General features: G+C 72.4%; 46 protein-coding genes (1 of these 46 cut by a window edge). 24 read left to right on the plus strand and 22 right to left on the minus strand.

The genetic code is table 11. The annotated features are described in order from the left end of the window. Nucleotides 1-6: 6 nt before the first annotated feature. Together J8M51_RS11725 and ptsP are read left to right on the plus strand one after the other, a co-directional pair. Nucleotides 7-456, plus strand: coding sequence for a PTS sugar transporter subunit IIA (locus J8M51_RS11725; protein WP_267299146.1), 450 nt, complete (start codon nucleotides 7-9; stop codon nucleotides 454-456). 76 nt (nucleotides 457-532) lie between these two features. Then, entirely contained in the window at nucleotides 533-2203 is a 1671-nt protein-coding gene (ptsP, locus tag J8M51_RS11730) for a phosphoenolpyruvate--protein phosphotransferase (protein WP_267299147.1), read from the plus strand. Nucleotides 2204-2280: 77 nt separating this feature from the next. Here the strand turns inward: ptsP and J8M51_RS11735 are convergent, their stop codons facing one another. Beyond that, nucleotides 2281-3189, minus strand: a complete 909-nt coding sequence (locus tag J8M51_RS11735; RefSeq protein WP_267299148.1) for a hypothetical protein — start codon at nucleotides 3187-3189, stop codon at nucleotides 2281-2283. Nucleotides 3190-3268: 79 nt separating this feature from the next. Continuing rightward, nucleotides 3269-5236: an acetoacetate--CoA ligase gene (locus J8M51_RS11740; RefSeq protein ID WP_267299149.1), complete on the minus strand. Its 1968-nt coding sequence runs from the start codon at nucleotides 5234-5236 to the stop codon at nucleotides 3269-3271. A gap of 214 nt (nucleotides 5237-5450) precedes the next feature. Between J8M51_RS11740 and J8M51_RS11745 the strand changes: the two genes are divergently transcribed. Next, nucleotides 5451-7817, plus strand: coding sequence for a glycoside hydrolase family 31 protein (locus J8M51_RS11745; RefSeq protein ID WP_267299150.1), 2367 nt, complete (start codon nucleotides 5451-5453; stop codon nucleotides 7815-7817). 28 nt (nucleotides 7818-7845) lie between these two features. Here the strand turns inward: J8M51_RS11745 and J8M51_RS11750 are convergent, their stop codons facing one another. After that, entirely contained in the window at nucleotides 7846-8382 is a 537-nt protein-coding gene (locus J8M51_RS11750; protein WP_216589068.1) for an NUDIX domain-containing protein, read from the minus strand. Nucleotides 8383-8653: 271 nt separating this feature from the next. On the opposite strand from J8M51_RS11750, the gene J8M51_RS11755 reads away from it, so the two are divergent. The 4 genes from J8M51_RS11755 to glpK all read left to right on the plus strand — a co-directional run bounded on the left by J8M51_RS11755 (nucleotide 8654) and on the right by glpK (nucleotide 13126). Then, on the plus strand, nucleotides 8654-9079 hold the full coding sequence (locus tag J8M51_RS11755; protein ID WP_216589074.1) for a Zn-ribbon domain-containing OB-fold protein: 426 nt from the start codon (nucleotides 8654-8656) through the stop codon (nucleotides 9077-9079). Next, complete coding sequence (locus J8M51_RS11760; protein ID WP_267299151.1) at nucleotides 9076-10266, plus strand: lipid-transfer protein; 1191 nt, start codon at nucleotides 9076-9078, stop codon at nucleotides 10264-10266. The genes J8M51_RS11755 and J8M51_RS11760 overlap by 4 nt, the downstream gene beginning before the upstream one ends. 488 nt (nucleotides 10267-10754) lie before the next feature. Further along, nucleotides 10755-11540, plus strand: coding sequence for an MIP/aquaporin family protein (locus tag J8M51_RS11765; protein WP_216589066.1), 786 nt, complete (start codon nucleotides 10755-10757; stop codon nucleotides 11538-11540). 65 nt (nucleotides 11541-11605) lie between these two features. Beyond that, nucleotides 11606-13126 carry a glycerol kinase GlpK gene (gene glpK / locus J8M51_RS11770; RefSeq protein WP_086753866.1) on the plus strand — a complete coding sequence of 507 codons (1521 nt, stop codon included), beginning with the start codon at nucleotides 11606-11608 and terminating at the stop codon, nucleotides 13124-13126. Nucleotides 13127-13281: 155 nt separating this feature from the next. Here glpK and J8M51_RS11775 read toward each other — a convergent pair whose 3' ends face one another. The 4 genes from J8M51_RS11775 to J8M51_RS11790 form a co-directional block, all read right to left on the minus strand. Continuing rightward, on the minus strand, nucleotides 13282-13887 hold the full coding sequence (locus J8M51_RS11775; RefSeq protein WP_086753868.1) for a GTP-binding protein: 606 nt from the start codon (nucleotides 13885-13887) through the stop codon (nucleotides 13282-13284). A gap of 62 nt (nucleotides 13888-13949) precedes the next feature. Beyond that, a complete protein-coding gene (locus J8M51_RS11780; RefSeq protein WP_046706880.1) occupies nucleotides 13950-14345 on the minus strand; it encodes a DUF742 domain-containing protein in 396 nt (131 codons plus the stop codon). 9 nt (nucleotides 14346-14354) lie between these two features. Continuing rightward, entirely contained in the window at nucleotides 14355-14792 is a 438-nt protein-coding gene (locus J8M51_RS11785; protein WP_086753870.1) for a roadblock/LC7 domain-containing protein, read from the minus strand. Beyond that, nucleotides 14789-17659, minus strand: a complete 2871-nt coding sequence (locus J8M51_RS11790) for a nitrate- and nitrite sensing domain-containing protein (RefSeq protein ID WP_086753882.1) — start codon at nucleotides 17657-17659, stop codon at nucleotides 14789-14791. The genes J8M51_RS11785 and J8M51_RS11790 overlap by 4 nt, the downstream gene beginning before the upstream one ends. A 419-nt stretch (nucleotides 17660-18078) precedes the next feature. Between J8M51_RS11790 and J8M51_RS11795 the strand changes: the two genes are divergently transcribed. From J8M51_RS11795 to J8M51_RS11810, 4 genes are all read left to right on the plus strand, one after another. Beyond that, nucleotides 18079-18630: a hypothetical protein gene (locus tag J8M51_RS11795; protein ID WP_086753872.1), complete on the plus strand. Its 552-nt coding sequence runs from the start codon at nucleotides 18079-18081 to the stop codon at nucleotides 18628-18630. Between the two features lie 427 nt (nucleotides 18631-19057). Beyond that, nucleotides 19058-20524 (plus strand): aldehyde dehydrogenase family protein, encoded by a 1467-nt coding sequence (locus J8M51_RS11800; RefSeq protein WP_086753874.1) that lies wholly within the window; start codon nucleotides 19058-19060, stop codon nucleotides 20522-20524. A 204-nt stretch (nucleotides 20525-20728) separates the two neighbouring features. Next, on the plus strand, nucleotides 20729-22321 hold the full coding sequence (locus J8M51_RS11805; protein ID WP_086753876.1) for an APC family permease: 1593 nt from the start codon (nucleotides 20729-20731) through the stop codon (nucleotides 22319-22321). 108 nt (nucleotides 22322-22429) lie between these two features. Beyond that, nucleotides 22430-23980, plus strand: a complete 1551-nt coding sequence (locus J8M51_RS11810; protein WP_086753878.1) for a GMC family oxidoreductase — start codon at nucleotides 22430-22432, stop codon at nucleotides 23978-23980. Nucleotides 23981-24052: 72 nt separating this feature from the next. Here the strand turns inward: J8M51_RS11810 and J8M51_RS11815 are convergent, their stop codons facing one another. From J8M51_RS11815 to J8M51_RS11830, 4 genes are all read right to left on the minus strand, one after another. Beyond that, nucleotides 24053-28822, minus strand: coding sequence for a hypothetical protein (locus tag J8M51_RS11815; protein ID WP_086753880.1), 4770 nt, complete (start codon nucleotides 28820-28822; stop codon nucleotides 24053-24055). A 145-nt stretch (nucleotides 28823-28967) separates the two neighbouring features. Next, a complete protein-coding gene (locus J8M51_RS11820; protein WP_216589060.1) occupies nucleotides 28968-29846 on the minus strand; it encodes a hypothetical protein in 879 nt (292 codons plus the stop codon). A 160-nt stretch (nucleotides 29847-30006) separates the two neighbouring features. Then, complete coding sequence (locus J8M51_RS11825) at nucleotides 30007-31530, minus strand: hypothetical protein (RefSeq protein ID WP_086756610.1); 1524 nt, start codon at nucleotides 31528-31530, stop codon at nucleotides 30007-30009. Nucleotides 31531-31651: 121 nt separating this feature from the next. Further along, complete coding sequence (locus J8M51_RS11830; protein ID WP_216589059.1) at nucleotides 31652-32347, minus strand: GntR family transcriptional regulator; 696 nt, start codon at nucleotides 32345-32347, stop codon at nucleotides 31652-31654. A 166-nt stretch (nucleotides 32348-32513) separates the two neighbouring features. On the opposite strand from J8M51_RS11830, the gene J8M51_RS11835 reads away from it, so the two are divergent. The 5 genes from J8M51_RS11835 to J8M51_RS11855 all read left to right on the plus strand — a co-directional run bounded on the left by J8M51_RS11835 (nucleotide 32514) and on the right by J8M51_RS11855 (nucleotide 37027). Beyond that, complete coding sequence (locus J8M51_RS11835; RefSeq protein ID WP_267299152.1) at nucleotides 32514-33833, plus strand: MFS transporter; 1320 nt, start codon at nucleotides 32514-32516, stop codon at nucleotides 33831-33833. Beyond that, a complete protein-coding gene (locus J8M51_RS11840; protein WP_086761805.1) occupies nucleotides 33830-34726 on the plus strand; it encodes a putative hydro-lyase in 897 nt (298 codons plus the stop codon). Before J8M51_RS11835 ends, J8M51_RS11840 begins: the two co-directional genes overlap by 4 nt. Before the next feature lie 65 nt (nucleotides 34727-34791). Next, nucleotides 34792-35550, plus strand: a complete 759-nt coding sequence (locus tag J8M51_RS11845) for a LamB/YcsF family protein (protein ID WP_086761803.1) — start codon at nucleotides 34792-34794, stop codon at nucleotides 35548-35550. Beyond that, entirely contained in the window at nucleotides 35547-36158 is a 612-nt protein-coding gene (locus J8M51_RS11850; protein WP_086761801.1) for a 5-oxoprolinase subunit B family protein, read from the plus strand. The genes J8M51_RS11845 and J8M51_RS11850 overlap by 4 nt, the downstream gene beginning before the upstream one ends. Continuing rightward, on the plus strand, nucleotides 36155-37027 hold the full coding sequence (locus J8M51_RS11855; protein WP_086761799.1) for a 5-oxoprolinase subunit C family protein: 873 nt from the start codon (nucleotides 36155-36157) through the stop codon (nucleotides 37025-37027). Before J8M51_RS11850 ends, J8M51_RS11855 begins: the two co-directional genes overlap by 4 nt. Nucleotides 37028-37049: 22 nt before the next feature. Here J8M51_RS11855 and J8M51_RS11860 read toward each other — a convergent pair whose 3' ends face one another. From J8M51_RS11860 to J8M51_RS11880, 5 genes are all read right to left on the minus strand, one after another. After that, nucleotides 37050-37949, minus strand: coding sequence for an SGNH/GDSL hydrolase family protein (locus tag J8M51_RS11860; RefSeq protein WP_086761797.1), 900 nt, complete (start codon nucleotides 37947-37949; stop codon nucleotides 37050-37052). Then, on the minus strand, nucleotides 37946-39106 hold the full coding sequence (locus tag J8M51_RS11865; protein WP_086761795.1) for a glycosyltransferase: 1161 nt from the start codon (nucleotides 39104-39106) through the stop codon (nucleotides 37946-37948). Before J8M51_RS11865 ends, J8M51_RS11860 begins: the two co-directional genes overlap by 4 nt. Beyond that, the gene (locus J8M51_RS11870; protein ID WP_216589053.1) at nucleotides 39103-40233 is read right to left on the minus strand and encodes a glycosyltransferase family 4 protein; all 1131 of its coding nucleotides are present in this window, start codon (nucleotides 40231-40233) and stop codon (nucleotides 39103-39105) included. Before J8M51_RS11870 ends, J8M51_RS11865 begins: the two co-directional genes overlap by 4 nt. 139 nt (nucleotides 40234-40372) lie before the next feature. Then, nucleotides 40373-41791: a HEAT repeat domain-containing protein gene (locus J8M51_RS11875; RefSeq protein ID WP_086758971.1), complete on the minus strand. Its 1419-nt coding sequence runs from the start codon at nucleotides 41789-41791 to the stop codon at nucleotides 40373-40375. Nucleotides 41792-42093: 302 nt separating this feature from the next. Further along, complete coding sequence (locus tag J8M51_RS11880; RefSeq protein ID WP_086758973.1) at nucleotides 42094-42486, minus strand: ankyrin repeat domain-containing protein; 393 nt, start codon at nucleotides 42484-42486, stop codon at nucleotides 42094-42096. A 271-nt stretch (nucleotides 42487-42757) separates the two neighbouring features. Here J8M51_RS11880 and J8M51_RS11885 point away from each other — a divergent pair, with 271 nt between their 5' ends. Then, nucleotides 42758-42952, plus strand: coding sequence for a hypothetical protein (locus J8M51_RS11885; protein ID WP_005485586.1), 195 nt, complete (start codon nucleotides 42758-42760; stop codon nucleotides 42950-42952). Between the two features lie 37 nt (nucleotides 42953-42989). Further along, nucleotides 42990-44540: a hypothetical protein gene (locus J8M51_RS11890; protein ID WP_267299153.1), complete on the plus strand. Its 1551-nt coding sequence runs from the start codon at nucleotides 42990-42992 to the stop codon at nucleotides 44538-44540. A 227-nt stretch (nucleotides 44541-44767) separates the two neighbouring features. Here J8M51_RS11890 and J8M51_RS11895 read toward each other — a convergent pair whose 3' ends face one another. Further along, on the minus strand, nucleotides 44768-46267 hold the full coding sequence (locus tag J8M51_RS11895; protein ID WP_086755632.1) for an SCO1417 family PLP biosynthesis transcription factor: 1500 nt from the start codon (nucleotides 46265-46267) through the stop codon (nucleotides 44768-44770). A 98-nt stretch (nucleotides 46268-46365) separates the two neighbouring features. Here J8M51_RS11895 and yczE point away from each other — a divergent pair, with 98 nt between their 5' ends. The 4 genes from yczE (at nucleotide 46366) to J8M51_RS11915 (ending at nucleotide 49854) form a co-directional block, all read left to right on the plus strand. Further along, a complete protein-coding gene (gene yczE, locus J8M51_RS11900) occupies nucleotides 46366-47040 on the plus strand; it encodes a membrane protein YczE (protein WP_086755633.1) in 675 nt (224 codons plus the stop codon). Further along, on the plus strand, nucleotides 47037-47804 hold the full coding sequence (locus tag J8M51_RS11905) for a glycerophosphodiester phosphodiesterase (RefSeq protein ID WP_086755631.1): 768 nt from the start codon (nucleotides 47037-47039) through the stop codon (nucleotides 47802-47804). The genes yczE and J8M51_RS11905 overlap by 4 nt, the downstream gene beginning before the upstream one ends. A 41-nt stretch (nucleotides 47805-47845) precedes the next feature. Continuing rightward, a complete protein-coding gene (locus J8M51_RS11910; protein ID WP_107473715.1) occupies nucleotides 47846-49213 on the plus strand; it encodes an MFS transporter in 1368 nt (455 codons plus the stop codon). Between the two features lie 266 nt (nucleotides 49214-49479). Beyond that, entirely contained in the window at nucleotides 49480-49854 is a 375-nt protein-coding gene (locus tag J8M51_RS11915) for an RNA polymerase-binding protein RbpA (protein ID WP_003977404.1), read from the plus strand. Between the two features lie 312 nt (nucleotides 49855-50166). Here J8M51_RS11915 and fxsA read toward each other — a convergent pair whose 3' ends face one another. The 4 genes from fxsA to J8M51_RS11935 all read right to left on the minus strand — a co-directional run bounded on the left by fxsA (nucleotide 50167) and on the right by J8M51_RS11935 (nucleotide 54394). After that, on the minus strand, nucleotides 50167-50757 hold the full coding sequence (fxsA, locus tag J8M51_RS11920) for an FxsA family membrane protein (RefSeq protein ID WP_267299154.1): 591 nt from the start codon (nucleotides 50755-50757) through the stop codon (nucleotides 50167-50169). Nucleotides 50758-50810: 53 nt separating this feature from the next. Continuing rightward, entirely contained in the window at nucleotides 50811-51608 is a 798-nt protein-coding gene (locus tag J8M51_RS11925) for a polyprenol monophosphomannose synthase (protein WP_086764100.1), read from the minus strand. A gap of 608 nt (nucleotides 51609-52216) precedes the next feature. Further along, complete coding sequence (locus tag J8M51_RS11930) at nucleotides 52217-53821, minus strand: amidohydrolase (RefSeq protein WP_086764102.1); 1605 nt, start codon at nucleotides 53819-53821, stop codon at nucleotides 52217-52219. A 132-nt stretch (nucleotides 53822-53953) separates the two neighbouring features. Further along, entirely contained in the window at nucleotides 53954-54394 is a 441-nt protein-coding gene (locus tag J8M51_RS11935; protein ID WP_033532524.1) for an Lrp/AsnC family transcriptional regulator, read from the minus strand. Nucleotides 54395-54661: 267 nt separating this feature from the next. Between J8M51_RS11935 and J8M51_RS11940 the strand changes: the two genes are divergently transcribed. Continuing rightward, a complete protein-coding gene (locus J8M51_RS11940) occupies nucleotides 54662-55105 on the plus strand; it encodes a hypothetical protein (protein ID WP_086756697.1) in 444 nt (147 codons plus the stop codon). A 404-nt stretch (nucleotides 55106-55509) separates the two neighbouring features. Here J8M51_RS11940 and J8M51_RS11950 read toward each other — a convergent pair whose 3' ends face one another. Beyond that, nucleotides 55510-56688 carry an acyl-CoA dehydrogenase family protein gene (locus J8M51_RS11950; RefSeq protein ID WP_086756700.1) on the minus strand — a complete coding sequence of 393 codons (1179 nt, stop codon included), beginning with the start codon at nucleotides 56686-56688 and terminating at the stop codon, nucleotides 55510-55512. Nucleotides 56689-57044: 356 nt separating this feature from the next. Here J8M51_RS11950 and J8M51_RS11955 point away from each other — a divergent pair, with 356 nt between their 5' ends. Next, nucleotides 57045-57527, plus strand: partial view of a glycoside hydrolase family 18 protein gene (locus J8M51_RS11955; RefSeq protein WP_267299155.1) — the 5' end (the start) only. Its footprint extends 765 nt past the window's final position; only the first 483 of its 1248 coding nucleotides appear in the window; it begins with the start codon at nucleotides 57045-57047; its stop codon lies off the right edge, out of view.

Below are 57527 nucleotides of genomic sequence, written 5' to 3' on the forward strand. Positions count from 1 at the left end.
CTTCCCATGACCACCGTGACGTCCCCTCTCGCAGGACGCGCCATCGGACTGGCCGCCGTACCGGACCCCGTCTTCTCCGGAGCGATGGTCGGTCCCGGCACGGCGATCGACCCCGCGCGCGAGGCGGGAGAGGCTGTCGCCCCTGTCGACGGAGTCGTCGTCTCCCTGCACCCGCACGCGTTCGTCGTGGTCGACAGTGAGGGACACGGGGTGCTGGTCCACCTCGGCATCGACACCGTGCAGCTGAACGGTGAGGGCTTCGAGCTGCTCGTCAACAAGGGAGACACCGTGCAGCGGGGCCAGGCCGTCGTGCGCTGGGACCCTGCCGCCGTCGAGGCCGCGGGCAAGTCCCCGATCTGTCCCGTCGTGGCGTTGGAGGCCACGGCCGACTCCCTCTCCGAGCTTCGTGAGGACGGCGAAGTGAAGGCCGGCGACACGCTCTTCGGATGGCAGTGACGTCGGGGCCGTAGTGCCCCCCAGTTCCACAACCACCGCGGCGGCGGGACCCGCCGCACTATCGGAGACAGGTGAGATGGAGACAACGCTGCGAGGCGTCGGTGTGAGCCACGGTGTGGCGATCGGCGAGGTTCGGCATATGGGAACGGCGGTGCTGGAGCCGCCCGCCAAGCAGATCCCTGCGGAGGACGCGGAGCGCGAGCAGGGCCGCGCCCGTAAGGCGGTGGACGCGGTCGCCGCCGATCTGATCGCGCGCGGCAATCTGGCCGGGGGTGAGGCCCAGGCCGTGCTGGAGGCCCAGGCCCTGATGGCCCAGGACCCCGAGCTGATGGCGGATGTGGAGCGTCGTGTCGCCGTGGGGAGCACGGCGGAGCGGGCCGTCTACGACGCCTTCGCCGCGTACCGTGCGCTGCTGGCCGGAGCCGGTGAGTACCTCGCGGGTCGCGTGGCCGACCTCGACGATGTGCGGAATCGTATCGTCGCCCGTCTGCTCGGGGTTCCGATGCCGGGTGTGCCGGACAGCGACGAGCCGTACGTGCTCATCGCGCGTGATCTGGCGCCCGCCGACACCGCGCTGCTCGATCCGACGCTCGTGCTCGGTTTCGTCACCGAGGAGGGCGGGCCGACCAGTCACAGCGCGATTCTGGCGCGGGCGCTCGGGGTGCCGGCCGTGGTGGCGCTGCCGGGGGCCGGTGAACTGGCCGAGGGCACGGTGATCGCCGTGGACGGCAGCACCGGTGAGATCTTCGTGAACCCGAGTGCGGAGAAGAAGGCGGAGCTGGAGGCCGCGGCCGCTACGCGGAAGGCCGCGCTGGCCGCGTCGAGCGGGCCGGGTGCGACGTCCGACGGACACAAGGTTCCGCTGCTGGCCAACGTGGGCGGTCCCGCCGATGTGCCGGCGGCCGTGGAGGCCGGGGCCGAGGGTGTGGGGCTGTTCCGTACCGAGTTCCTGTTCCTCGACGACAGTAGGACGGCGCCGTCCGAGGAGAAGCAGGTCGAGGCGTACCGGCAGGTGCTGGAGGCCTTCCCCGAGGGGCGTGTCGTCGTGCGGGTGCTCGACGCCGGTGCCGACAAACCGCTGGAGTTCCTGACGCCGGCCGATGAGCCGAACCCGGCGCTCGGTGTGCGCGGGTTGCGGACGCTGCTCGACCACCCCGAGGTGCTGCGGACGCAGCTGACGGCTCTGGCGAAGGCCGCCGAAGGGCTGCCGGTCTACCTCGAGGTCATGGCGCCGATGGTCGCCGACCGCACGGACGCCAAGGCGTTCGCCGACGCCTGTCGTGAGGCGGGGCTGCGGGCCAAGTTCGGTGCCATGGTGGAGATCCCGTCGGCGGCGCTGCGGGCGCGGTCGATCCTGCAGGAGGTGGAGTTCCTGTCGCTGGGGACCAACGACCTCGCGCAGTACACGTTCGCGGCCGACCGGCAGGTGGGTGCGGTGTCGCGGCTGCAGGACCCGTGGCAGCCCGCGCTGCTCGACCTGGTCGCGCTGTCCGCGGAGGCGGCGAAGGCCGAGGGCAAGAGCTGCGGGGTGTGCGGCGAGGCCGCGTCCGACCCGCTGCTGGCCTGTGTGCTGACCGGTCTGGGTGTCACCTCCCTGTCCATGGGTGCGGCGTCGATCCCGTATGTGCGGGGGCAGTTGGCGAAGTACACGCTGGCGCAGTGCGAGCGGGCCGCGGCCGCGGCGCGTGCGGCGGACACGGCCGAGGAGGCGCGCGCCGCCGCGCAGGCGGTGCTGTCGGGCGAGTAGGTCACGACGGGCGGACGGTCTGTCGTCCGGTCGGTGCGAGGGGCGCTTCACCTGTGGGTGGGGCGCCCCTCGCCCTTTCAGTGGGTGTGTCCGTCCGTGGCCGGCCCTCCCCCGGGGAGGCCGTCCCCGAGGTCGGGCGGGGTGGTGTAGTCGACGCCGGACTCGGGGGAGACGAGGTCGCCGGATTCCACGTCGGTGCAGTAGGCGTCGAAGACCTCTCCGGCGGTGAGGGGTTCGAGGCCGTCGCCGCGCAGGCGCCAGCCGTAGACGCGGTCGGTGGAGTCGGGGGCGGTGGTGCGCATGACGAGTCCGCCGGGGCTGCGGGTGGCGATGCCGACGGCCAGGACGGTGGCGAGTTCCAGGGCTTCGGACTCGTCCAGGCGGGTGGCGCCTTCGTCGTCCTGGTCGGCGTGGAGGGCGGCGGCCAGGGCCTGGGGCCTGGACGAGACGCTGCAGACGAGGTGGCGCTCGCCGGGGCCCGCGGTGTCGAGGGCGCGCTTGAGCAGGTGCATGGCGCGGGAGAAGGCGGCGCGGCCGATGTCCTCGCCGCAGGAGGCGCACTCGCCGATCTGGGCGAGGAGGGTGGTGGCGTACTCCCAGGTGGCAAGGCGGACGGCTTCGTCGATCAGGTCGGGGACGAGTTCGGCGAGGGGCTGGCCCTCGTAGGGGACGGCGGCTCCGGTGGCCGCGAGTTCGGCGGTGAAGCGGGTGCGGCTGGCGGGGGTGTCGGGTTCGAGGCCGGTGTCGGCGCAGAACGCGGCGTACTCGTCGGGGTCGAAGAGGGCGACCGTGGTGTGGTTGCCCTGCGCGGCGAGGGTCCTGAGCAGGGCTTCCACTTGGTGGAGGTAGGTCGAGTGGTCGTCGAAGGTGAAGCTGCGGTAGCGCCGCATGGCGGTGAAGTCGTGCTCGTCGGCCAGCAGGCCGATGGTGCCGGCGATCTCGCGGCGCAGGACGCGTCGCATCGTCTGGTGGCGGGTGTGTGGCATGGCTTCCCCCTGTGCGAGCGGTCGATCAATGCTCACTCACAGTAATCGGCACCACTGACAACGCCCGCCGGCCGAGGTGTCAGGCGCGCTTGCGGGCCAGGTCCTCGTAGAAGCGCAGCAGGTCGAGGTTGTCGACGGAGCCGGGGTTGACGGCCTTTTCCAGGGGGGTGCCCTGGAGGAGCCGTTTGACGGGGACCTCGATGCGTTTGCCGGTGAGGGTGTGCGGGACTCCGGGGACCTCGATGACCTCGTCGGGGACGTGGCGTGGGGAGAGGTTCTCGCGGATGGTGCGCTTGATGCGGTCGAGGAGGGCCTCGTCGAGGCTTGCGCCGGGGGCGAGTTGGACGAAGAGGGGCATCCAGTAGCCGCCGTCGGGCTGTTCGATGCCGATGACGAGGGATTCCTTGATTTCCGGGAGGCGTTCGACGGCTTCGTAGATGTCGGCCGAGCCCATGCGGACGCCCTGGCGGTTGAGGGTGGAGTCGGAGCGGCCGTGGATGACGACGGAGCCGCGGGAGGTGAGGGTGATCCAGTCGCCGTGGCGCCAGACGCCGGGGTAGGTGTCGAAGTAGCTGTCGTGGTAGCGGGTGCCGTCGGGGTCGTTCCAGAAGTGGATCGGCATGGACGGCATGGGGTTGGTGACGACGAGTTCGCCGACCTCGTCGATGAGGGGCCGGCCGCTGGGGTCCCAGGACCGGAGGTCGGTGCCGAGGCTCGGGGCCTGGAGTTCGCCGATGTGGACGGGGAGGGTGGGGACGGCTCCGGCGAAGCAGGAGCAGACATCGGTGCCGCCGCTGACGGAGGCGATCCACAGGTCTTCGCGGACCTCGTCGTGGAGCCAGCGGAAGCCGTCGGGCGGGAGCGGGGAGCCGGTGGTGCCGACGCACTGGACGCGGGAGAGGTCGTAGTCGCGTCCCGGGTGGATGCCGGCCTTGCGGCAGGCCATGACGTAGGCGGCGGAGGTGCCGAAGAGGGTGGCGCCGGTGCGTTCGGCGACGCTCCACTGGGCGCCGGTGTCGGGGTGGCCGGGGCTGCCGTCGTACAGGACGACGGTGGTGCCGGTGAGGAGGCCGGAGACGAGGAAGTTCCACATCATCCAGCCGGTGGAGGTGTACCAGAAGAAGCGGTCCTCGGGGCCGAGGTCGCAGTGCAGGCCGAGCTGTTTGAGGTGTTCGACGAGGATGCCGCCCTGGGACTGGACGATGGCTTTGGGCAGGCCGGTGGTGCCGGAGGAGTAGAGCACCCACAACGGGTGGTCGAACGGGACCTGTTCGAAGACCGGCGGGACGTCCGCCGAGGTCAGGGCGGACCATTCCAGGGCTCCGTCGGGGGCCTCGGTGCCGAGGACGGGGATGTGGACGACGGCGCGCAGGGTGGGCAGTTCGCGGCGGAGTTCGGCGACGGTGTCGCGGCGGTCGTGTTCCTTGCCGCCGTAGCGGTAGCCGTCGACGGTGAACAGGACGACGGGTTCGACCTGTTGGAAGCGGTCGAGGACGCTGCGGGCGCCGAAGTCCGGGGCGCAGGAGGTCCAGACGCCGCCGACGGCCGCGGTGGCGAGGAGGGCGACGACGGCCTCGGGGATGTTCGGGAGATAGCCGCTGACGCGGTCCCCGGGGCGTACGCCGAGGGCGCGCAGTTCGGCGGCGAGGGAGCCGACCTGGCGGCGCAGTTCGGACCAGGTCACCGGGCGGGGTTCGTGGGTCTCGTCGACGTGGAGGAGGGCCGGTTCGTCGGCGCGGGCGTCGGCGGCGCGGAGGGCGTGTTCGGCGTAGTTGAGGGTGGCGCCGGGGAACCAGTCGGCGCCGGGCATGGCGCGGTCGCCGAGCACGCGCGCGTAGGGGGTGGAGAACCGTACGTCGAACCACTCGGTGACGGCTTTCCAGAACGTCTCGAGTTCGTCGACGGACCAGCGGTGCAGGGCCGGGTAGCCGCCGTCGGCGGGGGCTCCGTGGTGTTCGGCGGCCCAGGACTGGAACGCGGTGATCCGGGCCCGGGCGATGCGTTCCGTGTCGGGCTGCCAGAGCGGCGAGGGGTTCGCTGAGGTCATGGGGCGGCTCCCGGGACTGTGCGCGTCGTGTGCGTCGGTCGCGCACGGGCAGGGGTGTGCGCGTGACGCGGCTGTCACGGACGATGCCATGTGATCGACTTCCGCACCAGGGTGAGCCGCGGATGGAAGGCCGGATGAACATGTGCCATCACCACGGGTGAACGGTAGTTGAACGACTCACACGATTCGCCCGGTCGATGGCAGGCTGATCGGCATGGACGGTCGTGACCTGGTGCGTTCGGTGAAATTGCTCGGTTCGGCGGGGGCGGCTCAGGGGCTGCGCACCGTGCGGGCAGCATGGCGCAGGAGGCGTGCCGACGCCGTCGGGTTGCCGGCACGGGGCGCCGAGCGGGCCCGGGTGCCGGGGCCGGTGGCGGAGGTGGAGCCGGGTCCGGGCGGTGGGATCGTGCGGTTCGCCCGGTCGGAGCTGCGGGTGACGGTCGATGTGAACGGCGCGGTCTTCTGGGGCTGGGACGGTGCGGGGCCGGAGCCGTCGTACGCGCTCGCGGGGCGGTGTCCCGAGCCGGATCCGCGGGCCGTTCTGGAGCCGGACAAGGACGGCGGCTGGCGGGTCGTGGCCGAGCGGGTGACGGTCGTCGTGTCGCGGCACGGGGCCGTGGAGGTGTGTACGCCCGGTGGGGTGACGCTGCGGCGGGATCTGCCGCCCCGGTGGTGGGAGCCGGTCGGCGGGGGCCGGGCGCGGTGGGTGCAGCGCTCGGAGGTGGCGGCGGACGCGCGGTTCTTCGGTCTGGGCGGCCGGGCGGCCGGGCCCCGGCTGCGTGGCGGAACGTATCGGCTGTGGAACACCGACCCCGGACACACCTTCGCACCCGGTGACGATCCGCTGTACATCACGATGCCGGTGCAGCTGGTGGTGGCGGACGCGGCGACGCATCTGGTGTTCCACGACAGCACGTGGGACGGCACGGTGACGTTGTCCGAGGGCGAGGAGGGGGCCGGGTCGGGGCACGACCGGGCGGGTACGTCCGAGGTGCGGATGGACGGCGGGCCGCTGCGCTGCTGGGTGATCGTGGGCTCCCCCGCGCGCGTGCTGCACGCCTGGGCCGCTCTGACGGGCGCTCCGGCGCTGCCGCCGGCGTGGGCGCTCGGGCATCATCACGCGCGGTGGGGCTTCGGGAGCGAGCAGGAGGTGCGGCGGATCGTCGCGGGCTACCGGGAGCACGGTCTGCCGCTGGACGCGGTCCATCTGGACATCGACCACTACGACGGCCATCGGGTGTTCACGGTGGACGCGGAGAACTTCCCGAAGCTGCCGGTTCTCGCCGACGAGTTGCGGCGGGACGGGATCCGGCTGGTGTCGATCGTCGACGCGGCGGTCAAGGCGGAGCCGGGCGACGCGGTGTACGACGGCGGGACGGCCGAGGACGCGTTCGTGCGGGACGCCGCCGGTGAGGTCGCGGAGGGGCTGGTGTGGCCCGGGGAGTCGGTGTTCCCGGACTTCACGCGTGCGCGTACGCGTGCGTGGTGGGGCGGTCTCTACGAGGAGCGGCTGGCGCAGGGCTTCGCCGGGTTCTGGCACGACATGAACGAGCCGACGTCGTTCACGGCGTTCGGCGAGAACACGCTGCCCCGGTCGGTCCGGCACGATCTGGAGGGCCGGGGCGGCGACCATCGCGAGGCGCACAACGTGTACGCGCTGTGCATGGCCCGCGCGGGGTACGAGGGGCTGCGCGAGCTGGTGCCCGAGGAGCGGCCGTTCGTGTTCTCGCGCTCCGGGTGGGCCGGTATGCAGCGCTACGGGGGCACGTGGTCCGGGGACGTGGCGACGGGCTGGCCCGGGTTGCGTGCGTCGCTGTCGCTGGTGCTGGGGCTGGGGCTGTGCGGGGTGCCGTACTCGGGCCCTGACGTGGGCGGGTTCGACGGGAGCCCCTCGCCGGAGCTGTATCTGCGGTGGTTCCAGCTCGGCGCGTATCTGCCGCTGTTCCGTACGCACGCGAGCCTGCGGGCGGGGCGGCGGGAGCCGTGGGAGTTCGGGGAGGAGACCCTCGGGCACGCGCGCGTGGCGCTCGGGGAGCGGCGGCGGCTGCTGCCGTACTTCATGACGCTGGCTCATCTGGCGCGCCGTACGGGGGCGCCCTACGCACGTCCGCTCTGGTGGGGCGCGCCCGAGGACCGGGCGTTGCGGGACTGTGAGGACGCGTTCCTGCTGGGTGACTGTCTGCTGGTGGCGCCGGTGCTCGACGCGGGCGTGGACCGGCGTGCGGTGCAGTTGCCGCGGGGGCGGTGGTACGACACGGTGACCGGGCAGGCGTACGAGGGGCCGGGGCAGGTGGTGCTGGACGCGCCGCTGTCGCGGATCCCGGTACTCGCGCGCGCGGGTGCCGTGCTGCCGGTCCGGGGCGCCGACGGCGGCCTGGAGCTGGAGGTGTGGGCACCCGCGCACGGGCGGACGGGGGGCGGGCTCGTGGTGCCGGACGCGGGCGACGGCTGGGACGAGCCGGAGGTGGAGCGGTACACGGCGCGCCGGGAGGGGCCGCGGGTGGTGGTGGAGCGGGACGGGGACGAGGGTCCGGTCGAGCCTTCGTTTCCCGTGCGGGTACGCGGGCTCGACCGGGAATGAGCCGGGTCGGCTCAGCGGTGTTCTCGGCTCAGATGTAGCGGCCGTCGAAGAAGGCCTGGACGGCCAGGGTGTGCAGGGGGAAGGCGAGTTCGGCGGGTCTGCGCAGCAGGTGCCAGCCCTCCGTCTCGTCCGTGGGGACGGGCGACGGCAGCGTGGCGGCCGGGCGCTCCGGGAGGAGCCCGAACAGCAGCAGATGACCGTCGGGTGAGCTCATGGCGTCGGCGAGGCGCACATCGCGGTCGGCCGCGCAGATACCCGTCTCCTCCTTGAGTTCACGGACGACGGCGTGCCGCCAGTCCTCCCGGTGGTCGATGAAGCCGCCGGGCAGGGCGGTGCCCCCGCGCGCGGGGGCGATGGTCCGTGTGATCACGACGAGGGCTGTGCCCTTGGTGTCGTACACGGGCTGGAGGGCCACCGCGACGGGGAGCGGATTGCGGTAGGCCACTGAGTGGCAGGCCTCGCAGGTGCGGGGCCAGCCTGAAACGCCCTCTCCGTAGGGCGCTCCGCAGCTCGAACAGTGCGAGTCGCGTGCGGAGTTGGCGGGTGGGTGTTGATTCGCGGACACGCGGCGGACTGTATCCGATCATCTGGTGGTCGTCTTACCGGGGCGGCGCAATGCGCCACGCCGGAGAGTCCGCGGACAGGAGTGAGGGCCGGCCGGAACCACCCCCGTGGGCCCCGGCCGGCCCTCCCGATACTCCGACGCCGGGCGGGGCCCGTTGGTTCTCCGGGGGCCTGCCCAATTCGGGATGTCCGTGCCAGACTCCTGAAGAGTTTTCTGACGAGCCATCAGATCTGCTTGCCGGGGAGGGATTTTGTCGCGAAGTCGCACACCGGTGGTCGTCGGCTGGTTCACCGGGGAGGGCGAGGCGTTCCGGTTGCTCGGTACGCGCTGTTCGGCGTGCGCCTCGGTGTTCTTCCCGCGTGAGGACGTCCTGTGCCGCAATCCGGGCTGTCCTGGCGGTGAGCTGCGCGAGGTGCCCCTGTCGCGCCGGGGGCGGGTGTGGTCGTACACCGACGGCCGGTACCGGCCCCCGTCACCCTACGTGTCCGATCCGGAACTTCCCTGGGAGCCGTACGCGTTGATCGCTGTGGAACTGGCCGAAGAACGCCTCGTGGTGCTGGGGCAGGCGGTACCCGGGGTCACCGTCGCCGATCTGGCCGTGGGCATGGAGGTGGAGGTCGTCCCCGGTGTGCTGAACGAGGACGCGGAGACGACCTGGACGACCTGGCACTGGCGGCCGACGGGGGTGGGGGCGTGACGGGTGAGGTGGCGGTGCTGGGCGCGGGGATGCACCCGTGGGGCAAGTGGGGAAGGAGTTTCGTCGAGTACGGGACGGTGGCGGCGCGCGCGGCGCTGAGCGACGCGGGGGTCGACTGGCGGGACGTCGGATCGGTCGTCGGGGCGGACACGGTGCGTGGCGGCTATCCGGGCTACGTGGCGGGGGCGACCTTCGCGAAGGCGCTGGGCTGGCAGGGGGCCCGGGTCACGAGTGTGTACGCGGCCTGCGCGTCCGGCGCGCAGGCGGTCGGCACCGCGCGGGCCCAGATCCTCGCGGGTCTCGCGGACGTGGTGCTCGTCGTGGGCGCGGACTCGGCTCCGAAGGGCTTCTTCCGGCCCGCCGGCGGGGATCGGGCGGACGATCCGGACTGGCTGCGGTTCCGGGTGCTCGGGGCCACCAATCCGACGTACTTCGGGCTGTACGCGCGGCGGCGGATGGCGGTGCACGGCGACACACCGGAGGACTTCGCCCGGGTCAAGGTGAAGAACTCCGCGCTGGGGGCGCTCAACCCGTACGCGCGCTATCGCAGGCGGGTCACCGCGGAGGAGGTCGCCGCCTCCGCGGTGGTCGCCGATCCGCTGCGGCTGCTGGACATCTGCGCGACCTCCGACGGGGGTGCGGCGCTGGTGCTGTCCAGCATGGAGTTCGCGCGGCGGCACCAAGTGACGGAGCCGGTGCGGATACGGGCGGTGTCCACGGTGTCGCCCCGCTATCCCACCACCGTGCTGGATCTGCCGGACATCGCCACGGACTCCGCGGTCGCGGTGGCGCCGCCGGACGAGACGTTCCGGGCGTCGATCGCGCGGGCGGCGTACGAGGAGGCGGGCGTCGGGCCCGAGGATCTGTCGTGCGCCGAGGTGTACGACCTGTCCACGGCGCTGGAGTTGCAGTGGTACGAGGACCTGGGGCTGTGCGGCGAGGGCGGGGCCGCGAAGCTGCTGCGCGACGGCGCCACGGCGCTGGGCGGGCGCATACCGGTGAACGCCAGCGGCGGGCTGGCCTCCTTCGGCGAGGCGGTTCCGGCACAGGCGATCGCCCAGGTGTGCGAGTTGGTGTGGCAGTTGCGGGGGGAGGCGACCGGGCGGCAGGTCGAGGGGGCGCGGGTGGGTATCAGCGCCAATCAGGGGTTGTTCGGACATGGGTCGGCGGTGGTCGCCGTTCGGTGACGGGTGGTGGGGGCGGGGGGGCGCGCAGGGCGGGTCGTGGGCGCCTCCCGCTCGTGCGCGCCTCCCGCGCGGCTCCCACGGCCGAGGTGGGCGATGGCCGATCACACGGCGGCCGGGCCCCTTGGTGCGGCAGCGGCACGTCCCCTCTCGGCGGGTCAGCGGCCATGGCCGGGCCCGCGCCGGTGTGTGCGCCCCGTAGCCGCCTCCAACCGTTGCTGTCCCTGTTCTTGACGCCCCCTGGGTGCCGGTGAACACTTCCGGTGTCGGTCGGCATCGCCGGATTCGGGCGTCTTTGCGCACCGCGCCGCTCGGGCTTCCGGCCTGGGCAACGGGCCGTGTCCCGCGGGCGATCCGGCCACGACGGCACGCTCGTCACGGACGCCGGGCGGGGCGCGGGACCTCCCTGCCTTCGGCTGAAGCAGCCATGGGAACGCACCCTGCACGGAAGGTCCGGGGTCGATCACTCCGGGCCGGGCCAAGGAGCCGCCATGAGCAACGGAGACATATTCGTCGGTGAGGTCATCGGTACGGCGATCCTGATTCTCTTCGGCGCCGGTGTGTGCGCCGCCGTCACTCTCAGGTTCTCGAAGGCGAGGGCATCGGGCTGGATCGTCATCGCGTTCGGCTGGGGCTTCGCCGTGCTGGCGGGCGCCTACACCGCCGCTCCCCTGTCCGGCGGGCACCTCAACCCGGCGGTGACGATAGGGATCGCGGTCGACACGGAGATCTGGGACAAGGTCTGGGTGTATCTGCTCGGGCAGATGGTCGGCGCGATGCTCGGGGCGGTGCTCGCCTACCTCGTCTATCTCGCGCAGTTCCAGGCGAACGTCCGCGAGGAGGGCACCACCGAGGGCACCGCGGACGAACCGACGCCGACCCTCGGGATCTTCTCCACCATCCCGGAGATCCGGAACCCGGTCGCCAACCTGATCACGGAGATCGTCGCGACGATCGCCCTGGTCCTGCCGATCCTCGCCTTCGGCCGGAACGCGGGCATCGGCATCGGACAGATCCCCGGCGAGGAGGCCGGGATCTACGGCTCGGGCATCTCGGTCCTGCTGGTGTCCTTCCTGGTCGTCGGCATCGGTCTCTCCCTCGGCGGGCCCACCGGCTACGCCATCAACCCGGCCCGTGACCTCGGCCCGCGCATCGTGCACACCTTCCTGCCGATCCCGAACAAGGGCACCTCGGACTGGGGTTACGCCTGGATCCCGGTCGTCGGGCCCCTGGTGGGCGGTGCCCTCGCGGGTCTTCTCTACAACGCAGCCTTCTGATCCGACCCAGCGTTCCGACGCAACCGACGCAGGACGTGAGCGCACGTCACACGTGAGGGGATGTCATGCCGGACAACGCCCAGAAGTACGTCGCCGCCATCGATCAGGGCACCACTTCCAGCCGCTGCATCGTCTTCGACCACGGCGGTGCCATCGTCGCCGTCGACCAGCGTGAGCACCGTCAGATCTTCCCCAAGCCGGGATGGGTGGAGCACGACGCCACCGAGATCTGGTCGAAGGTGCAGGCGGTGGTCGCCGGGGCCATCGCGAAGGCGGGCCTGCGCGCGGATCAGATCAGCGCGCTCGGTATCACCAACCAGCGGGAGACCACGGTCCTGTGGGACCGCGCCACGGGCAAACCGGTGCACAACGCGATCGTCTGGCAGGACACCCGTACCTCGGCGCTCTGCAACGAACTCGGCGGCACGGACGGCCAGGATCGCTTCCGTGAGCAGACCGGGCTGCCGCTGGCCAGCTACTTCTCCGGCCCCAAGGCCGCCTGGCTGCTCGACAACGTGCCGGGGCTGAGGGCCCGTGCCGAGCGTGGTGAGATCGCGTTCGGCACCATCGACTCCTGGCTGATCTGGAACCTCACCGGCGGCACCGACGGCGGCCGGCATGTCACCGACGTCACCAACGCCGGGCGGACCATGCTGATGAACCTGGAGACGCTCCAGTGGGACGCCTCGATCCTCGCCGCGATGAACGTCCCGGAGGCGGTCCTCCCGGAGATCAGGTCCTCCGCCGAGGTGTACGGCACCGCCGTGGGCCCGCTGGCCGGCGTACCCGTCGCCTCCGCGCTCGGTGACCAGCAGGCGGCGGTGTTCGGCCAGGCCTGCTACGACGTGGGCACGGCGAAGAACACGTACGGCACCGGGAGCTTCCTGCTGCTCAACACCGGGAACCGGCCGGTGCCGTCGAAGAGCGGCCTGCTCACGACCATGGGGTACAAGATCGGCGACGAGGCGCCGGTGTACTGCCTGGAGGGGTCGATCGCGATCACGGGCGCCCTGGTGCAGTGGTTCCGTGACCAGCTCGGCATCATCCGTACCGCCGACGAGATCGAGCCCTTGGCGGCGAGCGTCGACGACAACGGCGGGGCGTACATCGTGCCCGCGTTCTCCGGGCTGTTCGCGCCCTACTGGCGGTCGGACGCGCGCGGGGTCGTCACCGGGCTGACGAGGTACGTCACGAAGGCCCATCTCGCGCGCGCGGTGCTGGAGGCGACGAGCTGGCAGACGCGGGAGGTCGTGGACGCCATGTTCCAGGACTCCGGGGTGCCCATCACGACCCTGAAGGTCGACGGGGGCATGACCAAGAACAATCTGCTGATGCAGCATCAGGCGGATGTCCTGGGCGTGCCGGTGATCCGGCCCCGGGTCTCGGAGACGACCTGCCTGGGCGCCGCGTACGCGGCCGGGCTGGCGACCGGGGTGTGGAACGACCTGGACGAGCTGAAGTCGCACTGGCGCAAGGACGTCGAGTGGACGCCGGGCATGGAGGCGTCCGTCCGCGACCGCGAGTACCACAACTGGCGCAAGGCGGTGGAGAAGAGCCTCGGCTGGCACGAGGACGACGCGAGCTGAGAGACGTGAGCTGAAAGAGGCGGGCCGAGAGACGCGAGCCGAGGGACATGGTCCACGCGCGCGTGCGTGGCGTTCTCTCCGGAACGGGGCCCACGCGCGCGTGGGCCCGGGAAGCCGCGGCCCGTACCCCTGTCGGCGGGGGTACGGGTCGCGCCTCAGGTGGCGGCGGGCTGGCGGTGGTCGGTGGCGTGGGCCATCGCGTGCCGGACGACGGAGACCAGGACGTCCTTGACCGAGTCCCGGCGGCGGGCGTCGCACAGCACGATCGGCACCTCGGGGTCGAGGTCGAGGGCCTGGCGGACGGTCTCGGCCGGGTACCGCGCGGCGTCGTCGAAGCAGTTGACGCCGATCACGAAGGGTATGGAGCGACGCTCGAAGTAGTCGACGGCGGCGAAGCAGTCCTCCAGCCGACGGGTGTCGACGAGCACCACCGCGCCGAGCGCGCCGGAGGCGAGTTCGTCCCAGAGGAACCAGAAGCGGTCCTGGCCGGGAGTGCCGAAGAGGTACAGGACCAGGTCCTCGCGGAGGGTGATACGCCCGAAGTCCATGGCGACGGTGGTGGTGGTCTTGTTCTCCACACCGCTGGTGTCGTCGACCGGGCGGCCGGCCTCGGTGAGCACCTCCTCGGTGCGCAGTGGCTTGATCTCGCTGACCGCGGCGACGCAGGTCGTCTTGCCCACACCGAAGCCGCCGGCCACGAGGATCTTGAGCGTGACGGGCTCGACCGGAGGTGTGCCGCGCTCAGAGCGCCCGAGGATCATCGGTCTTTCTCCTGCTGGATGGTTGTCTGTCACGAATCCGCCCCGCTCCGCTTCCGTGCTGGTCAGAGCGCCCGGAGACCGTTGATCACATCACGCAGGATGCTCTCGTCGACCAGTTCGGCGGGCGGGACGGGGCGGGTCACGTGGACGAGTTCCTCGTCCACGAGGTCTCCGACGAGGACGCGGACGACTCCGACGGGCAGGTCCAGCTCGGCGGCCAGTTCGGCCACCGACTGGGGGGTGTCACGGCAGAGTTCGACGATACGGACGTGCTCAGGGGAGAGGGAGTGGTCCTCCTCCGGGTCGTCGACGTGCGGTTCCGTGACGACCACGGCGATCAGGTCGAGGCGGTGCTGGATCGCGTGGTTGGTCCGGCCGCGTGTCATCGCGTACGGACGCACCACTGGCCCGGCCTCGTCGTCGAACCAGTGGCTTCTTCCCTGACCGTCTCGGCTCATGCCGTTCCACTACCCGCCGCGGGGGCCGTCGGCGCGCGGGGCGGAGCCCAGATGTACGCCGACCCGCTTGACGAGCAGGGTCATCTCGTAGGCGACCTGGCCGATGTCCGCCTCGGCGTCGGCGAGGACGGCGAGGCAGCTGCCGTCACCGGCGGCCGTGACGAAGAGGAAGGCCTCGTCGAGTTCGACGACGGTCTGCCGGACGCTGCCCGCCTCGAAGTGGCGGCCGACGCCCTTGGCGAGGCTGTGGAAACCGGAGGAGACGGCGGCCAGGTGCTCGCTGTCCTCTCTGGTGAGGTCCTCGGAGACGCCCGTGGGCAGTCCGTCGCTGGAGAGCACGAGCGCCTTGCGGATGCTGGCGACGCGCTGCACCAGATCGTCCAGGAGCCAGTTGAGCTCCCCGGACGTGCCGGTCGCGGTGTGCCGTTCGGCCTTCGGTGCGGTCATCGACCGTCCCCCTTAGTCGTTCCTCGTGGTGCTGAGACGTCCTGGGCGTCGTCGCCCTCGGCGTTCTCGTCGCGGCCGCGCTGCCAACCCCGTTGGAGCGAGGCCATACGGCTGCGTACCTCGTCGGCGTCCCGTTCGGTCGGCTCCGGGCGCCGCTCGGGGCGGGACCTCTCGCGCTCGGCTCGCCGGTCGGGGCCGTCCTTCAACTGCGGTGCCAGACTGGCCTGTCGGACGCGACGGGGCAGCGGGCTCGTAGCTGATTCTGCCTGGTCGGTCGGCGTGTCCGCGCGCGGGGTCGGCTCACCCGCGCCGTACGGCGAGCTGGTCGGGGCCGTGCCCCCCGCAGGGGTCGTACGACGGCGCTGGGGAAGGGCAGGGCCCTCGTACCCACCGGGGGGCAGGGCGCCGGCACGGTGCGACCCGGGCAGGGCGCCGGGTGCGGTGCGGTCGGCCCCGGAGGCGCCCGGCGGCGGAGGGCGGTCGCCGCGCAGGGCGGTGAGCGGCCTGGTGTCCGAGATCTGGTCGGGGCCCGCGGTGCGGCTCTGCCGGGACTCGTCCTCCGTCTGCCTGGCCCTGGCTTCCACCGAACGGCCGTGCGAGCTGACGAGATGGGGGGTGCGGCGCTGCGGCAGCGGTACGGGGCCGAGCGTCGGGTCGGGGTCGGTGAGGGGGACCCGGTGCCCTTCGCCGTCGCGCACCGACTGCTGGTGCTCGTCGGCGACGCCGGTGAGGGAGCGTCGGGGCCCGAACAGCCCGCCGCGCTCGGCGTCCTCCTCGCCGAGGGCGCCCGGGTAGCCCAGGGGTTCCGGGTCGACCGGGGCCTCCAGCTCCACGGGGCCGTCCAGGATGGCGGCGGAGAGCCCCGGGAGGCGGACCGGGATCTCGGAGAGCGCGGCGTTGCGCTCGTCCTCCAGCTCGGCCTCCCGGGTGGGGTGGGCGCGGTCGAGACGGAAGCCGATGCCGTTGGTGTCCGGGACGTCGTCGGTGAGGAGGGCGTCCGGGATGAACAGCACGGCCGTGGTGCCGCCGTAGGGGGAGGGCTGGAGGGAGACGCGGACCTTCTGGCGCTGGGCGAGCCGGCTGACCACGAAGAGACCGAGCCGGTCGGTGTCGGAGAGCTCGAAGTCGGGGGTCTCGGCCAGCTTGAGGTTGGCGTCGAGGAGCGCCTCGGCGGACATCCCGAGGCCGCGGTCGTGGATCTCCAGGGTGAAGCCGTTGGCGACGCGCTCGCCGAGCACCTGTACGGCGGTGTGCGGGGGCGAGAACACCGTGGCGTTCTCCAGGAGTTCGGCCACCAGGTGGGTGAGGTCGGCGACCGCGGGGCCCGTCACGGCGACCCGGGGCAGCCGGCGGACCTCGATCCGCTCGTAGTCCTCGACCTCGGCGACGGCCGCGCGGACGACGTCCATCAGCTGGATGGGCTTGCGCCACTGCCGGGACGGGGCGGCGCCGGAGAGGATGACGAGGCCCTCGGCGTGGCGTCGCATACGGGTCGTCAGATGGTCCAGGCGGAACAGGTCGGCGAGTTCGTCGGTGTCCTCGGTCCGGCGTTCCATGGTGTCGAGGAGGGTGAGCTGCTTGTGCAGCAGGACCTGGCTGCGGCGGGCGAGGTTGACGAAGACCTCGGAGATGCCGCTGCGGAGTTCGGACTGCTTGACGGCGGCCTCGACGGCCGCGCGCTGCAGCGTGTTGAGAGCCTGGCTGACCTCGCCGATCTCGTTCTTGTCGTACTCCAGGCGCGGCACCTCGGTCTCCACGTCGACCTGTTCGCCGGCGGCGAGCCTGCGCATCACGCTGGGCAGCCGCACCCCGGCGGTGTCGTGGGCCTCCTGGCGGAGCCGGCGCAGGTCGCGGATGAGGACGCGGCCGATGCGGACGGACATGAAGAGCGAGACGAGCAGGGCGAAGAGACCGAGGACGCCGGCGACGGCGGCCTTCAGGATGACGGTGGTGGCCAGCGGGCTGACGCGGTCCTGATAGCGGTCGCCCGCCTCGACGCTGAGGTCGCGGAGGTCGGAGAGGACGGGCTCGACGGAGGTGTCCCAGGTCTTCGCGGTGACGCCGGTGGGCCTGCCCGGGTCGGAGGCGATGACGGCCTGTTCGACCGAGCGCAGGGGCGCGGAGCTCGCGTTCTTCCAGTAGCCCTCGAAGCGCTCGCGCTCGGCGTCGGGCAGCTGCGGCAGGCTGATCTCGTACAGCAGGGTGCGCTGGGCGACGAGGTCGGAGAAGTCGCGGATCTCGTCCTGGGTGATCCGGTCAGCGACGAGCACGGAGCTGAGCAGGGCGTCCTCGCGGGAGAGGAGTTCACGGGCACGGGCGACGTTGACCAGCGCGCGGCCCTGCTTGTCCATCTCCACGTTGTCGAGCGCGGGAAGGTTGGACAGCAGCGTGAAGCAGGGGTCGACGAGCTCGTTGTAGTGGCCGAGGGCCTGGGGGACGTTGACGGTGCCGCTCTCGACGGTGGTCCGCAGGGAGGGCAGGGTGTCGAGGGCGTCCAGGATGGTCGTCAGCCGCAGCGAGGTGGCCTCGCCGATCTCGTCCCGCAGGTCGGCGTCCCCGGCGTGCTCCCGGAACTCCTCGACGGCCTTGTCCGTGGCGGCCCGGCTGCGGTCGAGTGCCGTGACCGCCTCGGCGGACCGGGGGTCGGCGAGGTACACGAGGGTCTGGCGGCGCTCCTGCTGGAGTACCCGGATGGTGTCCTCGGTGGGGAAGCCGACTTCCTCGACGATGTCCGCGACCCTGAAGAGATCGCTCGCCTCACGGCCTGTCAGCACCGTGGCGAACGTCCAGACACCGGTCAGTGCCACGAGGGGCACGAGCAACAGCGCCACGATCTTCCGGCGGATCGATTTCCCGCGAAAGCGCATGGCCTCCCCCAGCTTGACCCCCGCCAGGCCCGGGGGCACACATGTGCGTCAACAAACGGCGTGAGCCTACTACCGACTCACACGTATCTCGAAGAGCAGGAGGGACGCACTCCGGACCCCGGGCGAACCGGACATGGGGAGTTGTCCGCCCTTTGGGGGAGATTGCCTCCCCCCGTCAGGCACTTGAGGCCATGGCATCTCGTCGGGAAAGTCCACCAGTTGGCCGGATTTTTTCGTTCCGCGGGAATCTTCCGGGCACGTCGATCGTCTTTCTGTACGGGAATTGGGGGCGGAATCGGCCACAGGTCCCGCAAGCCGCTCGCAGGCGGCGTGAACCGGAGGAAGTCGGGCACCAGTGGGGGGCCGGGTCTCGGGACCCGGTGACTGTTGGTCCACCGGCGGTGGGGAGTGACAAGTTGATGGGCACGGCGGAGCGGCGTGTGACGCCCGGCGACGGAGCGGTGACGCCCAAGAGGGCGGCGCGAAGCGCTCAGGAACCGGATCGCGGCCTCCTGACGGGGGAAAGCGTCGCGGTGGAAGAACGAAGGATCCTGCCGCGGAACGACGAGGAACGGGTGCATTACCGGCCGTTGTGGATCGAGGAGCCGGCGCGCAGGCGGCGGCTGCCCGACCCGGTGCGGACCGCGGCGGTGCGCGCGGTCCTCATCATCGCGGTGACACTGCTTCAGGCGATGGTGGCGTTCCTGTGCACCCTGGCGGGTTCGTGGCTGGCGTTCCCGATGGTGCTGAGCAGTGTGGCGAGCACCGTCGCGGCGACCTGGGGCGTGCTGGACGTCTGGGTGACCCGCCAGGTGTGGAAGCAGCGCAACGGCGTGGTCTCGGCCCCCAGCAGCACGGCGCGCTCGCTGCGTCGTGAGCGGCGGCGGGCCCGCCGCGAGGCACGGGCGGCGGAGCGCACGCAGGCGCGGATACGCAGGCGCGGTGGCGCCGGACAGCTGTCGCATCCGTAGAACACCCGGACGAACACCAGGGGTGGGTCCTCGTGACACAGGGCCCGCCCCCTCGGGGCGGCGTCGGCCGCCTCGCCTCCGGGTCGTCTCCGCTTTGGGCGTCCGGGCGTCTCAGTCCTGCCATCCGGACATGTCGCCCCGGTCGGGCGGACGTCTCTCTCCGGTCGGCCCTCGGACGAAGGGCCGCCGTGCTCTCGCGGGCGCGCGCGAAGGGTGGTGTGCTGGTCTCCACCGGCCACCACATCGGAGCCTTCGCGAGTGGCTGCCGCAGCAGGTGAGGTGCGGTTCCCTCGGATGTCCAGGCCTCTGACCAGGCGTGTCGACCGTCACATTTGACCCCCTCTTGGGCATAGAACGCGGTCGTCCGGTTAGGCGCTCAGCCGCGAGGGCGCCTGCCGTACGGCGCTGACCAGGAGGAACGAGAGACATGCCCGAACTTTTCATCGGCGGAGCATGGCGATCCGCGCTCGACGGCCGGACACGTGAGATCCGCTGCCCCGCCGACGGCAGCCTGGTCGCGGTCGTCGACGAGGCCGGCGGCAAGGACACCGTGGAGGCGATCACGGCCGCCCGCCGCGCCTTCGACGAGGGCCCCTGGCCCACCACCTCGCCCGCCGACCGCGGTGACCTGCTGCTCCGGGTGGCCGATCTCCTCGTACGCGACAAGGACGCGCTCGCCCGCGCCGAGTCCCTCGACACCGGCAAGCGGCTGGTGGAGAGCGAGTACGACATCGACGACATCGCGAACTGCTTCCGCTACTTCGGGCGGGCGGCCACGGCCGAGACGGGCCGGGTCGTCGACACCGGTCAGCCGGGCGTGGACAGCCGGGTCGTGTACGAGCCGGTCGGGGTGTGCGCGCTGATCACCCCGTGGAACTACCCCCTCCTCCAGACGGCCTGGAAGGTCGCCCCGGCGCTCGCGGCCGGCAACACCTTCGTGCTGAAGCCGAGCGAGCTGACCCCGCACACCGCGATCCACCTGATGCGTCTGCTGGAGGAGGCCGGGCTGCCGGAGGGCGTGGCCAATCTGGTGCTCGGCGCCGGGCCCGAGGCGGGCGCTCCGCTCTCCGACCACCCGGACGTGGACCTGGTCTCCTTCACCGGTGGCCTGCAGACCGGGCGACGGCTCATGGCCAACGCCGCCGCGAGCGTCAAGAAGGTCGCCCTGGAGCTCGGCGGCAAGAACCCGAACATCGTCTTCGCCGACGCCGACTTCGACACGGCCGTCGACATGGCGCTGACCGCGGTCTTCCTGCACTCGGGCCAGGTCTGCTCGGCGGGCGCCCGGCTGCTGGTGGAGGACTCCGTGCACGACCGCTTCGTCGACGAGGTCGTCCGCCGGGCCCGGGAGATCCGGCTCGGCGGCCCGTTCGACGAGAACGCCCGGACCGGCCCGCTGATCTCGGCCGCCCATCGCGCGAAGGTCGAGGAGTACGTGGCCCGGGGCATCGCCGAGGGCGCGGTACTGCGCTGCGGTGGCGAGCGGCCGGGCGGCGAGGCGTACGACCGGGGCTTCTACTACCTGCCGACGGTCCTGGACGAGTGCACGAGCGCGATGTCCGTGGTCCAGGACGAGTCCTTCGGGCCGGTGCTGACGGTGGAGCGGTTCAGCACCGAGGACGAGGCGGTACGGCTGGCCAACGACACGATCTACGGTCTGGCCGGTGCCGTGTGGACGACGGACGGGGCCAGGGCCCAGCGGGTCGCGGCCCGGCTACGGATCGGCACGGTGTGGATCAACGACTACCACCCCTATGTGCCACAGGCCGAGTGGGGCGGGGTCAAGCAGTCCGGCTTCGGCCGCGAACTGGGGCCCGCGGGGCTCGCCGAGTACCGCGAGGCGAAGCACATCTGGCGCAACACGGACCCCTCGCCGCAGGGTTGGTTCGCCTAGCTCCCGCCGACTCCCCGCAGCGCTCTTGTGACGCGGGCGTCCGAGGCGTAGTCCTGTCTCCCTCACCGTTCTCGGCACCTCGTCACGTACTTCGTCACGACAGCACGTCACGGCAGCACGTCACGGCGCCCGCATCCGGCACCCGCATCCGGCACCCGCAAGAGCCGCTCCCCCTCCTCCCCCAGGCCCACCAGGAGTCCGCTCATGACGACCATCGAGCAACCACCCACCGGCCCGAAGAACACCTCCGACGACACCGAACTCACCGAGTTCGGGTACAAGCCCGAGCTCAAGCGCACCCTGGGCAACTTCCACACCTTCGCCGCCGGGATCAGCTACATCTCGATCCTGACCGGTACCTTCCAGCTGTTCTACTTCGGTTTCGCCAGCGGCGGCCCCGCCTACTGGTGGTCCTGGCCGATGGTGTTCGTCGGCCAGTTCATGGTCGCGCTCTGTTTCGCCGAGCTGGCGGCCCGCTACCCGGTCGCGGGCTCGGTCTACAACTGGTCGAAGAAGATAGGCAATCCGCATCTGGGCTGGCTCGCCGGCTGGATGATGCTGATCGCCTCCATCGTGTCGATCGCGGCGGTCGCGCTGGCGTACCAGCTGACGCTGCCCCAGATCTCCGACGTGTTCCAGATCGTCGGGGACGGCACCGGCAAGTACGACGTGGCGACCAACGCGGTCGTCCTGGCCGCGGTGTTGATCCTGTTCACGACGGTGGTGAACGCCTTCGGCGTCAAGCTGATGGCCCGGATCAACACGGCGGGCGTGTTCATCGAGCTGATCGCCACCGTCGTCCTGATCGTGCTGTTCGCCGTCCACATCACCCGCGGTCCCCAGGTGGTCATGGACACGAACGGCACCGGCGACGCCTACGGCAACGGATACCTGGGCGCGTTCCTGGTGGCCTCGCTGGCGTCCGCGTACGTCATGTACGGCTTCGACACGGCCGCCTCGCTCGGTGAGGAGTCGCTGGACCCGACCCGGAACGCGCCGCGCGCGATCATCCGGGCGATCGTCGCCTCGTTCGTCCTCGGCGGGCTGATCCTGCTGCTGGCGCTGATGAGCGTCTCCAGCCTGAAGGGCGAGCAGTTGTCCACGGACGGACTGCAGTACGTCGTGCTCAATGTGCTCGGCCCGACGGCCGGCAAGGCGATGCTGTGGTGCGTGCTGATCGCGGTCACCGTCTGCGCCCTCGCCGTGCACACCGCCGCGGTCCGGCTGGCGTTCGCGATGGCCCGTGACAACAACCTGCCCGCCTCCTCGAAGCTGGCCAAGTGCCACCCGAAGTTCCAGACGCCGGTGCTGCCGACCGTGATCATCGGGGTGCTGGCCCTGTCGATCCTCGTGGTCAACATCCGCCAGCCGCAGATCTTCACCGTGGTGACCAGTATCGGCATCATCATGATCTACCTGGCCTATCTGGGCGTCACCGTGCCGATGCTGGTGGCACGGCTGCGCGGCAAGTGGCAGCCCGCGGGGGACGGCCGGTTCTCACTGGGCCGCTGGGGTCTGCCCGTGAACATCCTCGCCGTGCTCTGGGGCGGGGGCATGACCCTGAACCTGATCTGGCCGCGGGCCGCGGTCTACAACGCCGCCGCCCCCTTCCACTGGTATCTGCAGTGGGGCGCGGTCCTCTTCGTCGGGATCATCGCCGGCGGTGGCTTCGCCTACTACTGGTTCATCCAGCGGCACAAGACCGGGGTGCTCGCCGAGCACCGCGTGGCCGTCGAGGACGGGACCGTACCGCCCGCGCCGCCCGCCGCTCCCCTCACCTCCCCGGCGGCCGACTGAGAGCCGGCCCCCGGGCACCGACCCGGCACAGCAGCAGCTCGACAGCACCGCGGGTACAGCACCGCGGGTACAGCACAGCCAGTACAGCGCACAGGAGGTCAACTCCCCATGAATGCAGATGAGTTCGACTATGTCGTGGTCGGCGGCGGAACCGCGGGGAACGTGGTCGCGGCCAGACTCTCCGAGGACCCGTCGGTCACGGTCTGCGTCCTGGAGGCGGGCCCCAGCGACGTCGGCGACGACGACGTGCTGAAGCTGGAACGCTGGATGGGGCTGCTGGAGTCCGGCTACGACTGGGACTACCCGGTCGAACCGCAGGAGAGCGGCAACAGCTTCATGCGGCACGCACGGGCGAAGGTCCTCGGCGGCTGTTCGTCCCACAACTCCTGTATCGCCTTCTGGGCACCGGCGGAGGATCTCGACGACTGGGCGGCGGCGGGCTGCAAGGGCTGGTCCGCGGCCGACCTCTTCCCGCTCTACCGGCGCCTGGAGACCAACGACGCGCCCGGCGACCACCACGGCCGCACGGGTCCGGTGAAGCTGCGCACCATCAAGAGCGCGGACCCGTGCGGCGACGCCCTGCTGGAGGCCTGTGTCCAGGCGGGCATCCCGACGACGCCCTTCAACACGGGCACGACGGTGGTCCGGGGCGCCAACTGGTTCCAGATCAACTCCGACGAGAACAACATCCGGCAGTCCTCCTCGGTGGCGTACCTCCACCCGATCATGGGCCGGCGGCCCAACCTGGAGGTACGCACCGGGGTCCGCGCCAAGAAGCTGGTGCTGGAGGGGCGGCGCTGCGTCGGCGCCGAGTATCTGGACCCCGACCTCATCCACACCCGGACGGTGCGTGCCCGGCGCGAGGTGGTCGTCTCCTGCGGTGCCATCGACACCCCGAAGATCCTGATGCTCTCGGGCATCGGCCCCGCCGAACAGCTGCGCGAGGTGGGCGTGGACGTGGTCGTGGACTCGGCGGGCGTCGGGGAGAACCTCCAGGACCACCCCGAGGGCGTCGTCATGTGGGAGGCCGCCCAGCCGATGCCCACCGAGTCCAACCAGTGGTGGGAGGCGGGCATCTTCTACGACACCGAACCGGGCCTCGACCGGCCGGACCTGATGTTCCACTACGGGTCCGTCCCGTTCGACATGAACACCGCCCGGCACGGCTACCCGACCTCCGAGAACGCGTTCTGTCTGACGCCGAACGTCACCCGCGCGAAGTCCCGGGGCACCGTGCGGCTGCGCACCCGCGACTACCGGGACAAGCCGAAGGTCGACCCGCGCTACTTCACGCACGAGCACGATGTGCGCGTGATGACGTACGGTCTGCGGCTCGCCCGGCAGATCGCGGCGCAGCCCGCGCTGAGCGGCTGGGCCGGGGCCGAGCTGGCGCCCGGGCCGGACGTGCAGACCAACGAGGAGTTGCTCGACTACATCCGGAAGACCCACAACACCGTCTACCACCCCGCCTGCACGGTGAAGATGGGCGCCGACGACGATGCCTCGGCGCCGCTGGACGCGCGGCTGCGGGTGAAGGGGATCGAGGGGTTGCGGGTGGCGGACGGGTCCGTGATGCCGGATCTGGTGACCGTGAATCCGTGCATCACGACGATGATGATCGGCGAGAAGTGTGCGGATCTATTGAAGGCCGACGCCTAAGGGGTCGGGCGGCTTGTGGCGTGGGGCGACTGCGGGTCCGTTGTGGCTGGTCGCGCAGTTCCCCGCGCCCCTTCAGGGCGCGGGTGTGGTGGGCCTCTTGTACATCCTCGTCGCCGTGATCTCCGTGTGTACCGCCTCTCCCGCCCGGGGCTGCTGCGGCAGTCCCGGGCGGAGGTGTTCCTCCACGCTGATGTACTTGAGGCCCGCCCTCAGGTCGGCGTCGTTGCGCAGGCGGATGACGAGCGGGAACTCCGCCAGGGCCGTCGTGTCGAACAGGCCCGTGGTGTAGAGGAGTTGGACGCCCAGGGCGTGGGAGACCGCGCGCTGCAGCTCCAGCAGATAGGTCGCGTTGGCGCGGCCGATGGGGTTGTCGAGGAACAGGGTGCCGGCGTGGCGGTGCTTGTCCCTTCCCCGGTCGTTGCTGCGGAGCGCGGCCATCGTGCAGTACAGGGCGATGGCCGCGGTGAGCAGCTGGCCGCCGGAGAAGACGTCGCCCATCTGTCCGACCGGAACCCGCTCGGCCCTGAGCACCGCGTCCGGCTTGAGGATCTCCACGGCGACACCCTTGGGCTGGAGCGCGGCGCCGACGCCCCTGAGCAGCAGGGACATGCCGTCGCGGCGCATGTCGGAGTTCTTCTTCACCGCCGCGCGGGTCGCCTCGTCCACGACCTCGCCGAGCCGCTCGGTGAGGGTGGCCTGGTCGGGCTCCTCGAAGCGGATGCGCAGGAACTCCTGGCCGGACCACTCCCCGAGGCCCTCGGGGAGCCGGGAGAGCCGCTGGGCGGAGCGGAGGGTGGCCAGGGCGGATTCCACCAGGCCCCGCAGCCGGTCGACGATCGAGTCCCGGTTGCGCTCCAGCTGTGCCAGCTCGTCGGTGAGGACCCGGAGCCGGGGCGCGAAGGCGTCGGCCCACTTCTGGGCGTGCTCGGGCAGCGAGACCGCGGGCAGCTCGCGGATCTGCTGACGGGCGGGCGTGCGGACCTGCTCGTAGCGGGTGGAGTTGGCGTGCCGCACGAGGACGTCGCCGGCCTCGCGTACGGCGGCCTCGGCGGCGGAGAGGTCGGCGGCGCAGCCGCGCAGCGAGCGGCGGGTCTCGGCGGCGGCTCTGCGGGCCTCTTCGAGGTCACCGGGGTAGGGCTCGGGCGCTTCCGGCTCGTCGTCGGTGGAGTGGTCGCGCAGGAGGTCGCGGAGCAGGGCGGCGGTCTCGTCGAAGCCGCCGACCGCGTCCTCGGCGGCGCGGTGGGACGCCAGCAGCTCGGCGTGGGCCTCGCGGGACCGGGTCAACGCCTCTGCGCGGGAGGCGAGTTCGGTGGTGGCCGTGCGCAGCAGGGCCTGGGCGTGCTCGGCGTCGCGCGGCAGCAGCTCCTCGGGCAGCTCGGTGTGCGCCTCGCCGTCCTCGGGCGCGTGCCGCTCGGCCTCGCCGCGCAGCCGGCCCAGCTGCTCGCTCGCGGTGGACATCCGGGTTTCGAGGAGCTGGACGAGTTCCTCGGCGCGGGCCGCGGCGGCCTGCCGGGAGGGTCCGTCGGAGCCGTCGGGCGACTGCAGGAGCTGCTCGGCGCGGTTGCGGACCTTGTTGGTCAGCCGGTCCAGCTCGGCGATCGCGGCGCTCTCGTCGCTCTCGGCCCGCGCCTGCTCGGCCCGTAGATCGGCGCCGACGCCGACCTTCTCGTACACCTGGGAGGCGGCGCGGTAGGCCTCGCGGAGGGCCGCGAGAGGCTGCTTGGGCGCGTCGGAGTCCGTCTCGGGTACGTCGTCGGGGGCGCCCGCGATCTCCGCGCGCTCGGCGCGCAGCGCACGCGCCGTGCGGCGGGCGTCGTCCGCGCCGCGCTGGGTGGCCCGGCGGTCCTCGTCGGCGGCGCGGGCGCGCTCCAGACAGGACTGGGCACGGGCCTCCGACTCGGTGGCGTCGTCGGCGAGTTCACGGAGCTTGACCTGCCAGCCGGCGCGCTCGCGCAGCCGGAAGGCGAGTCCGGCGAGGGCGTCGGCCGCCCGGCGGGCCTTCTGCGCGGCCTCCTGCCGCTCGTCCCGCACCTGCGCCGCCTCGGCCGCCGCTTCCTCGGCCTCGGCCCGTACGGTCCGCGCCTCCGCGAGATCCGCCTCGGCCTCCTCCGCGAACGCGCGCGTCTGCCGCGCGTCGGCCGCCAGTTCGGTGAGCCTGCCCGCCGGGCATCCCGTGCGCCACGAGGAGAGCCGGGCCGCCAGCTCGCGGTCCTTGCCGAGCCGGGCCGCCAGCTCCCGGATCTCCTCGTCCCGCTCGCCTGCCCGGGCGCGCAGGGCCTGCCGTTCCTCGTCGGCGGCGTGCTCGTCGTGCATGGCCGGGTTCGGCGGTACGAGGAACACGTCGCCGTCGCCGGAGTCCACGGGCGGTGTCGGTGCCAGCAGTGCGGCGGCCGTGCCGACGGCCACGGCGGACCGGGGCAGCAGTGCCGCGTCGCTCAGCGCCTCTCGGGCCCGGGTGTGCGAGGCGGGGTCGGTGATGATCACACCGTCGACCAGCTCGGGGCGGGCGGCCAGGACGCGCGCGTGGTCGGCGGGGTCGACGGCCTGGGCGAGGTAGCGCCAGCCGGGGAGGGCCGGGATGCCGTGCTCGCCGAGGAACTCGACGGTCGCCAGGACATCCGGGCCCGGCGGCAGCAGGCCGCCGTCACCGAGGGCGCCCAGGATGCGGGAGTCGTCGGCCGCGGCGGTGCGCAGCTCGAAGAGGTGCCGCTCGGCGGACGACACGTTCTCGTCCAGCAGTTCGCGCAGTTCGTCGGCGAAGCGGTCCAGTTCCTCGGGGGTGAGAGGGCCGTCGGCGAGATCGAGCGCGGCGTCGTCGGCTCCGGCGGCGCGCCGGGCAGCGGCGCCGCCCGATCCACCCGGGACGGCCGGGACGCCTGGTCCGGCACCGAGGTCGGAGGCCCCTCGCGTGCCCTCGCCTGCACCGCTTCCCCCGTCGGCGGCTGTCCCACCTCGGCGGGGTCCCGGCACTCCGCCCGGCGCCGCCCTGCCGGAGGCGCCCGGCAGGCTCAGCAGCTCCGCGAGCCGCTCCTCCCCCGCCAGGCCCTCCGCCGTACGGCGTTCCCCGTCGTGGGCGCGCTCGGCGGCGACGGCCGCGTCCGCCGCGCGGGCGGCCGTCAGCTCCGCGCGAGACTCGGCCAAGGCCGCCTCCCGGGCGTGCTCGGAGGCACGGCGGGAGGCCTCGCGGGCGGTGTCCCAGACGGCGACGGCCGTCTTCTCGGCGTCGCTGGCCGCGAGGGCGGCGCGGGCCGGGTCCGCGTCGGGCGCGCTGTCGTCGAGCCAGCCGGCGCGGACGGCCTCGGCGGTCTCCTGCTCGACCTCGCCGAGCCGCTGCTTCAGATGCCCGATCTCGCTGCGGGCCCGCTGTGCCTCGGTGGCGGCGGCCGTGGAGTCACGGTGGGCGGCCTCGCCGACCTCCTGCAGCGCGGCCGACTTCTCCTCGCCCTCGTTCGCCAGTTCCTCGGCGCTCCCGGCGGCGGCGGCCAGGGCGCGGACGAGGTCGACGGCGGCCTTGGCGCGGGCGGCGAGCGCGGGGGCGGCGTCCCGTTCGGCTTCCTGGATGGCGGCGGCGACGCGCGCAACACGGTCGCCGGCGGCCCGGTGCCGGAGCACGGCCTCGGCGGCCTGCCAGGCGGAGTGCAGGGTGCGTGCGTCGGCCAGCTCCCTCTTCTGCGCGGCGGCCGACTTCTCGGCGGCGGCCAGTGCCAGCGAGGCGTGCCGGTAGGCCAGTTCGGCAGCGATCAGCGCGCTGCGGTCGCGGGCGGCCTCGGAGTGCGTGACCGCGTACGCGGCGGCGGTGACCCGCTGGGCGAGGTCGGTGCCCCGCAGCCGCTCCCGGGCGGCTCGCGCGGTCAGCCGCCGGGCCAGGGTGCGGGTGCGCCGCTCGGCGCCCGCGTGGATGTCCCGGGCTCGCGCGCGGCCCTCGGCGGCCTCGACGATCCGGCCCAGCAGGTCCACGGACCCGGCCGTGAAGTCCCGCTCGGCGATCAGCTCGGCACGCCGCCCGAGCTTGTTCCCGAACCCGCCCACGAGGTCGGCCAGTCCGTCCGTGTCACGGGTGTCGGTCACGGCCCGCAGCAGCAGGTCGGTGAAGTCGGAGTCCTTCTTCACCGCGAAGAGACCGGCGGCCTCGCCCTCGTCGGCGTTCATCTCCCGCTGGTAGCGGAAGAGCTCCGGGTCGAGGCCCAGTTCCGTGAGGTGCTCGTTCCAGCGGTCGTGGATCTCCTCCCAGTGCACTTCGAGGTGCGGATACGCCTTGCCCGCCTCGGTGAGGGCGTCCCGGAAGCCCTTCATGGTCCGTCGCCGCCCCCGCGCGCCGGACGCGCCCTCGACGGGCGGCCGTACGGCGGTGGCCTCGGCGACGGGCAGGTTGTCGAGGCTCAGTCCCGGGCCGGGCCGGAAGGAGTACCAGGCCTCGGCGAACTTCCGCGGGTCGCCCGAGACCTGGCGCCCCCGCCATTCGCTCGCCTTGCCCACGACGACGCACTCGCCGGTCAGCGTGTGCTGCCACTCCAGGGCGACATGCCCGCAGTCGTCGGCCAGCAGGAACTTCCGCAGCACACCCGAGCTGGCGCCGCCCAGGGTGTTCCGGTGGCCCGGCAGCATCACCGAGAAGATCAGCTTGAGCAGCACCGACTTGCCGCCGCCGTTCTCCAGGAACAGCACGCCCGCCGGGGCCGGCCTGCGCGGCGGCCCGGTCGGCTCCTCCTCGAAGAACTCCGCCTGCTGAGGCGCGGGGTCGGGCACGTACGCGCCCACACCCCTGAGGTCCAGCACGGTGTCGGCGTAACGCGCACCGGCCGGCCCGATGGAGTAGAGGCGGACCCGGGACAGCTCGTACATGGCGGGGGACTTTCGCGGTCGTGTCGGTGATTCGTGCGGGGCGGTGACAGGGGTGTGTGGGTGGTTCGCGTGGTTCAGACGGTCGTGGGAGCGTACGGGCGGGCGGGGCTGGCGTGGCGGTCAGGAGCCGGGGCCGCCGTGGCGGTCAGGAATGGAACGGCAGGCCCGCGTCGGCCACCAGCTCCAGGTCGTCGGAGTCCTCGGCGGGCAGCAGCGAGGCCGAGCCGTCGGTGACCGGCACGACGCCCAGCTCCAGCAGCTCGGCCATCGCGGCGCTGCCCGCCATGTCCCGCACCTGGAGCTGATAACGCGCGGTCGTGCGATACGTACCGCCGCCGTCGTCCCCGGTGCGCTGCAGGAACCCGGAGTCGGTCAGGAAGCCCACCGCCTTGCCGATGATGCCGGTGGTGGACCCGGCCAGCCGGCGCGCGTCCTTGGTGGCCCCGGTGGAGCTGCGTCTCGCCCAGATCCGCCAGGCCGACTCCAGGCCCGGCGCGTCGGTCGCGGGGTCGGTGTTCTCCCCCTGCTCCTCGGCCCGTTCCTCCAGGCGCCGGCAGGCCTGCCGGACGAAGGCGTCGACGCCGTTGACCGACACCCGGCCGATGTAGCCGTCGTCCGCGAGGTCCTCGGGCCGGGGAAACGCCATCGCGGCCACCGCGAGATGCGCCAGTCCGTGCAGGAACCGGTCCACCGAGTCCGCCGCCGTCCGCCGCGCGTAGTCCCCCATCCGCACCGCGAACACCGAGTCCTCGGCCGCGGTCACCGCCATCCCGGCCCGCGGTGACACCTCCAGCACGACCAGCCCCAGCCCAGCGGCGACGGCATCGGCGAGCCGCGCGAACCCGGGGTCCTCCCGGTACCGCCGCAGCAGCTCCCCGTACTCCTGGTCCCGGGCGGGCTGCAGCTTCGGCTGCAGCCCGAAGGCCACGAGCCGGGCGGCGTCGGCGGCATCGGCGGGAGTGAGGGCAGCGGCCACCGGAGCGGCGGCTGTCTCCGGCTCACTCCACTCGACGGTCTCGCTCACGACAAGCACTCCTCGACATCGAAACCAGGGGGGTACGGCAGCGCCCCTTCAGGGGCGCGGGGCGGTGACACGTGCGGCTCCGCCGCGTGGGCGCGACCAGCCACGACGAGCCCGCACCCGACACACGACCGACGGTTTTCCGGTTCTCCCAGCGGAGCGTTCACGCCGCCTCCCTGTCCGCCGCCATCCCCGCCGAGTCCAGCAGAGCCATCCCCACGATCAGATCCGCCCCGCCGAACTCGGGATCGTCCAGCTCCACCCCGTCGTCCACGGAGAACAGCAGCTTCCCCTCCCCCTGCCGATACGCCGTACCGACCGGCGGACTCGCCGCGTGCACGGCCAGCAGGGCGACCAGATACGGCAGTTCGGGGTCGGACCGCCGCGCCTCCGCCAACAGCCCGGACAATCGCCGGGGCGCGTCCGCCGGCAGGTCCAGCAGCACCTTGGCCGCCGCCAGCTGCTCCTCGCTGAACCGGCTGTCGTCGGGTGTGGCGATCAGATCCGGCTCCGGCATCTCCGCGCCGAGATGCTCCCGCTCCACCGGCGGTGTGAACAGCAGCTCGACCAGGTCCCCCACCCGCACGGACCCGGGCGTACGCAGCCCGGTCCCGCGGGCGAAGAACGCGTCGGTGACCCGCCGGGCCTGTTCCACGGGCAGCGGCAGCAGGGGCGCGACGAGATGCCCGTACAGGTCTATCCCGGAGGTCGTCATCGGTGTGGCGAAGGCCTGCCGGTCCTGCTCGGCGCGGAACAGGGGCCCGGCCTCCAGCAGCCGGGACTGCAGCTGGGTGTGGCGCCGGATGCAGTCCTTGACGATGTCGACCAGCTCGGCGGCGCGCCGCTTCTGCTCGGGCTCCTCGGACTCGTCCCGGGCCTTGCGGATGTTGGTGAGGATCGCGTTCTCGTGGCGGTAGCGGTCGGCGACGTGGTCGAGGGCCTCGGCGATCATGTCGGGCACGGCCTGGAGCCAGTCGACCGCGCGGACATTGCGCCGGGTCGCGTCCAGGGCCTTCCTGAGCGTCTCCGAGTACTGCACGGTGCGGTAGCGCGCCTGTTCCGCGGCGAGCTGGGCGTCGGCGAGCCGGCCCCGGCTGATCAGGACCTCCAGCTTGACCTCGGCGGCGATCTGGGCGCTGGTGACATCGGTGTCCAGGGCGCCCACCAGGACGTTGACGGCCTCGTCGGTGGTGCGGAGGTAGACACCGCCCCCGTAGCCGGGGACCTCCTCGATCAGCTTGAAGTCGTAGTCGCGGCGGACATAGGTGCCGTCGGGCGCGAAGGTCCCGTAGACGGCGCGGAAGCCGCGGTCGACACTGCCGACGTTGATCAGGTTCTCCAGGACCCAGCGGGCCACCCGCTCGTGCTCCTCGACGGGCCGCCGCGGGGCCTGGGCGGCGATGCGCGGGATGAGGCGGGCGACGATCTGGTCGTGGTCGGCGCCCGTGTCGAAGTCCATGTTCAGTGTGACCAGGTCGATGGCGGCGAGGGCGACCTCGGCCATGCCGTACACCGAGTACTCACCCGCGAGGTTCGCCTTGCGCGCGTCGAGGTCGTGCAGCGGCGCGGTGCAGGCGAGCGCGCGCAGCCGCCGCGCCAGTCCCTCGTCGGCGGCCGGGCCCGGCGCGGGGCGCGACCCCGCGCTGAACTGGGGCGGAACACTGTCCGTCGATACGGGTGAAGTCACGGTGCACAGACTAGGTCCTGGGTCTGACAACGACCCAAATCGTTCCGCCGGGCGGGGCCGGGTACGGCAGCCCCACCGGCGTCTCACCGGCGTGTGACCAGCCTCCCACCGGCGCCGGGCCTCAGATCACGTCGGCGACGCGGCGCCCGTACACCTCCACCAGGTTCTCCAGCGAGTCGTCGAGATACTCCGCCAGCATGCGCTCGGCCTCGTCCCGCTCGCCCCGCTCAAGCGTGCGCAGGATGAGGAGATTTCGCGCCAGATACGGCTCGTACAGCTTGCGTGGATTGTCCACCACGTGGAAGGCCAGCCGGAGTTCGGCGAAGACGCTGCGCATCAGCTCGTCGGTGCGGGCGCTGCCGGCGAGGGCGACGAGTTCGCGGTGGAAGTGGATGTTGGCCGTGGACACGCCTTTCCAGTCACCTTCCCCGGCCTCCCGCTGCCCCTCGGCGACGGCTTCGGCGAGCCCGTCGAGGCCGTAGGGCGGGGCCCCGAGCCCGCGGACGACGGCGCACTCGACGAGGCGGCGGGTGCGGTAGATGTCCTCGACGTCCTCGACGGTCAGCACCCGGACGAAGACACCGCGGTTGAGTTCGTGGACGAGGAGCCGCTCATGGGTGAGCAGGCGGAACGCCTCGCGCAGGGTGTTGCGGGAGACCCCGAGGGCGCCGCCGATGCTGTCCTCGGACAGCCGTGTCCCGGGCGGGAAGAAGCCCTCGGCGATCCGGCTCCGGAGGATGTCCGAAACCCGCTCGGCGGTGCTGGTGCGCCCCAGGAGCGCGCGGTCGTCGGCAAGTCCGGTCAGTTCGGCGGCCATGCCCGGAATTCAACCGCAGACCCAAGAACGAAACAACATGGGTATTGAAGGATCGTTCAACGATCCTCTACCTTGCTGGACAGGCGCCCTCCCCATGACATCCCGGCGCCCGCACGGCACGGCTCAGTCCTCACGCACCCTCCCTCTCCCCCCTCACGAGGTGCCCATGAGTACGCCCCCTCCCTCCCAGGCCCCGGCCTCCACCGCCAAGCCCGGCCCGGGCGAACCCACCGACGACGACGGCCCGTTCGGCTGGCTGCGCGCCCTCGGTCCGCGCGGGCGGCGCGCCTTCGGCGGCGCGTTCGGCGGCTACGCCCTCGATTCGTACGACTACTTCACCCTGCCGCTGAGCATGGTCGCGCTCACGGCCTACTTCGGCCTGGACAACGGCCAGACCGGGCTGTTCACCACGGTCACCCTGGTCGTCTCGGCGATCGGCGGCGCCGCCGCGGGCGTGCTCGCGGACCGGATCGGCCGGGTGAAGGCGCTGATGATCACCGTGATCACCTACGCGGTGTTCACCGTGGCCTGCGGCTTCGCGCCCAACTACGAGACCCTGCTGGTCTTCCGCGCCCTCCAGGGACTGGGCTTCGGCGGTGAGTGGGCGGTCGGCGCGATCCTGGTCGCCGAGTACGCGAGCGCCAGGCACCGGGGGCGTACGCTCGGCGCGATCCAGAGTTCCTGGGCCGTGGGCTGGGGACTCGCCGTGATCGTCTACACGATGGTCTTCTCCTTCCTCGACGACGACCTGGCCTGGCGGGTGATGTTCTGGACGGGCGCGCTGCCCGCGCTGCTCGTGATCTGGGTGCGCCGGTCGGTCGAGGACGCCCCGCAGGCCGCCGCCGCGCGCGAGAGGAGCGCCGAACGGGGCTCGTTCGCCGCGATCTTCCGGCGGGGCACGGCCACCGCGCCGGGTCTGCTGCGCACCACGGTCTTCGCGGTGCTGCTGTCCACGGGCGTCCAGGGCGGCTACTACACGCTGGCGACCTGGGTGCCCACGTATCTCAAGACCGAGCGCGGGCTGTCGGTGGTCGGCACCGGCGGCTACCTCACGTTCCTGATCTCCGGCGCCTTCATCGGCTATCTGACCGGTGGCTATCTCACCGACCGGCTGGGCCGCCGGCGGAACATCTGGCTCTTCGCCGTGCTCTCGGCGCTGTGCATCCTGGCGTACGCGAACATCCCGAGCGGCGCCGGCACCCTCCTCCTCGTGCTCGGCTTCCCGCTCGGGTTCTGCATGTCGGCGATCTTCAGCGGTTTCGGCTCGTTCCTGAGCGAGCTGTACCCGTCGGCGGTCCGGGGCACCGGGCAGGGCTTCACGTACAACACCGGGCGCGCGGTGGGCGCCGTCTTCCCCACCACAGTGGGCTTCCTGGCCGACAGCTGGGGCGTGGGCGGCGCGCTGGTCTTCGGCGCCCTCGGCTACGGCCTGGCGGCGGTGGCCCTGCTCGGCCTCCCGGAGACGCGTGGAAAGGAACTCGTATGAACGACGTGACCACGCGGGACCGCCGTCCCTCGGCCCGCACCCCGCACGAGCCTGCGACCGACCCCGCTCCGCAGGAGCCCCCGTCCGACCGCCCCGTGACCCTCGTCGACCCGCACGCGCGCGCGTGGACCCCCGAACAGGCCCGCGCCCGCTTCCGTTCGGGGGTCGCGGGCTCCACCGCCGGGGTCGCCGCCGGGCACACCCAGGCGAACCTGATCGCGGTGCCCGCCGACTGGGCCTACGACATGCTGCTGTTCTGCCAGCGCAACCCCAAGCCCTGTCCCGTGCTCGACGTCACGGACGCCGGCGCGTGGACGACCCCGCTCGCCCGGGGCGCGGACCTGCGCACCGACCTGCCCCGCTACCGGGTGTGGGAGCACGGGGAGTTGACGGCCGAGCCGACCGACGTGGTGGACGTCTGGCGGGAGGACCTGGTGTCGTTCCTGATCGGGTGCAGCTTCACCTTCGAGTGGGCGCTGACCGAGGCGGGCGTCCCGATGCGCCACATCGAGCAGGGCCGCAACGTCTCGATGTACGTCACCACCCGCCAGTGCCGTCCCGCCGGACGGATGCGCGGCCCCATGGTCGTGTCGATGCGTCCGGTGCCGCCCGGGCAGCTGGCCGCCGCGATCCGGGAGAGCGCTCTGCTCCCGGCCGTGCACGGCGGCCCGGTGCACTGCGGCGAGTCGGCGGGCCTCGGCATCGCGGACCTGTCCCGCCCCGACTTCGGCGACCCGGTGACCGCCGAGCCGGACGACATCCCGGTGTTCTGGGCCTGCGGGGTGACACCTCAGGCCGCGGTGACGGCCTCCCGCCCACCGTTCGCGATCACCCACGCCCCGGGCCGGATGTTCCTGACCGACGCCCGCGACGAGCAGTACCGCGTGCTCTGACGAGCGGGAGCACACACCGCCGCTCGGGCCACGTACCGAGACCGACAAGCAGGAGAATGGGATTCATGAGCTCCATCGATCTCAACGCCGACCTCGGCGAGGGCTTCGGCCGCTGGACGCTGACCGACGACGAGCGGCTGCTGTCCGTCGTCACCAGCGCCAACGTGGCCTGTGGCTTCCACGCCGGGGACCCGGCCACCATGCGGCGCGTCTGCGAGCTGGCGGCCGGGCGCGGGGTACGGATCGGGGCCCAGGTCTCCTACCGCGACCTGGCGGGCTTCGGGCGGCGCGCGATGGACGTGCCGCCCGCCGAACTGGCGGCCGAGGTGGCGTACCAGATCGGTGCCCTGGAGGTCTTCGCCCGCGCCGCGGGCACGCGCGTGTCGTACGTGAAACCGCACGGCGCGCTCTACAACCGGGTCGTGCACGACGAGGAACAGGCGGCGGCGGTGGTGGACGGCGTGCTCCTCGCCGACGCGACGCTCCCCGTCCTCGGCCTGCCCGGCTCGCGCTTCCTCGCGGCGGCCGCGAGGGCCGGGCTGCCCGCCGTCACCGAGGCGTTCGCGGACCGCGCCTACACGGACGGGGGCACGCTGGTGCCGCGCGGCCAGGAGGGTGCCGTGATCACGGACGCCGAGGCGGTGGTGGCCCGCTCGGTGGGTCTCGCCGGCGACGGTGTGGTCACGGCCCGCTCCGGCGCCCGTATCCCCGTCCGGGCCCGCTCCCTCTGCCTGCACGGCGACACCCCGGGCGCGGTGGAGCTGGCCCGGCGGGTGCGGACCGCGCTGACGGCGGCGGGTGTGCGCGTGGAGGCGTTCTCATGAGGGCGCTGCCGGTCGGCGACCGCGCCCTGCTGATCGAGGTGGGCACGGGCGAGGAGGCCGAGGCCCTGCACGCCGAGCTGCTGCGCCGCCGTGCGACGGGCGAGCTGGCGGCGGCCGAGATCGTCCCCGCCGCCCGTACGGTCCTGCTGGACGGCCTGGACGCCCCGTCCCGTCTCGCCGAGCGCCTCGCCCACTGGGACATCCCGCCCGTCCCCCCGCGCGCGGAGGACGTCGTCGAGATCGCCGTACGGTACGACGGCCCCGATCTGCCGGACGTCGCCGCCCACTGGGGTGTCGAGGAGGCGGAGGTGGCCCGGATCCACGCGGCGGCCGAGTACCGCGTGGCCTTCTGCGGCTTCGCCCCCGGCTTCGGCTACCTCACCGGACTGCCCCGCGAGGTCCCGCGCCGGGCGACCCCGCGCACGGCCGTCCCGGCGGGTTCGGTCGCCCTGGCCGGCCCGTACACCGGGGTGTACCCGCGCTCCTCCCCGGGCGGCTGGCAGCTGATCGGTACGACCGACGCCGTGCTGTGGGACCACGCGCGCGTGCCGGCCGCTCTGCTGGCGCCGGGCACCCGGGTCCGCTTCAAGCCCCTGGAGACCCTGTGACGGACCGTGCCCTCGTGGTGGTGCGCGCCGGAGCCCTGACCACCGTCCAGGACCGGGGCCGCCCCGGTCATGCCCATCTGGGCGTACCGCGCTCGGGAGCGCTGGACCTGCCGGCGGCGGATCTGACCAATCGTCTGGTGGGCAACCCGCCGCGGGCGGCCCTCCTGGAGACCACCCTCAACGGCTGCTCGGTCCGGCCCCGTTCGACGGTCACCGTGGCGGTCGGGGGCGCCCCCTGCCCGGTCACCGTGGACGGCCGCCCGGCGGCCTGGGGGGCACCGGTGAGGGTGCCCGGCGGGGCGCTCCTGGACGTGGGCGCGGCCCGCTCCGGCGTGCGCGGCTATGTGGCCTTCTCCGGCGGGGTGACCGTGGAACCGGTGCTCGGCAGCCGCTCCACCGACCTGCTGTCGGGGCTCGGCCCCCCACCCCTCACGGACGGCACGGTGCTCCCGCTCGGCCGCCCGGCCGGGCTCCCCGCGCGCGTGGACGTCGTCCCGCACCCGGCACCGCCCTCGGAGCTGGTGCTGCGGCTCACCCTGGGCCCCCGGGACGACTGGTTCACGGACGCGGCGCTGGACACCCTCACCAGGCGCCCCTACGCCGTCTCCTCGGCGAGCAACCGCATCGGGCTGCGTACGGAGGGGCCCGCCCTGGAGCGTTCCCGGGCGGGCGAACTCCCGAGCGAGGGCATGGTGCTGGGTGCCGTCCAGGTGCCGCCGGACGGCCGCCCGGTCGTCTTCCTCGCCGACCACCCCACCACCGGCGGCTATCCGGTGATCGCGGTGGTCCACCCCGCGGACCTGCCCGGCGCCGCGCAGGCCGCCCCGGGCACACCGGTGCGGTTCGTCGTCGTACGACACCGCCGCTGACCGGAGCCGTTCCGCCGCCGTCTCACACCACCTCCGGCCGCTGCTCGGGGACGGACAGCGCCGCCAGGGCCGCCGCCACCGCGTGGGAGGCGGACAGGTCGAGCCGGGCGCTGGTGCCGCGCGCCTTGTGGCGCACCTCGGCGGCGGCGAGGGTGAGGAGCTGCGGGAGCAGGTCGGTGCAGCGCCGGGCCACCCAGCCCGTCCCGGCGGTGGCCAGCCACCAGACGCCGGCACCGCGCGTGGGCGCCGCGCGTCCGGGCTCGGCGGACGGCGCGGGGCCCGTGGCGATCCCGGCCTCCGTGAGCAGGGCGTGGAAGCGGAGGGCGAGCTGCCGGTGCCCCCGCTCGCCGGGGTGCAGCCGGTCCGCGCTCCACATCGCGCGGTCCGTCAGCCAGGCGCCCTCCGAGGCGTGCAGATGCACGGCCCCATGGCGCTCGGACAGGGCGTGCACCACGGTGTTGACGGCCCGTTGCCGCCGGGCGAGGGGCCGGGCGAGCGCCCCGGGCAGGCCGAGCATCGCCCCGGGGTCGGGCAGACAGGCGGTCAGCAGGACCGTGCCGTGTTCCCGGAAGGCCCCGTAGATCTCGTCGAGGCGGGCGGCGACGGCGTGGATGTCGAAGGTGCAGCGCAGGGTGTCGTTGACGCCGATGACGACGGAGGCGATGTCCGGCCGGAGCGCGAGCGCGGCGGACAGCTGCCGGTCCAGCACGTCACGCGTCTGGGAGCCGCTGACGGCCAGGTTGGTGAACTCGACATCCGGCCCCACGTCCCACCGCGCGCCCCGCCCCGCGTCCGGCACCGCACCCGCCCCGAGCCCGTCGGCGAGCAGCGCGGCCCAACCTCGCCATCCGCCGCCGTCGACCCGGTCGCCCACGCCCTCGGTGAGGGAGTCGCCGAGGGCCACGAACCGCAGGGCTCTCATCCCACGCCCTCCCTCACCGTGTGCCCGACGGTCGCGTCGTGCGCGGCGAGGAAGGCGTCCACCGCGGTCTGCCAGCCGAAGCACTCGGCACGCGCGCGTGCCGCCTCCCGGCGGTCGTCCCCGGGCAGGTCCAGCAGCAGTTCGACGGCGTCCGCGAAGGCCTCCCCGCTGTCCGCCGCCGTCGCGCCGGCCGACCCGATGACCTCGGGCAGCGCGGACGAGGAGCTGGCCACCACGGGCGTACCGCAGGCCATCGCCTCCAGAGCCGCCAGCCCGAACGTCTCAGCGGGTCCGGGGGCCAGCGCCACATCGGCGGAGGCCTGGAGGGCACCCAGCATGGCGCGGTCGCCGACATGTCCGAGGAAGGTGACCGGCAGCCCCTTGGCCCGCTGTTCGAGCCTGCCGCGCAGCGGTCCGTCCCCGGCGACGACCAGCACGGCCCGCCGCCCGCGCCGTACCAGCGCCTCCAGCGCGTCGACGGCCGTGCCGGGCCGTTTCTCCACCGACAGCCGGGAGCACATCACCAGCAGCACTTCGTCCTCGCGCGCGTACCACTCGCGCAGCGCCTTGTCCCGCAGCTCGGGGTGGCGTCCCACGAGGTCGACGCCCAGCGGTGCCCGGACGACGTTCCGGGCACCGATCCGCACGAACTCCCGTTCGGCGAACTCGGTGGTGCACACCACCTTCGCGTAGGTGTGGGCCGTACGGACGTTGAGGGCGTCGGACGTCCTGCGGGCCATGGACTCGGAGAGGCCCCAGGTCCGCAGCACGCCGTCGGCGGTCTCGTGCGAGACCATCACCGCGCGCACCCGGGCCCGCCGGGCCCACTTCCCCGTCCAGCGCAGTGTGGTCCGGTCGGAGACCTCCAGCCGGTCGGGCGCCAGCGACTCCAGCAGGCCGGCCACCCGCCGCCTGTCCACCAGGACCCGGTAGCCACCGGTCCCGGGCAGCAGCGGTCCGGGCAGGGTGACGACCCGCCCCTGTTCGGTCGCGCTGTCGGTGTACCGCTCGCCGGGGACGACGAGCACGGCCTCGTGCCCGGCCGCCTCGAACCCCTTGCCCAGTTCCCGCAGCGCGGTCCGCAGACCGCCCGAGGAGGGGGCGACGAAGTTGGCGAGCCGTACGATCCGCAACCTCGGTGTCGCGGTCGCGGTCATGCGGCCACCACCGTCCGCGTGGTCAGCACATCGGCGTAGTGCCCGATGAGCTGATCGCCGACGGCGGCCCAGGTGCGGCCCTCGACCATGGCCCGTCCGGCGGCCCCGTAGGCGGCCCGCAGCGCCGGATCGGCGGCCAGCGCCCCCACGGCGTCGCGTACGGCGCTCGCGTCGCGCGGCGGGACCAGGAGCCCGGTGCGTCCGTGGGCGACGAGGTCCAGCGGGCCGCCGGCGGCGGGCGCCACGACGGGCACCCCGCTGGCCATGGCCTCCTGCACGGTCTGGCAGAAGGTCTCGAAGGGGCCGGTGTGGGCGAAGACGTCGAACGAGGCGAAGATCCGGGCGAGGTCGTCGCCGGTGCGGCGGCCGAGGAAGACGGCCCCGGGCAGGGCCTCGCGCAGTCCGGGCTCGCTGGGCCCGTCGCCCACGACGACGACCTTCACGCCGTCCAGGCCGCAGACCCCGGCGAGCAGTTCGATCTGCTTCTCGGGGGCGAGGCGGCCGACGTAGCCGACGATCACCTCGCCGTTCGGTGCCAGCTCGCGGCGCAGTGCCTCGTCCCTCAGCTCGGGGCGGAAGCGGACCGTGTCGACGCCGCGCGGCCACAGGCTGACCCGGGGCACACCGTGTGCCTCCAGGTCGCGCAGGGCCGCGCTGGACGGGGCGAGGGTGCGGTCGGCGGCGGCGTGCACGGAGCGGATGCGCCGCCAGGCCGCCGCCTCACCGGCGTGGACGTAGGTGCGGGCGTACCCGGCGAGGTCGGTCTGGTAGATGGCGACGGCGGGGACACCGAGGCGGGCGGCGGCCGCCATGCCGCGCACTCCGAGGACGAAGGGGCTGGCCAGGTGGACGATGTCGGCGCGGTGCTCGACGATCGCCGCGGCGACCCGGCGGCTGGGCAGGGCGACCCTGACCTGGGGGTAGCCGGGGAGCGGGAGGGAGGGGACGCGGACGACGGGGCACGGCGCCTGGAGATCGGCTCCGGCTCCGGTTCCCTGGGCGGTGGCCGGGGCCACGACGAGCGGGGCGTGCCCCCGCGCGACAAGGTGGCGCGCGGTCTGCAGGGCGCAGTGGGCCACGCCGTTCACATCGGGGGGAAAGGACTCGGTCACTATGACGACACGCATACCCGTGTTGTCGTCGGGCTGGACGTGGCCGCGTCAACGTGGATCTTTCCGGTCGGAAAACGTCCCATGAGCGTTGCGCTGCACACATGTCCAGGTCAGACCACGTCCATGCCCTCCTGAGGTCCGAGTCACCCGATGTTCACACTGCGGGCATGTCAGGACCGATCCGGCTGCGTACGGCTGTCTGGACCTCGGCCTCCTCGGCCGGGTCGGCGGCCAGTCGGCGGAGTTGGTCGACCACGCGCGCGTCACCCGTCTCGGCGTGCCGGGCGGCGATCTCCCGGGTGGTCTCCTCGCAGTCCCAGAGGCACTCGACGGCGAAGCCGGCCGGGAACGAGGGGTCGGTGGCCGCGAGCGCGCGGGCGGCGCGGCCACGCAGATGGGAGGAGGCGGTCTCGCGGTAGATATGGCGCAGGACGGGCGCGGCGCAGACGATGCCGAGCCGGCCGGTGCCGTCGACGAGCGTCCACAGGGTCGGCGCGTCGGGTCCCTCGCCGCGTACGGCCTCCCGCAGCGCGCCCAGCACCAGATCGCTGTCCTTGGCCCCGCCGAGACAGGCCAGCATGCGCCCGGCGGCGGCGCCCAGGGGATCGGGCCGGTGGACCCAGCCGCGGGCGCGGTCGACGGCGGCCATGCTGCGCATCCGTTCGAAGGCATCGACGGCGGCCTCCACGACCATCGTCGTCCCGTCGGTCACGGCGCCCTCGATGAGTCCGAGGGCGTCGGGATCGTTGCCGTCGGCGAGGTAGCGCAGGGCGGTACAGCGGGCGCCGTCGTCCCCGGACCGGGCGGCGGCGAGGATCTCGGGCCGGTCCTCGGGGCCGGCGACGGCGGTGAGACAGCGGGCGGCCGGCACATGGAGGACGGCTCCGCGTTCGATGCCCTGCTGGGCCCACTCGAACACGGCCTTGACGCTCCACCCCGGGCGGGGCCCGCTGGGTCGCATCTGCCGCTGCCAGCGGTCGAAGCAGCCGGTCTCCTGGGCGGCGCGCACCCGGGTGGCGACGGCTTCGCGGGGATCGTCGGCCCACAGCCGCCAGGGCCGGGGCTCGAAGGCGTCACGGACGGCGGCGGCCAGCTCGGCCTCGCCCTCCGGATCGGTGGTGAAGCGGCCCAGGACGGGCTCGGCGAGGGCGCGCAGCCCTTCGTCGTCGTCCCGGAGGGCCAGCTCGTCCAGGGCCCAGGCCCAGCTGGTGCCCACGGCGGCGTACCTGCGCAGCAGTTCGAGCGCGTCCCGCCTGCCGTAGGAGGCGAGGTGCCCGAGGACCGCGAGGGCGAGTCCGGTGCGTGACTCGCAGGTGTCGAGCACGTCCTCGGCGTCGAAGAGGTGCCGCTCGATCTCGTCCAGCTCGCCGCTGAGGTCGAGGTAGAGACGGGCGTAGTACAGGGAGCGGTTCTCCACCTGCCAGTCGTGGCGGGGGTCGCTCAGCACACAGTGGTTGAGTGCCGCGAGCGCCTCGGCCCGCGGGGCGGTGAGCGCGTGCAGGGTGCCGTCGCCGCGGCCCCGCTGCAGCAGGCCGAGCAGCGTACCGCTGGGCGCTATGACCGGTTCGAACATGGGAAACAGCCTCACATCAAGCGTCGACGCAACCGGGGTTCTTGCTTCACCAGGCCGCGTGACAACACGTCGGGGCGCCCGCCGTCTCTTGCTTGCTGTAGACCATCTTCCTCTGCCTCTCGTCGGTGGCCCATGCGGACCGCGTCACGGCCCACGCGGTGCGGCAACACCTGCCCAGCCATCATGTCCGTGAATCACGACGTCATGATGACCCGGCGGTTCTTCCTGCCGCGACCGAAATATCCGGCGGCCCCGTACCGCCTCCCCCGTCTTTCGTGTTTCTGCTGGTCAGAACATATGGATCAGTGCGCTGCGAACAGTTCGAGCAGTTCTGTCTTACCGAACATCCGTGCGGTGTCAACCGCGTTCGGAGTGCCCGCGACCGGATCGGCCCCGCCCTCCAGAAGGACGCGGATGACGCCCTCCTCACCCTTGAAAACCGCCCCGGCGAGGGGAGTCTGGCCCCGGTCGTTGACACGGTCCGCCTCGCCGCCGCGGGCCAGGAGCGCCCGCACCGCCTCGGCGTGACCGTGATACGCGGCGAGCATCACGAGCGAGTCGCCGCGGTCGTTGGTGAGGTCGGCCGGAACCCCCGCGTCCACGTACGCCACGAGCGCCTCGGTCTCGCCCCGGCGGGCCAGATCGAAGATCTTGGTCGCCAGCTCCACGACCTCGGGGTCGAGGGCTTCGGTCATCGCCGGGACCACCTCTCACATACGCACTTCGAGCCGAACGGGTGAATCGCCAGAGTACTGGCTCGACGCACACATCAGCGGACAGAGCCGAGGCAAAGATCACACCGAGTCCCGTCGCGCGCAACAGCCCAGCCCGGACGGCCCAACGCCGATGCCACCACTCGGGTGAAATCCACGAAATTTCACCCATCCGCACCTTTTATCGTATGGATACATCCTGTGACCTTGGAAGAACTCATGGTGACTGTCCCCATCAACCAGGAGAGCCCAAATGATCCTGAACATCTCAGGCGTCGTCCTGCTCGGCGTCATCGTCTTCCTGTTCTTCCGCAAGGACGGGCTGAAGGCCTCGCACTGCATCGTCGTCACGCTGTTCGGCTTCTACCTCGCCAGCACGGGCATCGCCCCGAGCATCACAGCGGGCGGCGAGAGCCTCGCGAGCCTCCTCGGTGGGATCAAGTTCTGACCCCGTCCCCATCCGTACACACCCTCAGGAGACAGCCGTGGCCCGGGTCCCCCTCCCCCGCATTCTGAGCACCGGTGGCGCGCACCTCGCCAGGAGCCGGGAGCTGGCCCGGACCGCGGCCGACGGCGCCACCGACGTCCTCCACCCGCTGATCACGATCACGCGTGGACTGCGCCGGCTGGTCGCCGCCGGGCGCCGCAGATGGGCCGAGACCCCGAAGGACCGCCGCGGGTCCCTGCTCTTCCTGGCGGCCTCGGTCGTCCTGGTCGTGACCCTGGTGCCGTACGGCCCGCTGCTCGCCGTCATCGCCCTGATGGCGGCGGCAGCCTGGGCGGGCCGGGCCGGGGCCGTCCCCGAGCCCACCGGCCCCGACGAGTCCCAGACCCAGCGCCTGCGGTCCCTCTACGAGGCCCTGGTCCCCTACTTCTCGGCCGCCGAGGACCCCGAACCCCTGTACGCGCACGGCGGGGCCTGGGACAAGGCCTTCCCCACCTACGCGTTCGACGGCACCGGCCGCGTCTGCCATCTGCTGATCCGCTACCCCGCGTACTTCACCGACGGGGAGGCGGAGGCCCGCGCCCGCATCGAACACCTGCTGCACACCAAGGCGGGCCGCGGCCGTGAGTACCGCTTCACCTGGGACGAGGAGGGCAACGAACTGACCGTCGCCGTCCTCTCCCCGCTGGCCACCGACATCGCCGCCCAGCGCTTCGTGACGGCACCGGGCGAGACGGTCCTCGGCTTCACCGACGCGGCCGACGTCCAGCGCACCCTGCCCGTGTCCCACGGAGAGGAGCAGCGCGACGTGCCGCCGGTCGTCTGGCGCACCGGCGTCCGCTCCACCGAGCCGCATCTGCTGGCCGTGGGCGAACCGGGCAGCGGTACGACGACCCTGCTCCGCTCGATCGCCCTCCAGGCCCTCCAGCACGGCGACGTGGTCGTCGTCGAGGGCGGCGGCAGCGGCGAGTACGCCTGTCTGTCCGGCCGTGACGGGGTCCTCGCCGTGGAGAGCGGCCTCTCCGGGGCCCTGGCGAGCCTGGAGTGGGCGTCCCAGGAGACCGAGCGCCGGCTCATCGCCACGAACCTCGCCCGCCAGGCGGGCCGTTCCACGCCGGACGACATCAGCCGTCCCCTCTGGCTCCTCCTCGACCGCCCGAGCGTGCTGACCCATCTCGCGGCGGCCGACGGCCGGCGCGACCCGCAGTCCCTCCTCCAGGTCCCCCTGCGGCACGGCCGCGCGGTCGACGTCACCGTGGTGATCACCGAGCAGTTCGACCATGTGGACGCGCTCACGGACGCGGTGAGGCAGCACACCCGCGCGCGCGTGGTGCTGGGGCCTGCCTCACCCGCCCAGGTCGAAGCCGTCCTGGGCACCGCACCCCCCACCACCCCCACCCCGGACTTCCCCCCGGGCCGCGGCTACGCCCGCCTCGGCCCCGCCCCCACCCTGCGCCTCCAGGTCCCCACCACCCCGGACCCCTACGACGAGTCCACCCCCGAACCCCACCGCCGGGCCGTCCTCGATCTGCTCCCACCCCACACGACCCCACCGGACGCCCTGACGAAGACGGCGGTGGCGGAGACCTGAGGCGGCGGCTTCCCCTAGGGCCCTTCTGACGGATCTCCGCGGCGTCGCGACGCCCGGCACGCACCCTCGCCGCACGGCGCGAAGGGCCAGGTGGCTCCGCCACAAGACCCTCCACGCCGCACGCCGAGCGCACGCACCGAACGCCGCGCCTTCTCCCACAGAGATCCACCAGAAGGGCCCTAGGCCGCGCTCAGCTCAGCCAGGGCCGCCGCGCACCCGCCAAGCCCTCACGCCACGAACGTCCGCGGCCCCTCGCCCCCACCGGACGCCCCGTCCCGCACCAGCCGTGCCGCCGCCGCCAACCGCACGGCCGCCTCCTCGGCCACCGCTCCCCCCACGGTGAACGGCAGCCGCACATATCCCTCGAAGGCCCCGTCCACCCCGAACCGGGGCCCGGACGGCACCCGGACGCCGACCCGCTCCCCCACCTCCGCGAGCCGGGACCCCGACAGACCCCCGGTGCGCACCCACAGCGTCAGCCCGCCCCGGGGCTCCGAGAACTCCCAGTCCGGCAGCTCACGCCGCAGCGCCGTCACCAACGCGTCCCGGTTGCCCCGCGCCTGCTCCCGCCGCACGTCCACGGCCTGCGCCCAGCCCCCCGTGCTCATCAGCCAGTTCACGGCCAGCTGCTCCAGCACCGGCGTCCCCAGATCCGCATACGCCCGCGCCGCCACAAGACTCCGGATCACCTCCGGCGCGGCCCGCACCCAGCCGATCCGCATCCCCGCCCAGAACGCCTTGCTGGCCGACCCGACCGTGATCACCGTGGACCCCGCCGGATCGAACGCGCACACGGGCCGCGGCATCTCCACATCGTCGTCGAGCCACAGCTCGGTCATCGTCTCGTCGGCGACGAGCACCGTCCCGGCACCCCGCGCCGCGTCGACGAGCCCTCGCCGCCGGTCCTCGTCGGCGAGCGCGCCGGTCGGATTGTGGAAGTCGGCGACGACGTAGGCGAGCCGGGGCGCCGCGTCCCGCAGCACCTGCCGCCACCGGTCCATGTCCCATCCGGCGAGCCCGTCGGCCATCGCGACCGGCACCAGTCGCGCCCCCGCCTCCCGCATCAGCTGCAGGATGTTGGCGTACGACGGCGACTCCACCGCGATCCGCTCGCCGCGCCCGGCGAAGAGGTGGCAGATGGCGTCCATGGCTCCCATGGCCCCCGTGGTCACCATGATCTGCTCGGGCATCGTCGGGATCCCGCGCGCGGTGTACCGCTCGGCGAGCATGGAGCGCAGCGCGGGCAGCCCGGCCGGGTAGTCGCCGTGGGTGTGGGCGTAGGGCGGCAGTTCCTCCAGCGCGCCCCGCACGGCCCGGGTGAGCCAGGGTTCGGGGGCGGGCAGGGCCGCGCAGCCCAGGTCGATCATCGAACCGAGCGCCTCGGGCGGCAGGGGTTCCAGTCCGCGCGCGGGCAACGGCTTCCCGGCCGGGACGGCCGTCCAGCTGCCGGCTCCCCGCCGGGACTCCAGGAACCCCTCGGCGCGCAGCGCCTCGTAGGCCGCCGCGACGGTCGTACGGCTGACGGAGAGGGACAGGGCAAGCTCCCGCTCGGCGGGCAGCCGGGCGGCCACCGGCACACGGCCCTCCAGGACCAGCAGCCGGATGCCGTCGGCGAGAGCGCGGTAGGCGGGCGGGCGGCGGGTGCTGGGACCGGCGGGGCGCTCCTGCTGGGAGGTGAGCAGCCGCGCGAGCTGAGCCGCCCCCATCGCCGAAGTCCACTGCGCCATGATTTCAGTCCACCTTCCCCGGATTGGCCATGGATGGCTTCACTTTCCAAGCCACAGAGTGACATGTGACAGGCCACCCGCACCACCAGGGGGACATCTTGACCACACAGGACCTACCGCAGGGAGTGCCGCCGCGCCGTCTGGGCCGACGGCTGACCCAGCTGTACACCGGCCTCGCGCTGTACGGCGCCAGCTCCGCGCTGCTGGTGGAGGCGGGCCTCGGCCTGGAGCCGTGGAACGTGCTGCACCAGGGTCTGGCGGAGCTGACCGGGATGACCATCGGCGTGGTGTCGATCTTCGTCGGCGCGGTGGTGCTGCTCCTGTGGATCCCGCTGCGCCAGCGCCCGGGCCTCGGCACGGTCTCCAACGTCTTCGTGGTCGGCATCGCGATGGACGCCACCCTGGCCCTGGTGCCCGAGGCGCACACCATGGCCGTACGCATCCCCCTCCTCGTCGCCGGGATCGTGCTGAACGGCGTGGCGACGGGCCTGTACATCGCCGCCCGGTTCGGTCCGGGTCCGCGCGACGGTCTGATGACGGGACTGCACCGGCGTACCGGCCGCTCGGTCCGGCTGATGCGGACGGCCGTGGAGGTGGCGGTGCTGGCGACCGGCTTCGCCCTCGGCGGCACGGTCGGCGTGGGCACCCTTCTCTACGCGCTCTCCATCGGTCCGCTCGCCCAGTTCTTCCTGCGCCTGTTCGCCGTCCCCCCGGAATCCGGCAGCACGGTCGTTGCCACCGGTCCACCGGAGCGGGCCATACTGCCCGGGTGACCGCCCCCGTACGCCACCCCTACCTCGACCATCCGGGCCCGATCGCCTTCGCCCACCGGGGCGGGGCGGCGGACGGCCTGGAGAACACCATGGCCCAGTTCCGGCGGGCGGTGGAGTCGGGCTACCGCTACATCGAGACCGATGTGCACGCCACGCTCGACGGCAAGCTCGTCGCGTTCCACGACTCGACCCTGGACCGGGTGACCGACGGGGCGGGCCGGATAGCGGACCTGCCGTGGAGGGAGATCCGCGGCGCGCGCGTGGCGGGCGCCGAACCGGTCCCCCTCTTCGAGGACCTGCTCGAAGCCTTCCCCGGCGTCCGCTGGAACGTCGACGTCAAGGCGGAGCCGGCGCTCCATCCGCTCCTCAACCTCGTCGCCCGCACCGGGTCCTGGGACCGGGTCTGCGTCGGCTCGTTCTCCGAGTCCCGCGTCGCGCGCGCCCAGCGCCTCGCCGGCCCGCGCCTGGCCACCTCGTACGGCACCGGCGGCGTCCTGGGGCTGCGGCTGCGCTCCTGGGGCATCCCCGCCACGGTCCGCCGCTCGGCGGTCGCCGCCCAGGTGCCGGAGTCCCAGTCGGGGGTGCCCGTCGTGGACCACCGGTTCGTCCGGGCCGCCCACGCGCGCGGGCTGCAGGTCCACGTCTGGACCGTGAACGAACCGCAACGTATGCACCGGCTCCTGGATCTGGGCGTCGATGGCATCATGACCGATCACATCGACACGCTGCGCAAGGTGCTTGAGGACCGGGGGACCTGGGTCTGACGCGCTCGCGCGGCCCGCTCACGGGGAAGCGAGGGGCACGGGTGGGCACCGACACCGTGCGAACGGACCAGGCCGACGAGGCCGCGGGCAGACGGCGTGAACAGCGCGGCTGGTACTTCTACGACTGGGCCTGCTCCGTCTACTCGACCAGCGTCCTGACCGTGTTCCTCGGCCCCTATCTGACCGAGGTCGCCAAGTCCGCCGCCGACACGGACGGTTACGTCCATCCTCTGGGCATACCGGTCCGCGCGGGCTCCTTCTTCGCGTACTCGGTGTCCCTGTCGGTGATCCTGGCCGTCGTGATCATGCCCCTGGTGGGCGCGGCGGCCGACCGTACGGGCCGCAAGAAGCCGCTCCTGGGCGCGGCCGCCTATGTCGGTGCCGCCGCGACCGCGGGCATGTTCTTCCTGGACGGCGACCGCTATCTGCTCGGTGGCGTCCTGCTGGTCGTCGCGAACGCCGCGCAGTCCGTGGCGATGATGCTCTACAACTCCTATCTCCCGCAGATCGCGCCGCCCGAGGAACGTGACGCCGTCTCCTCCCGGGGCTGGGCCTTCGGCTACGCGGCGGGCTCCCTGGTCCTGGTCGCGAACCTGATCCTGTTCACCGCCCACGACTCCTTCGGCATCTCCGAGGGCATGGCCGTCCGTATCTGCCTGGCCTCGGCGGGCCTGTGGTGGGGCGCCTTCACCCTGATCCCGCTGAGCCGCCTGCGCGACCGCCGTACTCCGGCGGGAGAGGCCAAGGGGTCCGAGGAGGGAGCGACGGCCCCCGGTCTGCGGCAGCTCGCCGCGACCGTCCGCGACATGCGCCGCCACCCGCTGACGCTCGCCTTCCTCCTCGCCTACCTGGTCTACAACGACGGCATCCAGACGGTGATCTCCCAGGCCTCGGTGTACGGCTCCGAGGAACTCGGTCTGGAGCAGTCCACGCTCATCGTGGCGGTGCTGCTGGTGCAGATCCTGGCGGTGGGCGGTGCCCTCGGCATGGGCCGGCTCTCCCGCCGCTACGGCGCCAAGCGCACCATCCTCGGCTCCCTGGTGGCCTGGACCCTGATTCTCGCCGCCGGCTACTTCCTCCCGGCGGGGGCGCCCGTCTTCTTCTTCGTCCTCGCCTCGGGCATCGGCCTGGTCCTCGGCGGCAGCCAGGCCCTCTCCCGTTCTCTCTTCTCCCATCTCGTCCCGCCCGGCAAGGAGGCCGAGTACTTCTCCGCGTACGAGATGAGCGACCGCGGGATGAGCTGGCTGGGCCCCCTGCTGTTCGGTGTGACATACCAGCTGACCGGAAGTTATCGGGACGCGATCATCTCCCTGGTGGCCTTCTTCGTCCTGGGATTCGCCCTGCTCGCGAGGGTTCCGGTGCACCGGGCGATCCGCGACGCGGGCAATCCCGTACCGGACAGGATTTAGCGCCGGGAGCGAAAGGGCTGTAGTGTACGCGTTTGGCCTGCCAGGCGTACCGTTACTGCGCGTCAAAGATGCCGAAACGCTGGGTGACATCTGCTGTCAGATGTGACAAACCGGGCGCGGGTGGGTACAACAAGGGCGGCTACGACGGCGACGCATGACCCGGAACGGGACACGGAACGGGAATCTTTACCGCCGACCGGACGTTGACCGGATGACGACGACAGCGACACCTGTCCTGTGGGCGACAAGCCCGGGAGGCACGATTCATGAGTGAGCGAGCTCTTCGCGGCACGCGCCTCGTGGTGACCAGCTACGAGACGGACCGCGGCATCGACTTGGCTCCGCGCCAGGCCGTGGAGTACGCATGCGAGAAGGGGCACCGCTTCGAGATGCCCTTCTCGGTCGAGGCGGAGATTCCGCCGGAGTGGGAGTGCAAGGTCTGCGGGGCCCAAGCACTCCTCGTGGACGGCGACGGCCCTGAGGAAAAGAAGGCCAAGCCCGCGCGTACACATTGGGACATGCTGATGGAGCGGCGCACGCGCGAGGAACTCGAAGAGGTTCTCGAAGAGCGCCTCGCGGTTCTCCGCTCCGGCGCGATGAACATCGCGGTACATCCGCGAGACAGCCGCAAGTCCGCGTAGCCCCTCCGGGGGTCACTCGGACCACACAGCGCAACCGATGACCGAGGGCGCCGTACGCATGTGTACGGCGCCCTCGGTCTTTGGCATGCCTTGTCGGATGCGGCTCCGTGGGGCTTCTCGCGCAGTTCCCCGCGCCCCTGAAAGGGGCTTGCGGCCCTTTCGGGCCTGAAAAGCACGGGGCGCAGCCCCTGCTTTTCAGGGGCGCGGGGAACTGCGCGACCAGCCCCCACCGGACGGACGCATGGGGGTCGAAGGGGCGCAGCCCCTTCAGGATGGGACGGGTAGGGGCGGCGGGGGCGAGGAAGAAACGTCTCAGCGGCTCAGCGGCGAACGCGGCGGCACATCCCCGGAACCGGGCCCCTCACCGTCCCGGATCACCTCACCCTGCACGACCTTCCCGTCCGGCCGATGCATACGCGCCTGCTGGAAGGCGTCACCGAGCCCCCCGGCCCCCGCCTCCCGGATCTTCCGCTCGAAGGTCCGCTCGGCATAACGCCCCAACGCCTTCTGTACCGGCGGAACCAGCAACACCAGCCCCACGGCGTCGGACACCAGCCCCGGCAGCATCAGCAGCAGACCCCCCAGCATCAGGAACCCGTTGCCCTCACTCTTGCCGGCTCCGGCCCCGGCCCCCGGAGAGACCCCACCCCCCTGCTGCTGTTGCAGCGTCTCGGAGAGCGCCCGGAACGCCCGGCGCCCGGACCGCTTCACCACCGCGGACCCGGCGACGAACCCGGCGACGAGCAGCAGAAAGACCGTGAACCCACCGGCCGCGCCCGCGACCACCGTGAGCAGCCAGATCTCCAGCACCAGCCAGGCGGCGACACCCAACGGCAGAAACGTGCGCAGCCGGGAACGCCGGGGCCGGGCAGGGTACGTCGAGGACGGAACGCCAGTCGTCATGTTCCCAGTGTGCCTGGCCCGGGCTCAGCACGGGATAAGGGGCCTGATCAGGCTCAGGCCCGCTTGTCGTCCCGTCCCAGCACCTTGCCGACCCGCTCCCCCACGCCCCACGCCGTGACCCGCCACAGCGCCTCGACGAGGATGTCCCGGCTCATCTTGGAGTCGCCCAGCTCGCGTTCGACGAAGGTGATGGGCACCTCGACGACGTGATAGCCCGCCTTGACCGCGCGACGGGCGAGGTCGACCTGGAAGCAGTAGCCCTGGGAGGCGACCTCGTCGAGCCCGAGCCCTTCGAGGGTCTCGCGGCGGAAGGCCCGGTAACCGCCGGTGACGTCACGCACGGGGACGTCGAGCAGGACCCGGGAGTAGAGGCTGCCGCCGCGCGAGATGAGCTCCCGGGACTTGGGCCAGTTCACCACCCGCCCGCCCGGCACCCAGCGGGAGCCGAGGACGAGGTCGGCGCCCTTGAGCGCGGTCAGCAGCCGGGGCAGTTCCTCGGGCTGGTGCGAGCCGTCCGCGTCCATCTCGATGAGGACGCCGTAGCCGTTCTCCATGCCCCAGTGGAAGCCCGCGAGATAGGCGGCGCCGAGCCCTTCCTTGCCCTTGCGGTGCAGCACCTGGACGTGATCGTCCTCGGCGGCCAGTTCGTCGGCGAGCTTTCCCGTGCCGTCGGGGCTGTTGTCGTCGGCCACCAGGACGTGCGCGTCAGGAACGGCCTTCCGCACCCGGCCGACGATCGCCTTGATGTTCTCCGCCTCGTTGTAGGTCGGGATGATCACCAAGGCCGTGCCGAGCGGGCCGAACCGCCTCTCCTGGCCTTCCGCCGCGAGGGTCCCGTCGCCGTCGTTCACTGCTGCCCCTTCAAGTCCTCCGTGCGCAGGGGACCACCATAGTGGCCGCGGCCTGCGCGGGAGTGTCGGCCGGTGTCCAGAGGGGTGTCGATTCAACAGGGGGTGTGCGGGAGCGCGCTCTGCGTAGCCTGTGCGCCGCCACAGGACCAATGTCGGGCCGACGCGCGGCGAAGTACAGATGCGGCGGAGTACGGATGTCGTCCGCTGCGGATGGGGGCCCGACGCCCTTCGGGCCGACCTGGGACCCGCTGGCTGCGGATCGACCGAAAGCCGTTGTCTACTGAGCGTCCGGGCCCCACCCGGGTCGCACCTACCCGACCGGGCCGGAACGTTCCCTCGCCGGAGCACGGACCCTGGGCCTGGCTGCCAGTGGCGGTGTGCCGGTGCGGCACATCGCCCCTGACCCAGCGGCGCTCCGACGACCGTGCGGAAGTTCCCCGGTCGGACGTCCGGTGGTGGACCCGGCAGAACCTACCCGTCCCCTGCAGCCCACTGTCAACCACCCTTTGACCTGCGAAATCTCCCTCAAGGGCCTGGTCGCAGGGGAGGAGCCGCAGGTCGCGCGGCGCGCCGCCCGGTCATGGCCGGCCCCGCGCCCTCCCGGGAGATCACTCGCCCGGCCGTACGAAAACCGTGCGCCCGGCCACCACGGTCCGCAGACAGACGGGCAGGTCGGCGCCGGGGCTCAGGTCGGGCAGACCGGGGGTGCCGGAACGGGGGTCGGTGGACCAGCGGGCGACCCGGTCGTCGGGGGCCTGGACGACGAGTTCGCCGGTGCGCCAGACCGCGTAGTCCGCGGGTGCGCCCGGTACGAGGACGCCCGCGTCGTCCCGTCCGATCGCCCGCCAGCCGCCCCGCGTGTGCGCCGTGAACGCGGCGCGTACGGACACCCGGTGCTCCGGCGTGCGGTGGAAGGCCGCCGCGCGGACGGTGCCCCAGGGGTCGAGGGGGGTGACCGGGCTGTCGGAGCCGAAGGCCAGGGGCACACCGGCGCGCAACAGGGCCGCGAGGGGGTTGAGGGTGCGGGCCCGGTCCACGCCGAGCCGCTGGGCGTACATGCCCTCGTCGCCGCCCCACAGCGCGTCGAAGGCGGGCTGGACGGAGGCGGTGAGACCGAACTCGGCGAAGGCGGCGACGGTCCCGGGGGTGAGCATCTCGGCGTGCTCCACACGATGCCGGGCGGCCCGCACCCGGGCGAGGCCGACCTTCTCGGCGGCCACGCGCACCCCCTCGACGACCGAGGCGACCGCGGCGTCCCCGATCGCGTGGAAGCCCGCCTGGAGGCCCGCCTCGGTACAGGCGACCACATGGGCGGCGACGGCCGCCGCGTCCAGGTAGGCGGTGCCGGTGTGGGCGGCGTCGGTGTACGGCTCGTGCAGGCACGCGGTGTGCGAGCCGAGGGCGCCGTCGACGAAGAGGTCGCCCGCGGCTCCGGCCGCCCCGAGGGCGCGCGCCTTCTCGACGTCCCGTTCCGCCCAGTACCCGACCACGCGCGGGCCGGGCTCCTCGGCGGCGAGCCGCAGCAGCCCGGTGAAGTCGTCCTCGGAGGAGATCTCGGGGCCCGCGCACTCGTGGACCGAGCCGATACCGAGCGAGCCGGCGTGCGCCAGGGCCGCGCGCTGGGCCTCGACGCGCTGGGCGGGGGTGATGGCTTCGAGGGCGGTGGCGCGTACGGCGTGGTGGGCGTCGCGGGTGAGCGGACCGTCGTCGAAGGCGCCGGCGCCCGGGACCAGGTCCAGCAGGGCTGTGGTGACGACCGCCGAGTGGACGTCGATCCGGCTCAGGTAGAGCGGGCGTCCGCCGGTGGCCTCGTCGAGTTCGGCGCGGGTCGGCGGACGGCCGCCGGGCCAGCGGGCAGCGTCCCAGCCATGGCCGAGGAGGACGCGGTCGGCCGGGCGGGCGGCGGCGAATTCCCGGACGAGAACGAGGGCGGCGTCCAGGGAGGGGGCGGTGGAGAGGTCGAGGCCGGTGAGGGCGAGGCCGGTGGCGGTGGTGTGCACATGGGCGTCGGTGAACGCCGGGGTGACCAGGGCGCCTTCGAGATCGATCACCTCGTCGACGCCGGACGCGAAGGCGTCGGCGGCGCCCTCGGAGCCGACCCAGGCGATCTGGCCGTGCTCCACGACCATCGCGGTGGCGAACGGGTCGGCGGGGCTGTGGACTTCTCCGCCGCGGAGCAGCACGGTCTTCGACGGGGCGGTGCGATCACTCATGGGGACAGTTTCGCGTGTGCGGGCCGCCGCGCTGCACCCGGGCGGCGTTTTCAGGGCGCGGCCGACAGCGGTGAGCGGCTATGGGGATGGGCGGGCGGGAGGCACCGTGTCGGGAGCCCTCGGCGGCGGGGCTCAGATCCTCGGGGGCCTCGCCTCGTACGGCGTCGACAGCACCACCGTCGTCCGCGTGGACACCCCCGCCAGGGACCGCAGCCTGGCCAGCAGCTCCTCCAGTTCGTGCGGGGTCGCCACACGGACCTTGAGGATGTAGTTCTCGTCGCCGGCGACGCTGTGGCAGGCCTCGATCTCCGGGACACCGGCGAGGCGTTCGGCGATGTCGTCGGGGGCGCTGGGATCGAAGGGTTTGACCGAGATGAACGCGGTCATCGGCAGCCCGACGGCCTCCGGGTCGACGACCGCGGCGTAGCCACGGATGACACCACGCTGCTCGAGTCGGCGCACCCGCTGATGCACCGCCGATGTGGACAGGCCCGTGGCCTTGCCCAGGTCGGTGTAGCTCATCCGCCCGTCCGCGACGAGCAGCTGCACGATCTGTCGGTCCAGCTCCTCCATGGCGCAAGAACCTACAGGGCCCCTGATCTCCTCCGGTACCTGAGCGGCGCAGGTCATGCCCGGTTCGTGATGTGCCTGAGAGTTGCTTGTGAGCCATTCGGGTGACATCGTCACCGTACTGGGCATCTGCGAGCGGCATGTGACGAAGACCACAGCACCCGAACAGGCTTCGTGATGACCTCGCGATTACCGCCAGGACCGGGCGGGAAGTGCTTGCTGTGGTCGAGGCCGCAGTGCCTTACGGCCCAGCCCGAGGGGGAGAATCCCATGCAGAGTCTTAAGCGTCCTGGTCGTACCGCACCCAAGCGGCTCCAGGCGGTCATCGAGCCCGAGCCGGAGGGTGTCGAACCGGACGACGAGTTCGACGCGTACGACACCTTCGAGATGTACCGGGTGATGTGCCCGGACTGCGCCCAGCCCATCGCGCTGCTGTCCGACGAGGACAGCCTGCCCGAGCACGCGCTGATCGTGTCGCCGTGGAACCCGTTCGGGCTCACGGTCTGCGCCGGCACGGGCCGTTCGGCCGGTGACGCCCGGCCCGCGGACGAGTCCGTGGAGCCGCAGGAGCAGGAGACCGCCCTGCTGTTGACGCTCCCTCAGGGCCTCGACTGGCGGACCCAGCCCTTCTCGCACGTCGGCGGCCCGGGCTCGCGCCCGATGCGGGTGCCGGTGATGCGCCGTCAGCAGCCCGATCAGCGCCAAGCGGCCTGATTCCCGGGCCGGTTCGGCCCACGATCGCCTCACCCAGCGCCCCGGCGGGCAGGTCTCGTCCTGCCCCGTTCGGTTCCGGCGCGAACTCAGACACGATTCCCGGGAGCGGTGACCGGTTCGCGCTCGCAGGCGTTGACCCGGTATGACCCCAACTTTTTCGGTGACCGGGAGTCGGCGTCACATCTTCGTGCCGGCCTCGGCAGAATCGCTTCCGCAAGGGCCGGCCCCGTATCAGGACCCGCCCATCTACCGTGCCCTGATGCGGACTTGGGCCGACCGGGGCCGCACCCTGCCGGGACTTCACGATCCCGAGTGGGTGCGGCTGGTTACGCCGCCGAGCGGTCTCGACCAGTTCGGCGGCACCCTCGACCCGTTCGGCGCGTCCGACTTCTTCCGCGGCTCCTTCAGCGTGACTCGGGCCCCGCGAGGTGACGGGCGATGACCATCCGCTGGATCTGATTGGTGCCCTCGACGATCTGGAGCACCTTCGCCTCGCGCATGTACCGCTCGGTGGGGAAGTCCGCCGTGTAGCCGTACCCGCCGAGGATCTGCACGGCGTCCGTGGTGACCCGCATCGCGGCGTCGGTGCAGAGCAGCTTCGCCATGGCCGCCTGCTTGGAGAACGGCCTGCCCGCGTCACGCAGCCGGGCGGCGGAGAGGTAGAGCGCGCGGCCGGCCTCTATCTGCGTCGCCATGTCCGCGAGCATGAAGCGCAGCCCCTGGAAGTCGGCGATCGGCCGCCCGAACTGCTGCCGTCCGGTGGCGTAGCCGACCGCCTCGTCCAGGGCGGCCTGGGCCACGCCGATCGCACAGGCGGCGATGCCGAGGCGTCCGGAGTCGAGCGCGGACAGGGCGATCGCGAAGCCCTGGCCCTCTTCGCCGATGCGCCGGCTGTCGGCGACGCGTACCCCGTCGAAGTGGAGCTGCGCGGTGGGTGAGCCCTTCATGCCCATCTTCTTCTCGGGCGCGGCGGCGCTCAGCCCCTCCGCGTCACCGGGCACCAGGAAGGCCGTGATGCCCCGGGAACCGGAGCCCTCGCCGCCGGTGCGGGCCATGACCGTGTAGAAGTCGGCGACACCCCCGTGGGTGATCCAGGCCTTGGTGCCGGTGATCACCCAGTCGTCGCCGTCCCGCACGGCCTTGGTCCGCAGCGACGCGGCGTCCGAGCCGGAGGAGGGCTCGGAGAGGCAGTACGCGCCGAGCAGTCCGCCGCCGAGCATCGCGGGCAGATGCTCGACCTGCTGCTCCTTGGTGCCGTAGTTGGCGAGGGCGTGGCAGGCGAGGGTGTGGACGCTGACACCGAGGCCGACGGTGAGCCGGGCCATGGCCAGCTCTTCCAGGGACTGGAGATAGACCTCGTACGGCTGGTCCCCGCCGCCGTGCTCCGAGTCGTACGGGAGGCCGAGCAGTCCCGACTCCGAGAGCAGGCCGAAGAGTTCACGGGGGAAGCGGCCGGTGTCCTCCTCCTCGGCCGCCCGCGGGGCGATCTCCCGCTGCGCGATCTCACGGACGAGCGAGATCAGATCCCGGGCCTCTTCCGTGGGCAGTTGACGGTCCACCGGCTGCGCGGCGCGGTCGGGCATGGCGACGCTCTCCTCCCTGTCGGGCACTGCGGCGGACGCCCACCGGGGATGAGGTGGTGCCGCCGGATCTCACGTGCCACAGCCGATGGTCCTCCTCCGGATCACGGAAGCCGCTGATCAGCGGCGGTGGCGCTTGGAGTATGCCCGATCCGGAGCAGCGAGTCACCGGTTAACGAGCGTTTATTGGGACACATTCCGCGACCCGCCGACCCCGGCCGGAATTGGTCCGAACCATTGACCCCAGTGGTCTAGTCCTCTACGTTCTCCCACAACAACGCGGCATCGCGTTCATGCCAATCGGCTCAGCAGGTCCAGGCAGCACCTTCCCCGCCACGCTCCCCTCCCCCGGAGTCACGATGCTCAGACCGCACAGCTCCCGCGTCCCCGTCAGGACACTTGTCGCCGCCACGTGTTGCGCCGCCCTCGGCGCCGGACTCCTCACCGCGGCGGGCACCGCGACGGCCAGCCCGGCGAAGCCCGGCCCTCAGCCGCACGCGCCCCGCGCGACCGGCTCGAAGGTCGTCGGCTACTTCATCGACTGGGGCATCTACGACCGCAAGTACTACGTCAAGAACATCGAGACGTCGGGCTCGGCGAAGAAGCTCACGCACATCAACTACGCCTTCGGCAACGTCGTCGACGGCAAGTGCGCGCTCGGCGACGCCTGGGCGGACACCGACAAGCCGTTCACCGCCGAGGAGTCCGTGGACGGCGTCGCCGACACCGCGGACCAGCCGCTGAGCGGCAACTTCAACCAGCTGCGCAAGCTGAAGAAGCTGCACCCGAAGCTCAAGATCGTCTGGTCGTTCGGCGGCTGGACCTGGTCCGGCGGCTTCGGC

Source organism: Streptomyces griseiscabiei (assembly GCF_020010925.1).
Taxonomy (GTDB): domain Bacteria; phylum Actinomycetota; class Actinomycetes; order Streptomycetales; family Streptomycetaceae; genus Streptomyces; species Streptomyces griseiscabiei.

Bases quoted from the DNA above. Each gene is read 5' to 3' on its own strand.
- J8M51_RS11765 (WP_216589066.1), top strand. From the start codon at position 10,755: ATGAGCAACGGAGACATATTCGTCGGTGAGGTCATCGGTACGGCGATC.
- J8M51_RS11940 (WP_086756697.1), top strand. From the start codon at position 54,662: ATGCAGAGTCTTAAGCGTCCTGGTCGTACCGCACCCAAGCGGCTCCAG.
- ptsP (WP_267299147.1), top strand. From the start codon at position 533: ATGGAGACAACGCTGCGAGGCGTCGGTGTGAGCCACGGTGTGGCGATC.
- J8M51_RS11840 (WP_086761805.1), top strand. From the start codon at position 33,830: ATGAACGACGTGACCACGCGGGACCGCCGTCCCTCGGCCCGCACCCCG.
- J8M51_RS11950 (WP_086756700.1), bottom strand. From the start codon at position 56,688: ATGCCCGACCGCGCCGCGCAGCCGGTGGACCGTCAACTGCCCACGGAA.
- J8M51_RS11860 (WP_086761797.1), bottom strand. From the start codon at position 37,949: ATGAGAGCCCTGCGGTTCGTGGCCCTCGGCGACTCCCTCACCGAGGGC.
- J8M51_RS11845 (WP_086761803.1), top strand. From the start codon at position 34,792: ATGAGCTCCATCGATCTCAACGCCGACCTCGGCGAGGGCTTCGGCCGC.
- J8M51_RS11850 (WP_086761801.1), top strand. From the start codon at position 35,547: ATGAGGGCGCTGCCGGTCGGCGACCGCGCCCTGCTGATCGAGGTGGGC.
- J8M51_RS11805 (WP_086753876.1), top strand. From the start codon at position 20,729: ATGACGACCATCGAGCAACCACCCACCGGCCCGAAGAACACCTCCGAC.
- glpK (WP_086753866.1), top strand. From the start codon at position 11,606: ATGCCGGACAACGCCCAGAAGTACGTCGCCGCCATCGATCAGGGCACC.
- J8M51_RS11795 (WP_086753872.1), top strand. From the start codon at position 18,079: ATGGGCACGGCGGAGCGGCGTGTGACGCCCGGCGACGGAGCGGTGACG.
- J8M51_RS11930 (WP_086764102.1), bottom strand. From the start codon at position 53,821: ATGAGTGATCGCACCGCCCCGTCGAAGACCGTGCTGCTCCGCGGCGGA.
- J8M51_RS11810 (WP_086753878.1), top strand. From the start codon at position 22,430: ATGAATGCAGATGAGTTCGACTATGTCGTGGTCGGCGGCGGAACCGCG.
- J8M51_RS11790 (WP_086753882.1), bottom strand. From the start codon at position 17,659: ATGCGCTTTCGCGGGAAATCGATCCGCCGGAAGATCGTGGCGCTGTTG.
- J8M51_RS11815 (WP_086753880.1), bottom strand. From the start codon at position 28,822: ATGTACGAGCTGTCCCGGGTCCGCCTCTACTCCATCGGGCCGGCCGGT.
- J8M51_RS11830 (WP_216589059.1), bottom strand. From the start codon at position 32,347: ATGGCCGCCGAACTGACCGGACTTGCCGACGACCGCGCGCTCCTGGGG.
- J8M51_RS11800 (WP_086753874.1), top strand. From the start codon at position 19,058: ATGCCCGAACTTTTCATCGGCGGAGCATGGCGATCCGCGCTCGACGGC.
- J8M51_RS11745 (WP_267299150.1), top strand. From the start codon at position 5,451: ATGGACGGTCGTGACCTGGTGCGTTCGGTGAAATTGCTCGGTTCGGCG.
- J8M51_RS11735 (WP_267299148.1), bottom strand. From the start codon at position 3,189: ATGCCACACACCCGCCACCAGACGATGCGACGCGTCCTGCGCCGCGAG.
- J8M51_RS11935 (WP_033532524.1), bottom strand. From the start codon at position 54,394: ATGGAGGAGCTGGACCGACAGATCGTGCAGCTGCTCGTCGCGGACGGG.
- J8M51_RS11775 (WP_086753868.1), bottom strand. From the start codon at position 13,887: ATGATCCTCGGGCGCTCTGAGCGCGGCACACCTCCGGTCGAGCCCGTC.
- fxsA (WP_267299154.1), bottom strand. From the start codon at position 50,757: ATGACGACTGGCGTTCCGTCCTCGACGTACCCTGCCCGGCCCCGGCGT.
- J8M51_RS11725 (WP_267299146.1), top strand. From the start codon at position 7: ATGACCACCGTGACGTCCCCTCTCGCAGGACGCGCCATCGGACTGGCC.
- J8M51_RS11780 (WP_046706880.1), bottom strand. From the start codon at position 14,345: ATGAGCCGAGACGGTCAGGGAAGAAGCCACTGGTTCGACGACGAGGCC.
- J8M51_RS11880 (WP_086758973.1), bottom strand. From the start codon at position 42,486: ATGACCGAAGCCCTCGACCCCGAGGTCGTGGAGCTGGCGACCAAGATC.
- J8M51_RS11785 (WP_086753870.1), bottom strand. From the start codon at position 14,792: ATGACCGCACCGAAGGCCGAACGGCACACCGCGACCGGCACGTCCGGG.
- J8M51_RS11870 (WP_216589053.1), bottom strand. From the start codon at position 40,233: ATGCGTGTCGTCATAGTGACCGAGTCCTTTCCCCCCGATGTGAACGGC.
- J8M51_RS11915 (WP_003977404.1), top strand. From the start codon at position 49,480: ATGAGTGAGCGAGCTCTTCGCGGCACGCGCCTCGTGGTGACCAGCTAC.
- J8M51_RS11895 (WP_086755632.1), bottom strand. From the start codon at position 46,267: ATGGCGCAGTGGACTTCGGCGATGGGGGCGGCTCAGCTCGCGCGGCTG.
- J8M51_RS11875 (WP_086758971.1), bottom strand. From the start codon at position 41,791: ATGTTCGAACCGGTCATAGCGCCCAGCGGTACGCTGCTCGGCCTGCTG.
- J8M51_RS11835 (WP_267299152.1), top strand. From the start codon at position 32,514: ATGAGTACGCCCCCTCCCTCCCAGGCCCCGGCCTCCACCGCCAAGCCC.
- J8M51_RS11740 (WP_267299149.1), bottom strand. From the start codon at position 5,236: ATGACCTCAGCGAACCCCTCGCCGCTCTGGCAGCCCGACACGGAACGC.
- J8M51_RS11865 (WP_086761795.1), bottom strand. From the start codon at position 39,106: ATGACCGCGACCGCGACACCGAGGTTGCGGATCGTACGGCTCGCCAAC.
- J8M51_RS11885 (WP_005485586.1), top strand. From the start codon at position 42,758: ATGATCCTGAACATCTCAGGCGTCGTCCTGCTCGGCGTCATCGTCTTC.